This is a genomic window from Kribbella sp. NPDC104740 (genome assembly GCF_055583505.1).
Genome location: NZ_JBVJNV010000012.1, coordinates 57,672 through 105,450 on the forward strand (window position 1 = coordinate 57,672; position 47,779 = coordinate 105,450).

Genomic DNA, 47,779 nt, shown 5'->3' on the forward strand with positions numbered 1-47,779 from the left:
ATCGTCACCACCGTCGTGTTGTCGAGCTCCGGCCCGAGCTCGGCGGTGAACGCCGCCAGTCCCTCGGCGACCGTCTTCAGCGACCGCGTCAGATCACCGTTCTCGACCGTCCCGATGTCGGTGTGCATGTCCCACCCACCAAGATCCACGGCCGCCACCCGGACGCCCGCCTTGTTCCGGATCAGCTGCGCGAGTGTCGCCAGCGACGCCCCGAACTCACCGTCGGGATACCCGCGATCCTTGGGTGCGGTCTGGATCGCCTGCTGGTAGCTCTGCGCCTTCGCCGACGCCTGCAACGCAGCCAGCCCCTGTACGCCGAGCGGATGGTCGATCCCCGTGTACAACGTCTCCAGCGCCTTCAACGTCTGCGGCGCGACCCCGTCGATTCCCTTGACCGAGAAGTCCTTCAGCGACGTCAGCATCACCGGGTTGGTCGGCCCGAGCAGCGACCGCGTCATCCGCGCGCCGATCCCGAGCCCGCGGAACGTCGTACCGGGTCCCAACTGAGCGATCACCCGGTCGAGCCATCCGGACTGCACCGACGACCGCGCCGCACCACCACGCTCGAGACAGTCCTGCGCCTGGAAGTGGCTGCGCGTCAGATCCGGCGTCGACACCGCCGGTACGGCGGCCAACCGGCCGGCCGCGATCAGCGGCGTCAACGGCGCCATCGCCGGATGCAGCCCGAAGTCGCGCCCGAACTCGATCAGCGAAGCACCCCGTACGGCGATGCCCGGCCGCGCCTTCAGCAGCTGCGGGTCGTCGGCCGGGACGAGAACGGACAGCCCGTCCATCCCGCCGCGCAGGAAGATCACCACCAGCGTGCCCGTCGACTCGGCGCCGGGCGCGGCCCAGGAGATCCGGGTCGTCACCAGCTGGTCGGCGACCGCCGCGACGCCGACGCCGAGCCCACCCGCGAGCAGCCGGCGCCGGGTGAACCCGTGGCTCCACTTCTCCCGGCGCTCGTCGGACTCACTGGCGACAGCGGTGGCCTGCGCGCGGACGGCGGCGTCGGCAGGTGTCGGGCCGAGCCGTTGCCAGTCCGGGCAGTCGGGGTGGAGCGAGGAGAGGTTCATGGGCGAGGACTCCTACAGGGGTGGAGGTGGCCCGGCCGCAGGGGCGGTCGCGGCCGGGCCGGATCAGAGGACCGATCAGCGAGCGAGGAACTGCGGGGAGTCGAGCACCAGCGCGACCACGTGACCGGCTTGCCAGTCCATCCGTCCCTGGTCCACCCGCGAGCTCGTCTTCGCACCGACGAAGGTGGCCAGCGCACTGCGCTGCCGCGCGTTCGGCCGCTGCCCGATCAGCCGCAACCCCAGCCGGTCGAACCACTCGCGGTACGTGTCACCGGACTTCGGCCGCAGGTCGGCCGGCAGCTTCTCGCGCTTCAGCCCGTCCCACCAGCCGTACGACAGTGCGCGGTGCGACGACCAGCGCTCCAGCATCTGCCCGGCCGACGACCAGGCCGGCGCGACATCGGGATAGCCGTTCGGCGACGGCCAGGCGAGCGGAGCATGACCGAGGTTGTTCAGCTGCCAGTACATGGCTTCCAGGCCCTTGCCGGTGGTCGGACCGAACGGCAGGTCGAGCGCCCGCGCGGTCCCGACGACGTCCTCGAGCGGCCGTTTCGTCTTGCGCCCAAGGGAGTTCCAGAACTCACCGCTGCGGAACAACGCGGTCAGCACCGGCAGGATCGCCGTGTTGTTCTTCAGGTACACCTGCGCCAGCCGAGCGACCAGTTCGGGCGGCGGCACGTCGTCGACGAACCGTACGACGAGCTTGCGCGCGATCGTCTTCGCGGTCGCCGGGTGCTTGGCCAGGTAGTCCAGGTACTTGTCGCCGAGCGCCAGTCCGCCTTTGGCAGAGGTGTTGGCAGCGGACCAGTCGAGCACCTTCACCCGCCCGGTCCGGTGCCGTTCGGGCTTGTAGTCGAACTCACCGTCGTCGTTCGACCCACGTCCGCTCAACACGTACGCGCTGCTGCGCATGTCCTTCTCCGTGTAGCCGGACGAGACACCGACGGTGTGCAGCTCGAGCAGCTCGCGGCCGAGGTTCTCGTTGACGCTCTCCCGGGTGGAGGTGTCGTTGTCGAGGAAGTGCAGCATCGCCGGGTGCCGCATCGCGGCCTTCAGCATGTCGGCGTACCGGCCGAAGGCGTGCTTGCGGATCACCGCGGCGGCGTAGTGCGGGGCGACGTCCCAGCCGCGGTCGGACGGCGTCGCGACGTGCAGGTGGTTGGCGAAGACGTCGACGACGACCTCGAACAACTGCCGCCGGCCGAACACCTGCCGGCCGAGCGTCGCGAACCCGGTCTGGAACATCGCGTCCCAGGAGTACTGCCCGATCGACCGCCGGACCGTCCCGACGTCGGCGCCGGCCAGCTTGAACGCTCGCCAGGCCTGGTCGCCGGACGGGTCCGCCGCGGTCGGCGACAGCTGCGCAGCGAGCCAGCGGTCGATGCCGAGCTTGGCCAGGCTCTCCACATCGGACGGGCGCGGGCCGAACGTGACCCGGTTGAGCAGGTGCCGCTGGGCCTGGGCAGTGGTGAGCGGACCGGCTTTGTCGACCAGCAGGCCCGGTACGACGCGTCCGGCCTTCGCTGCCTCCGCGTAGCCGGCGTAGTCGCGAGTGGAACCGGTCTGGGCCGGTGGCTTCGGCCGCTGGTCACCGGCGACGTAGCTGGAGTCCCGGTCGTCCTCCTGGGCGGCCAGGCCCGGCCGCTCGGCTACGGCCGACCGGCTGGCCGCCGTACCGGAGCGGTGGGGGACACCGGTCGCGGCGACGCGTTCGCTCAGGCTGCCGCGCCGCGACAACAGCTCGACGCCGAGCCCACCGGCTGCCAGTACGCCGGCGACGGCGCCGATGGCAGCTCGCCGGACGACAGGGCTCGGGGGAGTGGGGACAGGCTCCACGGAAGTCTCCAAGACGCGTGCGAAAAGGGCTCCCCGTTATCAGGTCGTTACTCCCGATGGCGGTGACTATGCCGCAGCACCCCGGCGCCCAAAACAGGCCGTCGCGGAGATTTACGCCGATCAGACATTCGTGATCGTGATGGCGGCCGGGGACACTGGCTTGGAGTGTGTCCGGAGTCCGGTAGACTGATAGGGCGGCCTAGTCCCCTTGCCGCACGGTGCTCTGTTTTGACCGTGCTTGGGGCAGCCGCTAGTCTTAACGATCGTGCCCGGGTCATCCTGGGCCGTCATGCGTGCCCCTCGTTTCGCGGGTTTGCGCGCGTGGCACGGGACATCTGCCGACAGTCTGAAAGATTACGGCTCCGGTACACCCGTGCGCACGCGACACACCCGACCGCGGGGGTCAGGCGCGCAGCAACCGACCGGACGACAGAAAGAGACCTACGCGGTGCCCACCATTCAGCAGCTGGTCCGCAAGGGCCGCCAGGACAAGGTGTCGAAGAACAAGACGCCGGCCCTGAAGGGTTCCCCTCAGCGTCGTGGTGTTTGCACGCGCGTCTACACGACCACTCCGAAGAAGCCGAACTCGGCGCTTCGCAAGGTGGCCCGAGTCCGCCTCACCAGCGGCATCGAGGTCACCGCGTACATCCCGGGTGTCGGCCACAACCTGCAGGAGCACTCGATCGTGCTCGTGCGTGGCGGTCGTGTGAAGGACCTTCCGGGTGTCCGGTACAAGATCATCCGCGGTTCGCTCGACACCCAGGGTGTGAAGAACCGGAAGCAGGCTCGCAGCCGGTACGGCGCGAAGAAGGAGAAGAGCTAATGCCGCGCAAGGGTCCCGCCCCGAAGCGGCCGGTCATCATCGACCCGGTCTACAGTTCGCCGCTGGTCACCCAGTTGATCTCCAAGATCCTGGTGGACGGCAAGAAGCAGATCGCGCAGAGCATCGTCTACACCGCCCTCGAGGGCACCCGGACGAAGACCGGCACCGACCCGGTCATCACGCTGAAGCGCGCCCTGGACAACGTGAAGCCCAGCATCGAGGTGAAGAGCCGCCGCGTCGGTGGTGCCACCTACCAGGTGCCGATCGAGGTCAAGCCCGGTCGCTCGACCACGCTCGCCCTGCGCTGGCTCACGTCGTACTCCCGTGCGCGTCGCGAGAAGACCATGGCCGAGCGCCTGATGAACGAGATCCTGGACGCGTCCAACGGTCTCGGCGCGTCGGTCAAGCGCCGCGAGGACACGCACAAGATGGCCGAAGCCAACAAGGCTTTCGCCCACTACCGCTGGTGACACGGGGCCCGAACCGGGCCCCCAGCTCACTTTCTTTGACGCAATACAGAAGCGAGAGGTAGACCACCGAGGTGGCCGTACAAATCACCACCGACCTGGCCAAGGTCCGCAACATCGGGATCATGGCCCACATCGACGCCGGCAAGACGACGACGACCGAGCGGATCCTCTTCTACACCGGTATCACCTACAAGATCGGTGAGGTCCACGAGGGCGCCGCCACGATGGACTGGATGGAGCAGGAGCAGGAGCGCGGCATCACGATCACGTCCGCCGCGACGACCTGCACCTGGAAAGACCACACCATCAACATCATCGACACCCCGGGCCACGTCGACTTCACCGTCGAGGTGGAGCGCTCGCTGCGCGTCCTCGACGGTGCCGTCGCGGTGTTCGACGGTGTCGCCGGCGTCGAGCCGCAGTCCGAGACGGTCTGGCGGCAGGCGGACCGGTACGGCGTACCGCGGATCTGCTTCGTCAACAAGCTGGACCGCACCGGCGCGGAGTTCATGCGCTGCGTGGACATGATCCGCGACCGGCTCGCCGCGACCGCTCTGGTCATGCAGCTGCCGATCGGTGCCGAGTCCGACTTCATCGGCGTCGTCGACCTGGTCGAGATGCGCGCGCTGACCTGGCGCGGCGAGACCGTGATGGGCGAGGACTACACGATCGAGGAGATCCCGGCCAGCCACACCGAGGCGGCCGCGGAGTGGCACGACAAGCTGATCGAGACGCTGGCCGAGGCCGACGACGAGATCATGGAGCTCTACCTCGAGGGTGAGCAGCCGACGGTGCCGCAGCTGAAGGCCGCCATCCGGCGGGCCACGCTGGCCAGCAAGCTGACCCCGGTCCTGACCGGTACGGCGTTCAAGAACAAGGGCGTCCAGCCCCTGCTCGACGCGGTCAACGACTACCTGCCGAGCCCGCTCGACGTCCCGGCCATCGAGGGCCACGACGTCAAGGACGGCGACCAGGTCGTGCTGCGCAAGCCCGACGACAGCGAGCCCTTCTCGGCGCTGGCCTTCAAGATCGCGGCCGACCCGCACCTGGGCAAGCTCACCTTCATCCGGGTGTACTCCGGCAAGCTCGAGACCGGTACGCAGGTCCTGAACCCCACCAAGGGGCGCAAGGAGCGGATCGGCAAGATCTACCGGATGCACGCGAACAAGCGTGAGGAGATCGCCTCGATCGGCGCCGGTCACATCGTCGCGGTGATGGGTCTGAAGGACACCACCACCGGTGAGACGCTGGCCGACCCGTCGAACCCGGTCGTCCTGGAGTCGATGCAGTTCCCGGCTCCGGTCATCTCGGTCGCGATCGAGCCCAAGTCGAAGGGCGACCAGGAGAAGCTGGGCGTCGCGATCCAGCGGCTGGCCGAGGAGGACCCGACCTTCCAGGTCCGGACCGACGAGGACACCGGCCAGACGATCATCGCCGGCATGGGCGAGCTGCACCTCGAGGTGCTGGTCGACCGGATGAAGCGCGAGTTCCGCGTCGAGGCGAACGTCGGCAAGCCGCAGGTGGCCTACCGCGAGACGATCAAGAAGAAGGTCGAGAAGGTCGACTACACGCACAAGAAGCAGACCGGTGGTTCGGGTCAGTTCGCGCGTGTGATCATCAACATCGAGCCGACTTCGGTCGAGGCCGGTGGCGAGGGCGGTTACGAGTTCGTCAACGCCGTCACCGGTGGCCGCATCCCGCGCGAGTACATCCCGTCGGTGGACGAGGGCGCGCAGGAGGCCATGGAGTTCGGTGTCCTGGCCGGCTACCCGATGGTCGACGTCAAGGTGACGCTGACCGACGGTGCGTACCACGACGTCGACTCCTCCGAGCTCGCGTTCAAGATCGCCGGTTCGATGGCCTTCAAGGACGCCGCCCGGCGGGCGACTCCGGTCATCCTGGAGCCGATGTTCGCGGTCGAGGTGATCACCCCCGAGGACTACATGGGTGAAGTGATCGGTGACCTCAACTCCCGTCGTGGCTCGATCCAGTCGATGGACGAGGGCCCCGGTGGCAGCCGAGCGATCAAGGCTTCGGTGCCGCTGTCCGAGATGTTCGGGTATGTCGGTGACCTGCGGTCGAAGACCCAGGGCCGCGCGTCGTACTCGATGCAGTTCGATTCCTACGCCGAGGTTCCGAAGAACGTGGCGGAAGAGATCATCAAGAAGGCCCGCGGCGAGTAATCTCGCCCCGGACCAACCAACCCACAGCGCGTCGGCGTACGGCGTAAGTCAACATTTTCCCAGGAGGGCCCCAGTGGCTAAGGCGAAGTTCGAGCGGACTAAGCCGCACGTCAACATCGGCACCATCGGTCACATCGACCACGGTAAGACCACTCTTACCGCGGCGATCACCAAGGTGCTGCACGACAAGTACCCGGACCTGAACGAGGCCTCGGCCTTCGATCAGATCGACAAGGCGCCGGAAGAGCGCCAGCGCGGTATCACCATCTCGATCGCGCACGTCGAGTACCAGACCGAGGCCCGGCACTACGCCCACGTCGACTGCCCGGGTCACGCGGACTACATCAAGAACATGATCACCGGTGCGGCCCAGATGGACGGTGCGATCCTGGTCGTCGCCGCCACCGACGGCCCGATGCCGCAGACGCGTGAGCACGTGCTGCTCGCCCGTCAGGTCGGCGTGCCGGCGATGGTCGTCGCGCTGAACAAGTGCGACATGGTCGACGACGAGGAGATCCTGGAGCTCGTCGAGCTCGAGGTCCGCGAGCTGCTCTCGGAGCAGGAGTTCGACGGCGACAACGCGCCGATCGTCCGCGTCGCCGCTCACCCGGCGCTGCAGGGCGACGCCAAGTGGGGCGAGTCGATCATCGAGCTGATGACCGCCGTCGACGAGTACATCCCGCAGCCGGAGCGCGAGATCGACAAGCCGTTCCTGATGCCGGTGGAGGACGTCTTCACCATCACGGGTCGCGGTACCGTCATCACCGGCCGGATCGAGCGCGGTGTCGTCAAGGTCAACGAGACCGTCGACATCGTCGGCATCCGTCCGGAGAAGCAGACCACCACGGTCACCGGTATCGAGATGTTCCGCAAGCTGCTCGACGAGGGCCAGGCCGGTGAGAACGTCGGTCTGCTGCTTCGTGGCACCAAGCGCGAGGACGTCGAGCGCGGCATGGTCGTGATCAAGCCGGGTACGACCACCCCGCACACCAACTTCGACGCCTCGGTCTACATCCTGTCGAAGGAGGAGGGCGGCCGGCACACGCCGTTCTTCCAGAACTACCGCCCGCAGTTCTACTTCCGCACCACGGACGTCACCGGCGTCGTCACGCTGCCCGAGGGCACCGAGATGGTCATGCCGGGCGACAACACCGACATGTCGGTCGAGCTGATCCAGCCGATCGCCATGGAAGAGGGCCTGAAGTTCGCGATCCGGGAAGGTGGCCGTACCGTCGGCGCCGGCCGGGTCACCAAGATCATCAAGTGATCTCATGAGGTCCGCGAGGGCTCGCAGGTCGAGCCCTCGCGGACCTCTGCTTTGTGCCTGATCCGGCACCCAGGTGGGGCCGGATCGGGCGTGAAGCCCCCCGATTGGCATTCCGGTGCCGATCGATGGCACAATATTCAGGTTGCTCAGGCGAGGCCGCCGGGGCGCTCCCCAGACCGTTCAGGGCTGGCTGGTGGCGCCGGACCGGAGACCATGCCGAGGTTCGGTCCGAGACCGAACCCCGATTCCCATCCCAGGGTCGAAGAGTTGTGGCTGGTGCACGTTCGTGCCCGGTGCGCGACACACCCGACCGCGGGGGTCGGAGCAGCGAAGGCGAAGACGATAGAGAAGGACGAAGCGAAGCGATGGCGGGACAGAAGATCCGCATCCGGCTGAAGGCCTACGACCACGAGGTCATCGACAGCTCGGCGCGCAAGATTGTCGACACGGTGACGCGTACTGGTGCGAAGGTTGCTGGCCCGGTGCCGTTGCCGACGGAAAAGAACGTGTTCTGCGTCATCCGCTCGCCGCACAAGTACAAGGACAGCCGCGAGCACTTCGAGATGCGCACCCACAAGCGGCTCATCGACATCATCGACCCCACGCCGAAGACCGTCGACTCGCTGATGCGGCTCGACCTCCCGGCCGGTGTCGACATCGAGATCAAGCTCTGAGGGAACGCTGACCTATGAGCAAGCAGAAGAACACGCGAGGGCTGCTGGGCACCAAGCTCGGCATGACCCAGACCTGGGACGAGAACAACCGAGTCGTCCCCGTCACCGTGATCCAGGCCGGCCCGTGCGTGGTGACCGAGGTGCGTACCTCGTCCACCCACGGCTACGACGGCGTGCAGATCGCGTTCGGCGACATCGACCCGCGCAAGGTGACCAAGCCCCTGCGCGGCCACTTCGACAAGGCCGGTGTGACCCCGCGCCGGCACCTGCTGGAGCTGCGCACCGCTGACGCGAGCGAGTACACGCTCGGCCAGGAGATCAAGGCCGAGGCCTTCGAGGCCGGCGAGGTCGTCGACGTCTCCGCCACCAGCAAGGGCAAGGGCTTCGCCGGTGTCATGAAGCGGCACGGCTTCCACGGTCTGCGCGCCACCCACGGTGTGCACAAGAAGCACCGTTCGCCGGGCTCCATCGGCGGCTGCGCCACCCCCGGCCGGGTCTTCAAGGGCCTGCGGATGGCGGGCCGGATGGGTCACGAGCAGGTGACCACGCAGAACGTGAAGGTGCACGCGGTCGACACCGAGCGCGGCCTGATCCTGATCAAGGGTGCCGTTCCCGGCCCCAAGGGCGGCCTCGTGCTGATCCGCAACGCCGCGAAGGGAGCTGCCAAGTGAGCACCGTCGACGTGACCGTCGTCAAGGGCGACAAGGTCAGCAAGAAGGGCTCCGCCGAGCTTCCCGCCGAGCTGTTCGACGTTCAGGTGAACGTCCCGCTGATCCACCAGGTCGTGGTGGCGCAGCTGGCCGCCGCTCGTCAGGGCACGCACAAGGTGAAGCGCCGCGGCGAGGTCTCCGGTGGTGGCGCCAAGCCGTACCGCCAGAAGGGCACCGGCCGCGCCCGCCAGGGTTCGACCCGGGCGCCGCAGTTCACCGGTGGTGGCGTCGTGCACGGCCCGACCCCGCGCGACTACAGCCAGCGGACCCCGAAGAAGATGATCGCCGCCGCCCTGCGCGGTGCGCTCTCGGACCGGGCCCGCGACGGCCGCGTCTTCGTGGTCGAGCAGTTCGTGGACGGCGACGCGCCGTCGACCAAGTCGGCGCTGAAGGTGCTGGCCGAGGTCACCGAGTTCGTCAAGGTGCTGGTCGTTGTCGACCGCAACGACGAGCTGACCTGGCTGAGCCTGCGCAACGTGCCGACCGTGCACCTGATCGCCGCCGACCAGCTGAACGCGTACGACGTGCTCTGCAGCGACGCGGTGGTCTACACCAAGGCCGCGCTCGACGCCTTCGTCGCCGGCGCGCCCAAGGGCAAGTCCGTCAAGGCTGTCGCGACGTCGACCGAAGCCGAGCAGGAGGTAGAAGCATGAGCCACGGAGTCAACAAGGACCCGCGGGACGTGCTGCTGCGGCCGGTCGTGAGCGAGAAGAGCTACGGCCTGCTGGACGAGCAGAAGTACACGTTCGAGGTCGCCCCGGACGCCAACAAGACCGAGATCAAGCTCGCGGTCGAGAAGGTGTTCAAGGTCCGCGTGACCAGCGTCAACACGATCAACCGTAAGGGCAAGCGCCGCCGCACCCGTGCCGGCTGGGGCAAGCGCCCGGACACCAAGCGAGCGATCGTCAGCCTGTCCGGCGACGACCGCATCGACATCTTCGGAGGCCAGTCGTAATGGGTATCCGCAAATACAAGCCGACGACGCCGGGCCGCCGTGGCTCGAGCGTGGCCGACTTCGTCGAGCTCACCCGTTCGACCCCCGAGAAGTCCCTGCTCCGCCCGCTGCCGAAGAAGGGTGGCCGGAACAACTCCGGCAAGATCACCACCCGGCACCACGGTGGCGGTCACAAGCGGGCGTACCGCCTGATCGACTTCAAGCGCTACGACAAGGACGGCGTCCCGGCGAAGGTGGCCGAGATCGAGTACGACCCGAACCGCACCGCGCGGATCGCGCTGCTGCACTACGTCGACGGCGAGAAGCGCTACATCCTCGCCCCGGCCAAGCTGGAGCAGGGCACGATCGTCGAGAACGGCCCGGCCGCCGACATCAAGGTGGGCAACAACCTGCCGCTGCGCAACATCCCGGTCGGCTCCACGGTGCACGCCGTCGAGCTGCGCCCGGGTGGCGGCGCCAAGATGGCCCGTTCCGCCGGTGCCAGCGTTCAGCTGGTCGCCAAGGAGGGCCGGATGGCCACCCTGCGGATGCCGTCCGGCGAGGTCCGGATGGTCGACGTGCGCTGCCGCGCCACCCTCGGTGAGGTCGGCAACGGCGAGCAGTCGAACATCAACTGGGGCAAGGCGGGCCGGATGCGCTGGAAGGGCAAGCGCCCGACCGTCCGCGGTGTCGCGATGAACCCGGTCGACCACCCGCACGGTGGTGGCGAGGGCAAGACCTCGGGTGGTCGTCACCCGGTGTCCCCGTGGGGTCAGCCTGAGGGCCGCACCCGCACCCGCAAGGAAAGCGACCGCATGATCGTCCGGCGCCGCAAGGCCGGCAAGAAGCGCTGATAGGGAGCCGGACAGAGATGCCACGCAGCCTCAAGAAGGGCCCGTTCGTCGACCACCACCTGATGAAGAAGGTGGAGGTGCAGAACGAGAAGGGCACCAAGAACGTGATCAAGACCTGGTCCCGCCGGTCGATGATCATTCCCGACATGATCGGCCACACGCTCGCGGTGCACGACGGCCGCAAGCACGTGCCCGTGTTCGTGACGGACGCGATGGTCGGGCACAAGCTCGGCGAGTTCGCCCCGACCCGCACGTTCAAGGGTCACGAGAAGGACGACCGGAAGTCACGGCGTCGCTGACCTCGGTCAGTCGATGACGCGAAAGCAACCTACGGAGAGATTCGAACATCATGAGCGTTCAAGAGCGTAGGGCCGTCAGTGCCCGTCGCGAGAGCCTGCTGGGCGACGAGCCCGGGGCCTTCGCGGTCGCGCGCTTCGTCCGCGTGACGCCGATGAAGGCGCGTCGCGTGGTGGACCTGGTGCGCGGGATGGGTATCGACGATGCCCTCGCCACTCTGAAGTTCGCCCCGCAGGCCGCTGCCGCGACCGTGTACAAGGTCGTCGACAGCGCCGCGGCGAACGCCGAGGGCACCGAGCACCTGAGCCGCGCCGACCTGGTCGTGGTGAAGGCCTTCGTGGACGAGGGTCCGACGCTGAAGCGTCACCGCCCCCGTGCACAGGGCCGGGCCACCCGGATCGACAAGCGGACCAGCCACATCACCGTGGTCGTGGGCCCGCGCGCCGACGAGGAGCAGCCCGCCAAGAAGGCCGAAGGCAAGAAGGCCGCTGAGAAGAAGGGCAGGACCCGCTAGTGGGCCAGAAGGTAAACCCGCACGGGTTCCGCCTCGGTATCAGCACGGACCACAAGAGCCGCTGGTACGCCGACAAGCTGTACAAGGACTACGTCGGCGAGGACGTCAAGATCCGCCGTCTGCTGAGCAAGGGCATGGAGCGCGCCGGCATCTCCCGCGTGGAGATCGAGCGCACCCGTGACCGCGTTCGGGTCGACATCCACACCGCCCGTCCGGGCATCGTGATCGGTCGCCGCGGCGCCGAGGCGGACCGGATCCGGGGCAGCCTCGAGGAGCTCACCGGCAAGCAGGTGCAGCTGAACATCCTCGAGGTCAAGAACTCCGAGGTCGACGCCCAGCTGGTCGCGCAGGGCGTGGCCGAGCAGCTGTCCGGCCGCGTGGCGTTCCGCCGCGCGATGCGCAAGGCGATGCAGACCACCATGCGTGGCGGCGCCCTGGGCATCCGGATCCAGTGCTCCGGCCGGCTCGGTGGCGCCGAGATGTCGCGGTCGGAGTTCTACCGCGAGGGTCGGGTGCCGCTGCACACGCTGCGCGCCGACGTCGACTACGGCTTCTACGAGGCCCGCACGACCTTCGGCCGGATCGGCGTGAAGGTCTGGATCTACAAGGGCGACGTGTCCGGCTCCCGCGCCGAGCGCGAGGCCCAGGCCGCGGCCCGTGCCGCCAACCAGCAGCGTCGTCCGGCTCGCCGTGACGACCGCGGTGGTCGCGGTGGCGAGCGGGGCGGCCGTCGTGACGACCGTCGCGACAACCGCAACGAGGCCCCGAAGGCCGACGCCACGACGGCCCCGGCCGCCGAGAAGCCGGCCGAGACGACCGGAACGGAGAGCTGAACCGTGCTCATCCCCCGTAAGGTCAAGCACCGCAAGCAGCACCACCCGAAGCGCTCCGGCGCTGCCAAGGGCGGCACCACGCTGGCCTTCGGTGACTTCGGCATCCAGGCCCTGGAGAGCCACTACGTCACCAACCGGCAGATCGAGTCGGCGCGTATCGCGATGACCCGGCACATCAAGCGTGGCGGAAAGGTCTGGATCAACATCTACCCGGACCGCCCGCTGACCAAGAAGCCTGCCGAGACCCGGATGGGTTCCGGTAAGGGTTCGCCGGAGTGGTGGATCGCCAACGTCAAGTCGGGCCGCGTGATGTTCGAGCTGTCCGGTGTCGACGAGAACACGGCTCGCGAGGCGATGCGCCGCGCGATCCACAAGTTGCCGATGAAGTGCCGCTTCATCTCCCGAGAGGCAGGTGAGAACTGATGGCTACCCTGACCGCCGCCGAGCTGCGGAACCTGGGCAAGGACGAGCTGCTGAGCAAGCTCGGTGAAGCCAAGGAGGAGCTGTTCAACCTCCGGTTCCAGGCTGCCACGGGTCAGCTGGAGTCCCACGGCCGGCTGCGCGCCGTCCGTAAGGACATCGCCCGCATCTACACGGTGCTGACCGAGCGTGCGCTCGGCATCACCGAAGAGGTGGACGCTCCGGTCGCCGCCACCGACGCCGAAACTGAGGCCGACGAGACGGCAGACGACAGCGAGAAGGCTGGGAGCAAGGCATGACCGAGAACACTGCGAAGGACGAGACCGTGGGCACGACCGAGGCGCGAGGCCGCCGCAAGACCCGTGAGGGTCTGGTGCTGAGCGACAAGATGGACAAGACCGTCACCGTCGAGGTCGAGGACCGGGTCAAGCACAAGCTGTACGGCAAGGTCATCCGCCGCACCAGCAAGCTCAAGGCGCACGACGAGCAGAACGCCGCCGGCATCGGCGACCGCGTCCTCCTGATGGAGACCCGGCCGCTGTCGGCCACCAAGCGGTGGCGCATCGTCGAGATCCTCGAGAAGGCCAAGTAATCCAGGCCTCGAGGTCACGGCAACGCCCAGCTGTACCCAATCGAAATCATTCGTTCCGCAAGGCTCACCGCGGTGAGAACCAGCGAGACAACCAGGAGATCAACAGATGATCCAGCAGGAGTCGCGACTGAAGGTCGCCGACAACACGGGTGCGAAGGAAATTCTTTGCATCCGCGTGCTCGGTGGCTCCGGTCGGCGCTACGCCGGTGTCGGGGACACGATCGTCGCCACCGTCAAGGACGCGATCCCGGGTGGTGGCGTGAAGAAGGGTGACGTCGTCAAGGCTGTCATCGTGCGGACCGTGAAGGAGCGCCGGCGTCCGGACGGCTCCTACATCCGCTTCGACGAGAACGCCGCCGTCATCCTCAAGGCCGACGGTGAGCCGCGTGGCACCCGTATCTTCGGGCCGGTCGGCCGGGAGCTGCGCGAGAAGCGCTTCATGAAGATCATCTCGCTCGCTCCGGAGGTGCTCTGACATGGCAGACAAGGCGCAGCGCAAGCTGCACGTGAAGAAGGGTGACCTCGTCCGCGTGGTCACCGGCAAGTCCAAGGGACTCGAGGGCAAGATCATCTCGGTCCAGCCCGACGCCGAGCTCGTCATCGTCGAGGGCGTGAACCGGGTCAAGAAGCACACGAAGGTGCAGCAGGCCCAGCGCGGCGGCACCACGGGTGGCATCGTCACCCAGGAGGCCCCGATCCACGTCTCCAACGTGATGCTCCTGGTCGAGGTCGACAAGGACGGCAAGAAGCAGAAGGTGACCACCCGCGTCGGGTACAACCGCGTCGAGGTGCAGAAGCGGCGCCCGGACGGTTCGACGTACACCGGTTTCCGGAGCGTCCGGATCGCTCGGCGTACCGGCGAGGAGATCTGATGACCACCGCAGTGACCGAGGCGAAGGTCCAGCCCCGGATGAAGACCAAGTACCGCGAAGAGATCGTCGGCAAGCTGCAGGAGCAGTTCCAGTTCGAGAACGTCATGCAGGTGCCCGGCCTGGTCAAGATCGTGGTCAACATGGGTGTCGGCGAGGCGGCTCGGGACTCCAAGCTGATCGACGGCGCGATCAAGGACCTGGCCGCGATCACCGGCCAGAAGCCGCAGGTCACCAAGGCCCGCAAGTCGATCGCGCAGTTCAAGCTGCGCGAGGGGATGCCGATCGGCGCCCACGTGACGCTGCGCGGCGACCGGATGTGGGAGTTCCTGGACCGGCTGCTGGCGCTCGCGCTGCCCCGGATCCGCGACTTCCGCGGCCTGTCCGCGAAGCAGTTCGACGGCAACGGGAACTACACCTTCGGTCTGACCGAGCAGGTCATGTTCCACGAGATCAACCAGGACCGGATCGACCGGGTCCGGGGCATGGACATCACCGTGGTGACCAGCGCCAAGAACGACGACGAGGGGCGCGCGCTGCTGCGGCAGCTCGGCTTCCCGTTCAAGGAGAACTGACGTGGCGAAGACAGCACTCAAGGTCAAGCAGGCCCGGAAGCCGAAGTTCGCGGTGCGTGGCTACACGCGCTGCCAGCGCTGCGGCCGGCCGAAGGCGGTCTTCCGCAAGTTCGGCCTGTGCCGGATCTGCCTGCGGGAGATGGCGCACCGGGGCGAGCTGCCCGGCGTGACCAAGTCCAGCTGGTGACCGAGCTCTTCAGCACCGAACTCTTCTCCACCCACCATCTAGTCACCGTAGGTCGCCGAGCGGCGAAACCACGGCGGGAAAGAGGCCCCAGGCCATGACGATGACCGACCCGATCGCAGACATGCTGACGCGTCTGCGCAACGCCAACCAGGCGTACCACGAGTCGACCTCGATGCCGTACAGCAAGATCAAGCAGGGCATCGCCGACATCCTGCAGCAGGAGGGTTACATCTCCTCCTACCAGGTCGAGGAGCCCAAGGAGGGCACCGTCGGCAAGACCCTGATCGTCGACCTGAAGTTCGGGCCGAGCCGGGAGCGCTCCATCGCGGGCGTGCGCCGGATCAGCAAGCCGGGACTGCGGGTCTACGCGAAGTCGACCAACCTGCCGAAGGTGCTGGGAGGCCTGGGCGTCGCGATCATCTCGACGTCGCAGGGTCTTCTGACCGACCGGCAGGCCAAGAACAAGGGCGTTGGCGGGGAAGTCCTCGCCTACGTCTGGTGACGAAGAACCGGAAGGAGGACCACATTCATGTCTCGCATCGGTAAGCTCCCGATCTCGGTCCCGTCCGGCGTCGACGTCACGATCGACGGCCAGACGGTCACCGTCAAGGGTCCCAAGGGTCAGCTCTCGCACGTCGTGGCTGAGCCCATCGTGGTCAACCGGGACGAGGACGGCACCATAGCCGTCGCGCGTCCGGACGACCAGCGCAAGAGCAAGGAACTGCACGGCCTGTCCCGCACCCTGATCGCCAACCTGGTGACCGGCGTGACGGACGGCTACGAGAAGAAGCTCGAGATCGTCGGCGTCGGGTACCGCGTCCTGGCCAAGGGACCGACCCAGCTGGAGTTCTCGCTCGGCTACAGCCACACGATCACGGTGGACGCGCCCGACGGCATCACCTTCGCCGTCGAGACGCCGACCAAGTTCTCGGTGCAGGGAATCGACAAGCAGTCCGTCGGTGAGGTCGCCGCGAACATCCGCAAGCTGCGCAAGCCCGAGCCGTACAAGGGCAAGGGCGTGCGGTACGCCGGCGAGCAGGTCCGCCGCAAGGTCGGAAAGGCTGGTAAGTAATGGCGATCGGTTTGCGGCACAACAAGCACGCCGCCAAGAAGACCGCGTCGCGGCTGCGTCGTCAGATCCGCGTGCGCAAGAAGATCAACGGCACGGCCGAGCGCCCGCGCCTGGTGGTCAGCAAGTCCTCGAAGCACCTGTTCGCTCAGGTCATCGACGACGTCGCCGGTGTGACGCTGGTGTCGGCCTCCACGATGGAGTCCGACCTGCGCGGCGCCGAGGCGAACAAGACCGACAAGGCCAAGACGGTCGGCGGCCTGCTGGCCGACCGCGCCAAGGCGGCCGGGATCGACTCGGTCGTGTTCGACCGGGCCGGGAACAAGTACCACGGCCGCATCGCGGCACTGGCCGACGGTGCCCGCGAGGGCGGGCTCGGCTTCTGATGACGGCGACAAGGGAAGAAGGTAGTTCGAAATGAGCGGAGGCCAGCAGCGTCGCGGAGGCGGCGCCGGTGGTGAGCGCCGTGGCCGCGACGGTGGTCGCGGTCAGGCAGCTGACAAGACCGCCTACATCGAGCGCGTGGTAGCCATCAACCGGGTCGCCAAGGTCGTGAAGGGTGGTCGTCGCTTCAGCTTCACCGCCCTCGTGGTCGTCGGCGACGGTGAAGGCACCGTCGGTGTGGGATACGGCAAGGCCAAGGAGGTGCCCGCGGCGATCGCCAAGGGTGTCGAGGAGGCCAAGAAGGCGTTCTTCAAGGTCCCGAGGATCCAGGGCACCATCCCGCACCCGGTGCAGGGTGAGAAGGCTGCCGGCGTGGTCATGCTGCGCCCGGCCGCTCCTGGTACCGGTGTGATCGCGGGTGGCTCGGCGCGCGCCGTGCTGGAGTGCGCGGGCATCCACGACATCCTCAGCAAGTCGCTGGGTTCGTCCAACGCCATCAACGTGGTTCACGCCACCGTCGAGGCGCTGCGCAGCCTGGAGACCCCGGAAGCCGTGGCCGCGCGCCGTGGCCTGCCGGTCGAGCACGTCGCTCCGGCGGCTCTGCTGAAGGCGCGGGCGGAGGTCGCATCCTGATGGCACGCCTGAAGGTGACCCAGACCAAGTCCGGCATCGGTGGCAAGCAGAACCAGCGCGACACGCTGCGCACCCTGGGCGTCAAGCGGATCGGCGACACCGCCGTCCACGAGGACAAGCCCGAGGTCCGCGGTATGGTGCGCGCGGTTCGCCACCTCATCACCGTCGAAGAGGTTGACTGACATGGCGCTCAAGGTTCATCACCTGCGTCCGGCGCCCGGAGCCAAGACCGCCAAGACCCGCGTGGGTCGCGGTGAGGGCAGCAAGGGCAAGACGGCCGGCCGCGGTACCAAGGGCAGCAAGGCCCGTAACAACATCCCCGAGTGGTTCGAGGGTGGCCAGATGCCGCTGCACATGCGGCTGCCGAAGCTCAAGGGCTTCAAGAGCAGGAACCGAGTCGAGTTCCAGGTCGTTAACCTGGACAAGCTCGGAACGCTGTTCCCCGAGGGCGGTGAGGTCGGTGTGGCCGAGCTCGTCGCGAAGGGCGCGGTCCGGGGTGGTCAGCCGGTGAAGGTGCTGGGTGACGGCGAACTGACCGTGGCACTGCAGGTTTCGGTGCACAAGTTCTCCAAGACCGCCAAGGAGAAGATCGCGGCGGCCGGGGGAACCACCACCGAGGTGTGAGTGCCAGGGCTCGTCCGGCTGTAGCGCTGATATTGTGCGCTGGTCGTCGGACGAGCCCTGGTTCGTCTCTTGCCCAGCTGCTTTGCTAGGCCCCTGCCCTGACCGGGCACGGGAAACTTGTGGGAGGACAGGGTGTTAGGCGCCTTTGCCAACGCGTTCAAGACTCCGGACCTGCGCCGGAAGATCTTGTTCGTGCTCTTCATCGTCGTGATCTTCCGAATCGGTTCGGTCGTGCCGGCGCCCGGTGTCAACGTCAAGGCACTGGACATCTGCCTGCAGGCGTCGAAGACGGGCGAGAACGCGAATCTGTACAACCTGATCAACCTGTTCTCCGGCGGTGCCCTGCTGCAGCTCGCGATCTTCGCGCTGGGCATCATGCCGTACATCACCGCCAGCATCATCCTGCAGCTGCTCACCGTGGTGATCCCGCGGCTGGAGTCGCTGAAGAAGGAGGGCCAGGCGGGGCAGGGCAAGATCACCCAGTACACCCGGTTCCTGACCGTCGGCCTGGCGATCCTGCAGGCGACCGCGTTCGTCGCGCTCGCCCGGACCCCCGGCCGGCTGTTCAACGGCTGCAACGAGCAGCTGCTGCACAGCGACAAGTGGTTCCCGGTCGTCGTCATGGTGCTGACCATGACCGCCGGTACCGGTGTGGTGATGTGGCTCGGTGAGCTGATCACCGACCGCGGCGTCGGCAACGGCATGTCGATCCTGATCTTCACCCAGATCGTCGCCACCTTCCCGACCCAGCTCTGGGCGATCCGCAAGAGCCACGGCGTCGCGACCTTCCTGGCCGTGCTGGCCGTCGGTCTGGTCATCATGGCCGCGGTCATCTTCATCGAGCAGGCGCAGCGCCGGATCCCGGTGCAGTACGCCAAGCGGATGGTCGGCCGGAAGATGTTCGGCGGCACCTCGACGTACATCCCGCTGAAGGTGAACCAGGCCGGGGTCATCCCGGTGATCTTCGCCTCCAGCCTGCTCTACCTGCCCGTGCTGGTCAGCCAGTTCCGGCAGGACGAGAAGTGGGCGCAGTGGATCCAGGGCAACCTGGTCAAGGGCGACCATCCCATCTACATGGTGACGTACGTCGCGCTTATTATCTTTTTCACGTACTTCTACGTCTCGATTACCTTCAACCCGAAGGAAGTTGCTGACAACATGAAGAAGTACGGCGGCTTCATCCCCGGGATCCGGGCGGGGCGGCCGACCGAGGAGTACCTCTCCTACGTTCTGTCCCGCATCACGCTGCCCGGCGCGATCTACCTGGCGATCATCTCGATGATCCCGCTGATCGCACTGGTGCTCTTGAACGCCAGCCAGAGCTTCCCGTTCGGTGGTACGTCGATCCTGATCATGGTCGGCGTCGGACTGGACACGGTGAAGCAGATCGAGAGTCAGCTGCAGCAGCGTAACTACGAAGGGTTCCTGCGCTGATGAGAATGTTGCTGATGGGTCCGCCCGGGGCGGGCAAGGGCACGCAGGCAAAGGTGCTTGCGGAGCGTCTGAACATCCCGGCCGTGTCCACCGGCGACATCTTCCGGCAGAACGTGAAGGACGAGACGGAGCTGGGTCTCGAGGCGAAGCGGTACATGGACGCGGGCAACTACGTCCCCGACGAGGTCACGAACGCAATGGTGCGGGACCGGCTGTCCGAGGCGGACGCCGGCGCGGGCTTCCTCCTGGACGGGTACCCCCGGACGCTGCCGCAGGTCGGCACGCTCGACGACATCCTGGCCGAGCACGGCCACAAGCTGGACGCGGTGGTGGCGCTGGTCGCCGACACCGACGTACTGGTGGACCGGATGCTCAAGCGGGCCAAGACCGACGGCCGCTCGGACGACTCCGAGGAGGTCGTCCGGCACCGCCAGGACGTCTACACCGCCGAGACCAAGCCGCTGCTGCAGGTGTACGCGCAGCGCGGTCTGCTGGTCGAGGTGGACGGCGTCGGCGAGATCGACGAGGTCAGCGAGCGCGTGCTGGCCGCCCTGAAGTCGATCAGCGAATGATTTCCGGGTCCGCCCGGCGACAGCTCTGTCGCCGGGCGGACCTTTTTGCTGCACACGAGGCGGAGTACGGAGCGAATGATCTTCAAGGACCGCGGCATCGAGATCAAGACCCGCGAACAGATCCTGGCCATGCGCAAGGCCGGCCTGGTGGTCGGCCGGACGCTGGAGCTGCTCCGGGCCGCGGTGAAGCCCGGGATCACCACCGGTGAGCTGGACGCGATCGCCGAGGACCACATCCGTTCCTCCGGCGCGACGCCGTCGTTCCTGGGTTACCACGGCTTCACCGGCTCGATCTGCGCCTCGGTGAACGACGAGATCGTGCACGGCATCCCCGGTGACCGGGTGCTCGCCGACGGCGACCTGATCTCGATCGACTGCGGCGCGATCGTCGACGGCTGGCACGGCGACGCGGCGATCTCGGTCGGCGTCGGTACGGCGTCCGAGGAGCTGCTCGAGCTGGCCCGGATCTGCGAGGAGTCGATGTGGCGCGGTTTCGCCGCCGCCAAGCTCGGCGGCCGGCTGACCGACATCTCGGCCGCGGTCGAGGCGCACGTGCGCACCAACTCGTCGTACGGGATCGTCGAGGACTTCGTCGGGCACGGGATCGGGTCGGCGATGCACCAGCCGCCGAACGTGCCGAACTACGGCAAGGCCGGCAAGGGCCCGAAGCTGGTCGAGGGTCTGGCGCTGGCGGTCGAGCCGATGCTCACGCTGGGCAAGCAGGACAACCACACCCTCGAGGACGACTGGACCGTGGTCACCGACGACGGCACCGCGGCCGCGCACACCGAGCACACCTTCACGCTGACCCCGCAGGGCCCGTGGGTGCTGACCGCGCTCGACGGCGGCGAGACCGAGCTGGCCAAGCTCGGCGTGAAGTTCGGCCCGCTGGCCGACTGAGCTGCGCACCCGGGCAGACTTCGGGGCAGCCGTCCGGTGGACGCGCGGGTCAACCCATCGGGGGACGCCGCGCGGTCCCGCGCTGAGGCACACTGGGGGCATGCCCAGCTCGTACCAGCCCCACCAGCGCTTCACCGAGGCCGACCGCGACAAGATCGCCGGACGGCTGCGGGACGCCTTCGCGGACGGGCGGCTGGACCAGCCGGAGTTCACCCGGCGGCTCGACGACCTGTACGGCGCGCAGACCTACGGCGAGCTCGAGCCGCTGGTCCGTGACCTGCCGCCGGTGCGCACGTACCAGACGCCCGCGGTGGTCCAGAACGTCCAGCCGGCTCCGGAGCCCGGGACCTTCCCGGAGCGCAAGCCGGACAACCAGCCCCAGCAGCGCAACCTGCAGGGCCTGCTCGGCGGTTTCACCGGCGTAGTGCTGATCAACGTGCTGGTGTGGTTCGTGATCGGTGTCGCCAGCGGCGGTGAATGGCCGCACTTCTGGCCGGTCTGGCTGCTGATCCCGTGGGCCCTGATGGGCATGGGTCACTTCGGAAAGCGTCGGTGAGCGAGACCGGCGCCGAGGGCCCGCGGCTGCGCCCGGACTGGGCGTGGCAGTTGCGACAGGGCTCCGCACTGGTCTACGTGCTGTGGTTCCTGATCGCGATCCCGCTGGTCGTCGTCGGCCTGCTGGTCGAGCCGCGCTGGGTCGGCTGGCTGGTGCTCGCGTGGTTCCTCGTACTCGTCGGGCTGACCGCGGCGTTGCGGATCTCGGAGAACCGCCAGCGCCGGAGCTGGTCGGAGATGGCCCGGCAGCTGGGCTGGCAGGTCAGCGCGGGCGATCCCGACCTGGTCGACCGCTGGCCGTTCCCGCCGTTCGACGTGGACCCGGCCGCCGAGGTGTACGACGTGACGACGGGCCGGCACCGTGGCCGGGAGCTGATCGCCGGCCGCTTCCGGCACAAGGTGCGGCGCCGCCAGCTCGGGTTCGACTTCCTGGATCTGGAGGTCGAACGCCCGCTGCCGCCGATGCAGCTGCTGCCCGAGTCGCTGGCGCCCGTCGCCGCGGCCAGCCTGGTGCCGCTGAAGCTGACGGTCGACGGGCTGCCGGAGAAGTACTGCCTGTTCAACGGCCGCGAGGACCTGGCGCTGGAGGTGCTGCACCGGCGGGCGGTCGACGTACTGGGGCAGGTGCCGCCGTTCGGCTTCAGCTGCGAGGGGCGCCGGTTCGTGGCGATCTTCCCGGCGTACCGGGAGGCGTCGGTGGTGCTGGCGCACCTGGACGCCGCCTGCGACCTGCTCGCGCTGATCCCCGAGCACGTCTGGCAGACCGGCGAGCAGTGGGCGGCTACGCAGCAGTCCTGAGCAGCCGTACGACGACCGCGAGGTCCTCGTCGCCGTGGCCCTCACGGACCGCGCGGGCGAACAGCTCGCCCATCGGCGCGAGAAGTACCGGATCGACGCCCTGGGCGCGGGCCGCGTCGAGCAGGTTGACGAAGCCGGCCGACTGCATCTCCAGGTTGGAGCCGGCAGCGCCCGGCTCGGCGCCGTGCTCGAGGTCCTTGGCCATCTCCGGAACGCTGCTGAGCATCGCGGTCATCCAGGGGACCAGCAGCTCGTCGGTGAAGGCGGTCGGGGAGATCCGCTCGCTGGAGATCAGCGCGAGCGCCTGGGCGGCGCCGGCGAACATGCCGTACATGCCGCTCAGCAGGGCGAGGTCCTGCAGCGCGGCGAGGCCGGGATCGCTGCCGACGTACCGGGGACGGGCCAGGACGGAGAGCGCCTGCTCGTGCTGCTCGAAGGCCGCCTGGGAGCCGCTGTACAGGACGAACGCGTGCGGGCCGCCGATCATCGCGGGGACGGCCATGATGCCGCCGTCGAGGTAGTCACCGCTGTACTGCGTGGCGGCCCGGCGGGCCTGGGCCGGAGTGCCGTTGGTGAGGTTGACCAGCGTGCGGCCGGTGAAGTCGGTGCCGGCGAGAGCCTCCTGGACGGAGGCGTCGTCGAGCAGGCAGGCGACGATCAGCGGGCTCGCGCTGACGGCGTCGGCGACGGTGTTCGCGCGGGTGACGCCGGTGAGGCCGGGCGCGCGGCCCGGGGTGCGGTTCCAGACGGTGGTCGGGTGGCCGGCGGCGGTGAAGGCCTGGGCGAGGGCGGTGCCCATCGCACCGAGGCCGAGAACGGTCACGGGTGTCTTCATGCCCACCAGCCTCACCGGCAAGGTTTATGATCGGCAAGTACCGACTAATTAGTCAGGTACTCACCGAAAGGTAAGTATGAAGCCGTACACCTGTGGTCTGGACGCCGCCGCCGACGTGATCGGTGGCAAGTGGAAGCCGCTCATCCTGTGGGCGCTCAGTCACGGACCGCACCGGTTCGGGGAGCTGCGCAAGGCGATCTCGGGCGTCACCGAGAAGATGCTCATCCAGCAGTTGCGCGAGCTGGAGAGCCGGGGGATCGTGCACCGGGAGGTCTACCGGCAGGTGCCGCCGAAGGTGGAGTACTCGCTGACGCCGCTCGGTGAGACCCTGAACACGGCGCTGGCGCCGCTCGATCAGTGGGGCGCGGAGCACATCGGAGAGCTGGAGTCCACCCGGTGCTGAGGCCCGATTGGGTTTCTCGCCGGTAGGTGGCGTACACTCTTTCCTTGGCTCTTTGTAGCCTCTGGTTGTTATGCCCAACGCTCGTTCCGGGCAGCGCGACCGTGCGGTACCAATCATTCAGTACGTCGTCTACAGAAGTGCGAGGACATGCCCAAAAAAGAGGGAGTCATCGAACTCGAGGGCACCATCGTCGAGGCTTTGCCGAACGCGATGTTCCGTGTTGAGCTGTCCAACGGGCACAAGGTGCTCGCGCACATCAGCGGCAAGATGAGGCAGCACTACATCCGGATCCTCCCCGAGGACCGGGTCGTCGTGGAGCTGTCGCCGTACGACCTCACCCGGGGTCGGATCGTCTACCGGTACAAGTAACCACAGCCACCTGTCGAAGAAAGAAGCTCGATGAAGGTCAATCCGAGCGTCAAGAAGATCTGCGACAAGTGCAAGGTGATCCGCCGCCACGGCCGGGTCATGGTGATCTGCGAGAACCCGCGGCACAAGCAGCGGCAGGGCTGATCCAAGCCCTACCTCGCGACACAGCACTGTCGCACCACAGCGCGCACGCTCGTCCAGCACGGCAACAGGCTGGACGTCGCCCCCGGAACAGAGGCCGGGGCCTTGCCGGTGAAGGAAACATCACCGAGGCGGGCAAGGACGCGGCGCGCCACCACACCTCTGCCGACGAAAGGAACACCGCCACATGGCACGCCTCGTAGGCGTCGACCTCCCGCGCGACAAGCGCATCGAGGTCGCCCTGACCTACATCTTCGGTGTAGGTCGTACTCGCGCCCTGAAGACGCTCGAAGCCACCGGGATCTCCGGTGACAAGCGCGTCCACGAACTGGGCGACGAGGAACTGGTCAAGCTCCGGGACTGGATCGAAGGCAACTACAAGATCGAAGGTGACCTCCGTCGCGAGGTGACCGCGGACATCCGCCGCAAGATCGAGATCGGGTCGTACCAGGGTCGCCGGCACCGCAGCGGCCTGCCGGTGCGTGGTCAGCGCACGCGGACCAACGCCCGTAGCCGGAAGGGTCGCAAGAAGGCGATCGCCGGCAAGAAGAAGAAGTGACCCGGATGACCGTCGACCCCAGGAGCAACTGACTTATGCCTCCCAAGAGCCGCACCGCGGCCGGCGCGAAGAAGGTGCGCCGCAAGGAGAAGAAGAACGTGGCCGCCGGCCACGCGCACATCAAGAGCACGTTCAACAACACGATCGTGACGATCACCGACCCGACCGGCGCGGTCATCTCGTGGGCCTCCGCGGGCACCGTCGGCTTCAAGGGTTCGCGCAAGTCGACCCCGTTCGCCGCGCAGATGGCCGCCGAGGCCGCCGGGCGCCGGGCGATGGAGCACGGCATGCGCAAGATCGACGTGTTCGTGAAGGGTCCCGGCTCCGGCCGTGAGACCGCGATCCGTTCGCTGGGTGCGGTCGGCCTCGAGGTCGGCACCATCCAGGACGTCACCCCGACCGCCCACAACGGCTGCCGCCCTCCCAAGCGGCGCCGGGTCTGATCCCAGGAAAGGTAGGCAGCGAAAATGGCCCGTTACACCGGACCCATGACCAAGAAGTCGCGCCGTCTCGGGGTCGACCTCGTCGGTGGCGACAAGGCGTTCGAGCGTCGTCCGTACCCGCCGGGTATGCACGGCCGCGGCCGTCCCAAGGAGAGCGAGTACCTGCTCCAGCTTCGTGAGAAGCAGAAGGCTCGTTACGCCTACGGCGTGCTCGAGAAGCAGTTCAGCCTGTACTACAAGGAGGCCTCGCGGCGTCCGGGTAAGACCGGTGACAACCTGCTGATCATCCTCGAGTCCCGCCTCGACAACGTCGTGTACCGCGCCGGTCTGGCCCGGACGCGCCGTCAGGCCCGTCAGCTCGTCGTGCACGGTCACTTCACCGTGAACGGCATCAAGGTGAACATCCCGTCGTACCGGGTCGCGGCGCACGACGTCATCGACGTCCGCGCCAAGTCGGCCGAGATGACGCCGTTCATCATCGCCCGCGAGACGCACTCCGAGCGGGTCGTCCCGGCGTGGCTCGAGGCGCTGCCGGAGCGGCTGCGGATCCTCGTGCACCAGCTGCCCACCCGGGCGCAGATCGACACCCAGGTCGCAGAGCACCTGATCGTCGAGCTCTACTCGAAGAACTGATCCGCTTCCCGCCGGCGGCCTCCGGGCCGCCGGCGGGATCGGTCGTTCTTCACCTCGCGGCCTCAAATAGTGGTCGTCGCGAACGAAGAAGGAAGTAGCAACAGTGCTCATCGCACAGCGCCCCACCCTGACCGAAGAGGTCGTCGGCGAGCACCGCTCGCGGTTCGTCATCGAGCCGCTGGAGCCGGGCTTCGGCTACACCCTCGGCAACTCCATCCGCCGCACCCTGCTGTCGTCCATCCCGGGCGCCGCCGTGACCAGCATCAAGGTCGACGGCGTGCTGCACGAGTTCTCGACGGTCGCCGGTGTCAAGGAAGACGCCACCCAGCTGATCCTGAACCTCAAGGACCTGGTCGTCTCCTCCGAGCACGACGAGCCGGTCACCATGTACCTGCGCAAGCAGGGCCCCGGTGACGTCACCGCCGCCGACATCGCGCCGCCGGCCGGTGTCGAGGTGCACAACCCGGACCTGAAGATCGCCACCCTGAACGAGAAGGGCCGGCTCGAGATGGAGCTGGTCGTCGAGCGGGGCCGCGGTTACGTGTCGGCGATCCAGAACAAGTCCGCCGACGCCGAGATCGGCCGGATGCCGGTCGACTCGATCTACTCGCCGGTCCTCAAGGTGACCTACAAGGTCGAGGCGACCCGTGTCGAGCAGCGCACCGACTTCGACCGGCTGGTCGTCGACGTCGAGACCAAGCCGTCGATGCTGCCCCGCGACGCCGTCGCGTCGGCCGGTAAGACCCTGGTCGAGCTGTTCGGCCTGGCCCGTGAGCTGAACGTCGAGGCCGAGGGCATCGACATCGGCCCGTCGCCGGTCGACGAGCAGATGGCCGCCGACCTGGCGCTGCCGGTCGAGGACCTGCAGCTGACCGTCCGGTCCTACAACTGCCTCAAGCGCGAGGGCATCCACACCGTGGGTGAGCTGATCTCGCGCAGCGAGCAGGACCTGCTGGACATCCGCAACTTCGGCTCCAAGTCGATCGACGAGGTCAAGCTGAAGCTGGCCGAGATGGGCCTGTCGCTGAAGGACTCGCCCCCCGGCTTCGACCTGCGCGCCGCTGCCGAGGCCTACGGCGACGACGCCGAGGACGAGGACGAGAGCTTCGCCGAGACCGAGCAGTACTGACCTTTCGAAGGCCACCCGGCCTGTTCCCAAGGTCCGCACCCGGGCCTGAGATTTCTGGAGTTGGACAATGCCTACCCCCACCAAGGGAGCCCGCCTCGGCGGCAGCCCGGCGCACGAGAAGCTGATCCTCAGCAACCTCGCGACCTCGCTGTTCGAGCACGGCGCGATCACCACCACGGCCGCCAAGGCCAAGCGCCTGCAGCCGCTGGCCGAGTCGATGATCACCAAGGCCAAGCGCGGTGACCTGAACTCGCGCCGTCAGGTGATGAAGCGGATCAAGGACAAGAGCGTCGTGCACGTGCTCTTCACCGAGCTCGGTGAGCGCTACGCCGACCGTCCGGGCGGTTACACCCGCATCATCAAGCTCGGCCCCCGCAAGGGCGACAACGCCCCCATGGTGAAGATCGAGCTGGTCGAGGCGCTCGCCGACTCCCCGAAGGCCAAGAAGGCGGCCGCCCCGGCGAAGAAGGCCGCGGCCAAGAAGGCCCCGGCGAAGAAGGCGGCCGCCAAGGCCGACGACGCCGAGGTTCAGGACGAGGTCAAGGACGAGAAGGTCCAGGACGTCGTGGCCGGCAAGTACGACGGTTCGGCCGCTCCGCTGGCCGACGGCTCGGCGCCCGAGGGCTTCGACATCAAGGGCAACGAGAACTCGATGAAGTTCCACACCACCGACTCGCCGTGGTACGACCAGACCGAGGCCGAGGTCTGGTTCGCCACCGAGGAGGCGGCCGCGGCCGCCGGCTTCACCAAGGCCGGCGAGACCGAGGACAAGTAGCACCCGGTACGTCACAGCGCCCCCACGCCCGTCAGGGTGTGGGGGCGCTGTTGCGTTAGATTGCCCTGTGCGTTGGCGGATCGATCTCAGGTACGACGGAACCGGATTCCACGGCTGGGCCCGTCAGGACGGGCTCAGGACCGTCCAGGGAGCCCTGGAGGAGGCGCTGGGTACCGTCCTGCGGCTCCCGGAGCGTCCGTCGGTCACCTGTGCCGGCCGGACCGACACCGGCGTGCACGCGCGCGGCCAGGTCGCGCACGTCGACCTGGAGGTCGAGACCACCGGCCGTGACCTGCTGCGCCGGCTGAACGGCGTACTGCCCGAGGACGTGTCGGTGACGGCTGTCGCCGAGGCCGCCGAGGGGTTCGACGCCCGGTTCGCCGCGCTGGAGCGCCGGTACGTCTACCGGATCTGCGACGACCCGGTCGGCTGGGACCCGCTGCGGCGCCAGGAGGTGCTGCGGGTGATCCGGCCGCTGGACGTCGACCGGATGAACGCGGCCGCGGCCCAGTTGCTCGGCGAGCACGACTTCGCGGCGTTCTGCAAGAAGCGCGAAGGCGCGAGCACGGTCCGGGCGCTGCTGCGCTACGACTGGACCCGTACGGCGCCAGGCCTGCTGGAGGGCACGGTGATCGCCGACGCGTTCTGCCACTCGATGGTCCGCGCACTGGTCGGCTCGCTGATCCCTGTAGGCGACGGGCGGCGTGAGATCGACTGGCCGGCCACAGTGCTCGCCGGCAAGGTCCGCGACTCGGCGGTCGCCGTGCTGCCGGCGCACGGGCTGACGCTGGAGGAAGTGCGCTACCCCGCGGACGAAGACCTGGCCGCGCGGGTCCAGCTGGCCCGCCAGGTCCGTGGGGAGGTGCACCGGCGTGGCTGACCACTTCTTCTCCGAGGACCCGGCCTCGGCCGACGTACGGCGTACTGTCCAGGCCCGGATCTGGGACCGGGACTACGCGTTCACCACCGCGAGCGGCGTCTTCTCCCGCGACCGGCTCGATCCCGGTACGTCGATCCTGCTGCGCGAGGTCCGGCCCGTCGCGGGCCCGCGGACCGTGCTCGACCTGGGTAGCGGCTACGGGCCGATCGCCTGCGCGCTGGCGGTGGAGCTGCCGGAGGCGGTGGTCTGGGCGGTCGACGTGAACAACCGCGCGCTGGAGCTCACCACGCTGAACGCCGCGGCCGCCGGTGTCGCCGAGCGGGTGCGCGCGGTGCAGCCGGACGACGTACCGGACGACGTGGTGTTCGACGAGCTCTGGTCCAACCCGGCCATCCACATCGGCAAACCCGAGCTGCACAAGATGCTGCTGCGCTGGTACGCCCGGCTGAAGCCCGGGGGAGTGGCCTGGATGGTGGTCGGCAAGAACCTCGGCGGCGACTCGCTGCAGCGCTGGCTGACCGAGCAGGGCTACCCCTGCGAGCGGGTCGCCAGCGCGAAGGGTTTTCGCATTCTGAAGGCAACTGCAACGAACGCCGGCGGAGCGCCGTCCTGAGGGCATGGAGGCAGCCTTGGCCGAACCGGTGACCAGTGCGCCCGCGCTCGACTTCGAGACCTTCGTCGGCGAGCGCGCCGACGCGCTGCTCCGGTTCGCCTACGTGCTGACCGGCGACCGGGCGCTGGCCGAGGACGCCGTCCAGGACGCGCTGACGACGGCCTGCGCGCGCTGGAGCCGGGTCAGCCGGGCCGACGACCCCGAGGCCTACGTGAAGCGGATGGTGGTCAACGCGCACATCTCCTGGTGGCGCCGGTTCCGCCGCCGGGAGGCACCGGTCGCCGAGCCCGACCGGTCCTCGGCCGCCCCGGACGGTGCGGCGGACCGGGCGCAGGCCGAGGCGGTCTGGGAGCTGTGCCGGACGCTGCCCGACAAGCAGCGGGTCGCGGTGGTGCTGCGCTTCTACGAGGAGCTGTCGTACGCCGAGATCGGCGCGCTGCTGCACTGCGCCGAGGCGACCGCCCGGTCGCACGTGCACCGGGCGCTCGCCGTACTGAAGAAGACGCTGACCAGGGAAGGAGCCGACGATGCCTGAGTACGACGACCAGGAGCAGGAGCTCGGCCCGGCCGTGGCGGACGCGTTGCAGAACAAGGCGGACGGCTCCTTCAGCGGTCACGGCCGCCGGATGGCGGCGGAGGCGCGGCAGCGGGTGCGGCAGCGCCGGAAGAACCTGCTGGCGTCGGCGGCCGCGGTGGTCGCCGTGGCGGTGGTCGGCGGCGGACTGTGGAGTGTCGGCGGGATGCCGACGGAGACGGCGAGCAACAGCGCGGGCGGTGCCGAGGACCGGGGCAACGCGGAGTACCAGCCGGAGGGCAAGACGACCGGGCAGCCCCCGGCGGACACAGCCACCGGCTGCACGGTGCCGGAGGCGATGGTCCGCGGGGACATGAGCCCGGCAGCGGCCGTCGGGCTCGACCTGGCGACGCCGGTGACGGGTGTCGAGGCCTGCCGGTACCGGCTGTCGCCCGGCCCGCGGGTGGTGCTGGGGTCGCAGCGGTTCGACGGCCTGGTCGCGCAGCAGATCGTCGACGCGATCAAGGTGCTGCCCGAGCGGAACCCGGACCTGCCGGTGTTCAAGTGCACGCCCGAGGCGGCCCGGCCGAAGGAGTCGATCGTGCTGCGGTTCGGCACGGCGCAGGGGATCCGCCAGATCTGGGTCCAGTACGACGGGTGCGCGACCGCCGGATTCCTCAACGGCACCAGGACGTACGGGCTGTTCGCCGCGCCGCTGAAGCTGTTCATGACCGGGTCGGTCCGGCCGTCCGGCGGCATCTACCTGGACCACCTGACCGGCTGGTAGGCGATAACCGTTCGCTGTCCGGGCGGCGGGCGCGTCAGACTGGGGGACATGGGTCATGTGGACGTGTCCGGGATCGGGTTCGAGCTGCCGGACGGGCGGGTGCTGCTGGACGACATCACGTTCCGGGTCGGCGACGGCGCGAAGGTCGCGCTGGTCGGCGCGAACGGGTCCGGCAAGACGACGCTGACCAAGATCATCGCCGGCGACCTGAAACCGCACAGCGGCAGCATCGCGCGCTCCGGCGGGCTCGGCGTGATGCGCCAGTTCGTCGGCTCGGTGCGCGACGAGACGACCGTGCGCGACCTGCTGCTGAGCGTCGCGCCACAGGCCGTCCAGGACGCCGCGGCCACCCTCGACCAGGCCGAGCTGAAGATGATGGAGTCCGACGACGAGAAGACCCAGCTGCGCTACGCCCAGGCCGTCTCGGACTGGGGCGAGGTCGGCGGGTACGACGCGGAGGTGCTCTGGGACGTCTGTACGACGTCCGCCCTCGGCATCCCGTACGACAACTGCCGCTGGCGTGAGGTGAAGACGCTGTCCGGCGGCGAGCAGAAGCGGCTCGTGCTGGAGGCGCTGCTGCGCGGTCCGGACGAAGTACTGATGCTGGACGAGCCGGACAACTACCTCGACGTACCGGGCAAGCGCTGGCTGGAGGAGCAGCTCAACGCGACCACCAAGACCGTGCTGTACATCAGCCACGACCGGGAGCTGCTGGCCAACACCGCCACCCGGATCGTCACCGTCGAGCTCGGTGCCGCCGGCAACACGATCTGGACGCACGGCAGCGGCTTCAAGACCTACCACGAGGCCCGCAAGCACCGGTTCGAGCGGCTGGAGGAGTTGCGCCGCCGGTGGGACGAGGAGCACGCGAAGCTCAAGGCGCTGGTGCTGATGTACAAGACGAAGGCGGCGTACAACGACGGCCTTGCGTCGCGGTACAAGGCGGCGCAGACCCGGCTGGCGAAGTTCGAGGAGGCCGGGCCGCCGCAGGCGATCCCGCGTGAGCAGAAGGTCAGCATGCGGCTCACCGGCGGGCGGACCGGTAAGCGCGCTGTCGTCGCCACCGGGCTGGAGCTGACCGGGCTGATGAAGCCCTTCGAACTCGAGGTCTGGTACGGCGAACGCGTGGCCGTGCTCGGCTCCAACGGCTCCGGCAAGTCGCACTTCCTGCGGCTGCTCGCCAACGGCGGCTCCGACCCGGACATCGAGCACCAGCCGGTCGGCGAGGTGGAGATCCCGCCGGTCGCGCACACCGGCAACGCCAAGCTCGGCGCCCGCGTGCGCCCGGGCTGGTTCGCGCAGACCCACGAGCACCCCGAGCTGGCCGGCCGTACGCTGCTCGAGATCCTGCACCGTGGCGACGAGCACCGCGACGGTATGGGCCGCGAGCTGGCTTCCCGCAAGCTCGACCGCTACGAGCTGGCCCACGCCGCCGAACAGTCCTTCGACAGCCTCTCCGGCGGCCAGCAGGCCCGCTTCCAGATCCTGCTCCTGGAGCTGTCCGGCGCGACCCTGCTCCTGCTCGACGAGCCCACCGACAACCTCGACGTCGAGTCCGCCGAAGCGCTGGAGGAAGGCCTCGACTCCTTCGACGGCACGGTCCTCGCGGTCACCCACGACCGCTGGTTCGCCCGCGACTTCGACCGCTACCTGGTCTTCGGCTCCGACGGCTCGGTCTACGAGTCGACCACACCGGTCTGGGACGAAGGCCGCGTGGAACGCGCCCGCTAGGGCTTCACCCAGCCGGCTCTGTACGCCGTCCAGTGCGCCTCGGTGGCGGTGAAGTCGACGTAGAGGGCCAGACCGAAGTTCTGTTTCGGGTCGGTGCCGAGGCCGAGGCGGGCGCCGCGGACGGCGGCTTCCACGGTCTCGGCGCTGCCGCGGTGGCTGAAGTTGTCCTCCCAGTACGCCGGGAGGCCCATCAGCAGGTCGACCTGGGCGGGGGTGACCTCCAGCGCCAGGCGGGTCTGTTGGGCGACGTAGCCGCCGTACAGGGACTCCAGCGGCATCGCGGTGTCGTACGACATCACCGCGATCTGCTCGACCCGGCGCGCGACCTCGGCGAAGTAGTCCTGGGACCACCACTTGCCCTCGTCGGCGACGGCCAGGGCGATCGAGTTCAGCGACCACAGCGGGTCGATCTGGGCCGCGGCGACCGACAGCGGGACACCGCGTTCGGCGGTCAGGCGGTGCACCTGGTCCAGTACGGCGAGGAACCCGGCCGACCCGGAGTGGACCGGCTCGAAGTCGAAGTGGATGCCGTCGAAGCCCTGGTCGAGCACCGCCGCGGACGACGCGGTCACCCGGTCGCGAACCGCCGGGTCGTCGAGGTCCAGGCCCGGATTCTTGGCCGGCTGGACGATGTCGCCGAGCCACGCCTGCACCCGTACGCCGGGAGCCGCCTGGCCCATCGCGTCGGTGAACCAGCGGGCCGTGGGGGAGACCTTTGTCACCGCGAGACTGCCGTCGTGCTCCAGCGGCCCGGCGTGCACGTACAGGTCACGGACCCCCGTCGTGGAGAGTCGCTCGGCCAGCGCGGTGACGTCGGCGGTGGTCTTGCGGCCGTCCACCCAGGCGTGGCCGAGCCAGACGGCGTCGCGGCCGCGAGTGAGCGCCTGCGGCGCCGGGTCGCCGGTGTAGTGGAGCCGCAGCGACACGGCGTACGCGCTGAGCGGTACAGGGATCGCGGGCAGGACGACCAGCAGCAGGACGGTGATGACCCGGCGCCTGCGTGACCAGCGGTGCCAGCGGCGCCTCACCGGCGTTGCCGCAGCCCGTCGTAGAGGATTGCGAGCATGCGGTCCCGGACCTCCAGGTCCAGCCCGGTCGCCGTCGCGCCACGGGAGGCGCCGACCAGCAGGGCGTACACCTCGGGGAACTGGGCGTCGGCCCGGACGGCACCGCTGTGCTGAGCCTTGACGAGCAGCTCTCCGAAGGCCTGACGCATCTCCTGCCCGGCCTGGCGGGCGTGCTCGCCCGGCGCGCTGCCGGCGGCGACCAGCGCCTCCGCGATCGCCAGCTTGGACCCCGACTCGGCGACCACCTGGTCGAAGAACTCGAAGAACGCCGTACCGGGGTCGCTGCCGCCCGCCAGCTCGGCGGCCGTGTCACGCAGCCGCTGCAGCCGCAGTGTCAGCACCGCCTCCAGCAGCTCCACCTTGGTCGGGAAGTGCCGGAACACGGTCGCGATCCCGACCCCCGCCAGCTTCGCCACGTCGTCCGTCGACGCCGCCGTCGACCGCCCGAACACCTGCTCGGCCGCGGTCAGGATCCGTTCCCGGTTGTCCCGCGCGTCAGCTCGCACCCGCCCACCCTCCTTCGTCCCGCACAGCGTAGAAGACGCCGGCCGAGCCATTTTGGTTGTAACCGAAGTTCGTACTCCATATATTCGGAGTCACCACTTCGCTTAGGAGGTTGTCTTGACCCCGTCCGAGGTCTTCCTGCGCCTGGTCCACGGCGTCGCCGCCGGCGACTTCGCCACCCTGCCCGGCCTGTACGCCGAACAGACCGACGTCCGGCACCCGATGGCGCCCGGCGGCGACCACCCGCTGCTCACTCGCGCCGCGCTCCGCGAGCACTTCGGCGGCACCGGCCCGCGGGTCGCCTCGGCCATCAGGTTCGTCCCCGACAACGTCCGCGTCCACGAGACCGCGGACCCCGAGGTGATCGTCGCCGAGTTCGAGTACGCCGGGACGCGCGCCGCCGACGGCGCGACGTTCCGCGTCCCCTGCATCTTCGTGCTCCGGGTCCGCGACGGGCTGATCGTCGAGTCCCGCGACTACGTCGACCACGTCGCGATGGCCCGCGCCAGCGGGCAGTTCGACGAACTCTTCGCCGCCGCCCGGGAACCGCGCACCCCGGCCGCCGCGTCGTAGCCGGCAGAAGCACAGCACGACCCCGGTCCGTGGCTCCCCTGCCGGACCGGGGTCGTCCCAACTCCGGCCCGGGAACGGCGAAACCCCCACCGGCGCCGCGCCGCTGGGGGTTTCGTTGCTTCAGGCAATGACTAGCGGTCGCCCATCGGGACGTAGTCGATGCCGCGGGCACCGGTGTAGATCTGCTTCGGGCGGGCGATCTTCTGGTCGCTGTCGCCGAGGCTCTCCAGCCACTGGGCCAGCCAGCCCGAGGTACGCGGGATGGCGAACAGCACGGTGAACATCTCCGGCGGGAACTGCAGGGCCTCGTAGATCAGGCCGGAGTAGAAGTCCACGTTCGGGTAGAGCTTGCGGGAGACGAAGTACTCGTCCTCCAGCGCGATCTTCTCCAGCTCGACGGCGATCTTCAGCAGCGGGTTGATCCCGGTGACCTCGAAGACGTCGTCGGCGGCCTTCTTGATGATCTTGGCCCGCGGGTCGTAGTTCTTGTAGACCCGGTGGCCGAAGCCCATCAGCCGCTCTTCGCCGTTCTTGACGCCCTCGATGAACGACGGGACGTTGTCGACGGTGCCGATCCGGCGCAGCATCTTCAGCACCGCCTCGTTGGCGCCGCCGTGCAGCGGGCCGTAGAGGGCGGCGATGCCACCGGTGACGGCGCTGTACGGGTCGACCTGGGTCGAGCCGATCGCGCGCACCGCGTTGGTGGAGGCGTTCTGCTCGTGGTCGGCGTGCAGGATGAACAGGATCTCCAGCGCCCGCACCAGCCGGTCGTCGGCGGCGTACTTGGGCTCGCTCATCTTGAACAGCATCGACAGGAAGTTCGCCGCGTAGCTGAGCTCGTTGTCGGGGTAGACGTACGGCTTGCCCTGCGCGTGCCGGTAGGCGAACGCGCCGAGCGTCGGCATCTTCGCGATCAGCCGGCGGATCTGCAGCGCCCGCGACTCCTCGTCGAAGATCTCCCGGGACTCGGGGTAGAAGGTGGACAGCGCGCCCACCGAGGCCAGCAGCATCCCCATCGGGTGCGCGTCGTACCGGAAGCCCTGCATGAAGGTCTTCAGGTTCTCGTGCACGAACGTGTGATACGTCACGTCGTGCGCCCAGCCCTCGTACTCGGCCTTGTTCGGCAGCTTGCCGTTGACCAGCAGGTAGGCCACCTCGAGGTAGTTCGACTGCTCGGCGAGCTGCTCGATCGGGTAGCCGCGGTACTCCAGGATGCCCTTGTCACCGTCGATGAAGGTGACCGAGGAGCGGGTCGAGGCGGTGTTGACGAAGCCGGGGTCGTAGGTGGCCAGGCCACCGTCTCCGTCGGTAGCGCTGATCTGCTTGAGATCTGCGGCACGGATGGTGCCGTCGGTGATGGCAAGGTCGTAGTCCTTGCCGGTCCGGTTGTCCCGGACGGTGAGCGACTGTTCGGTCACGGTGCCCTCTTCGGAAGCTGGCGTCATCGCCGGAGCCAGTGAGGGTGATCGTCAGCCGGCGGGACGCGGTTCGGACTTCTGTTCTTCACGGCTAAACTAGTGCGGTCGGAGTTCGGTTCCAACCCGGGGTCCCCGGGCCGTTCGCGCTCACTTTGACCCCGACGTGTCCCCGCCGGTATTCTGGGCTGCTGTTGTGCGTTTCAGGTCTGCACCGGTCCTCGGTGATACCGCTCGCCGACGCCCCACTTTTGTCAATCTCTGAGAAACGAAGGTCAACGACCGTGCGCACGTACAGCCCGAAGCCTGCTGACGTCACTCGCGAGTGGCACGTGATCGACGCCACCGACGTCACGCTCGGTCGGCTCGCCGTCCAGATCGCAACTCTTCTGCGAGGCAAGCACAAGCCGACCTTCGCCCCGCACGTTGACGGAGGCGACTTCGTCGTCGTCGTCAACGCCTCCAAGGTCGCCCTGTCCGGCAGCAAGCGGACCGACAAGCTGGCCTACCGCCACTCGGGTCACCCGGGTGGTCTGACGGCGACGCCGATCGGTGAGATCCTCGACAAGGACCCCCGTAAGGCCGTCGAGAAGGCTGTCTGGGGGATGCTGCCGAAGAACCGTCTCAGCCGGAAGCTGCTCACCAAGCTGAAGGTGTACGCCGGTCCGGAGCACCCGCACACGGCCCAGCAGCCGAAGCCTTTCGAGATCACCCAGATCGCCCAGTAGAGCGATCGACGAGCCAGGTAAACGAGGATTTCCAGCGTGAGCGACGTCACCACCACCGAGACCGCCGAGTTCGACCCCGAGGTCCCCATCGACAACGAGGGCCCGGTCGCGTACACCTCCGAGACGAACCCGAGCCCGGAGCAGCGCGCCGAGTCCGGCCGCGTCGCGGTGATCAACCCGGCCGGTGCGACCGGTCGCCGTAAGGAGGCCGTGGCGCGCGTTCGCCTGGTCCCCGGCACCGGCAACTGGACGGTCAACGGCAAGCCGCTGGACGTCTACTTCCCGAACAAGGTGCACCAGCAGCACGTGAACGAGCCGTTCGTCGTCGCGGGCCTGGAGGGCTCCTACGACGTGATCGCCCGGATCAACGGCGGTGGCATCACCGGCCAGGCCGGCGCCCTGCAGCTGGGTGTCGCGCGCTGCCTGAACGCCGCCGACGAGGAGGCGAACCGCCCGGGTCTGAAGAAGGCCGGTCTGCTCACCCGCGACGCGCGGATCAAGGAGCGCAAGAAGGCCGGTCTCAAGAAGGCCCGTAAGGCTCCGCAGTACAGCAAGCGCTGATCACCTGATGGCGCGTTTGTTCGGCACGGACGGCGTCCGTGGCCTGGCGAACGTGGACCTGACCGCGGAGCTGGCGCTCGACCTCTCGGTCGCCGCCGCTCACGTACTCGGCGAGGCCGGTGCCTTCGAAGGGCACCGGCCACGCGCCGTTGTGGGCCGGGATCCGCGTGCCAGTGGTGAGTTCCTGGAAGCCGCCGTCGTGGCCGGTCTGGCCAGCGCCGGCGTCGACGTCTTCAAGCTCGGCGTGCTGCCGACCCCCGCGGTCGCGTACCTGACCGGTTCGACCGGTGCCGATCTGGGTGTGATGTTGTCGGCCAGCCACAACCCGATGCCGGACAACGGCATCAAGTTCCTGGCCCGCGGCGGGATCAAGCTCGACGACCCGATCGAGGACGCCATCGAGGCCCGGATGGGCGAGGAGTGGCAGCGCCCGACCGGTAAGGCCGTCGGGCGGGTGCACGACGACGGGCAGGGGTTCGAGACCTACGTCGCGCACCTGGTCCGGTCCGCGCCGAACCGCTTCGACGGTGTCAAGGTCGTGATCGACTGCGCCAACGGTGCCGCGTCCCTGACGGCACCGGAGGCGCTGCGCCGGCTCGGCGCCGAGGTGATCACGTACGCCGCCAGCCCGGACGGCCTGAACATCAACCTCGAGTGCGGCTCCACCCACATGGAGGGGCTGCGCCGCGAGGTGATCGGGCACGGCGCCGATCTCGGCATCGCGCTCGACGGCGACGCCGACCGCTGCCTGGCCATCGACGGCACCGGTGAGCTGGTCGACGGCGACCAGATCCTCGCCGTGCTGGCGCTCGCGATGCGCGACAGCGGCCGGCTGTCCAACGACACCGTCGTGGCGACTGTGATGAGCAACCTCGGTTTCGTCCAGGCGATGGTCCGGGAGCAGATCGCGGTCGAGCAGACCAAGGTCGGCGACCGGTACGTGCTGGAGGCGATGAAGGCCGGCGGCCACAAACTCGGCGGTGAGCAGTCCGGGCACGTGATCCTGTCCGACCACGCCACCACCGGCGACGGCACGCTGACCGCGATCAACCTGCTGGCCCGGGTCGCCGCGACCGGCAAGTCGCTGCGCGAGCTGGCCGCCGTGATGACGCGGCTGCCGCAGGTCCTGGTCAACGTCCCGAACGTGGACAAGACCCGCGCGGGTACCGACACGACCGTCCAGACCGCGGTCACCGCGGCCACCGAGCGCCTCGGCGACACCGGCCGGGTCCTGCTCCGCCCGTCGGGCACCGAGCCGCTGGTCCGGGTGATGGTCGAGGCCGAGTCCTCCGACACCGCCCACGACGTCGCCCACTCGCTGGCCGACGTCGTCGCGGGAGCCCTGAAGCTCTGAGTACGGTGAAACGCCCCGGCCTGCTCCGCACCTGGAGTCTGGCCGGGGCGTTTCTCTTCGTGGGCCTTGCAACGTCGGCAAGCCAGTTCCTGGCCGGCCGCTGGGTGCTGGCCTGCTTCGAGCTGATCGCCTTCGCGGCGGTCGGTTTCGTGCTGTCTCCGCTGGCGTTCCCGCGCTCGACGCCGGCCGCCGAGGCCGAGCGCCTGGCCGCCGCCGACGGCCGCCCGATCATCTACTGGCGCCCGGGCTGCTCCTTCTGCCTGCGCCTGCGCCGCAAGCTCGGCCGCCGCGGCGGCGATGCCCACTGGGTGAACATCTGGGCCGACCCGGCGGCCGCCGCGAACGTCCGCGCTCTCACCGGTGGCGACGAAACCGTCCCCACCGTTGTCGTAGGCAACGACCACCGGGTGAACCCGGACCCGCGCTGGGTCCGCGACCTGCTCGGCTGAGGTTTCGGCGAGGAGCGAATACCCGGGCCGGTGGCCCGGGCGGCTGATGTGATCTGTCCATGCGTAGATTCCGCCGTCTGCTCGTCGCCGTCGCCGCCCTGCTCGTGGTGACGCCGGCCGTCGCCGTCGCCCAGCCCCGCGCGGTCGTCACCGTGCCGGTGCTCACGTACAACATCCATCACGGGCAGGGCGTCGACGGCGCCCTGAACCTCGAGCGCATCGCCACGGTGATCAGCCGGTCCGGTGCCGCGGTGGTCGGCCTGCAGGAGGTCGACGTGCACTGGAGCGAGCGCAGCGACTGGGTCGACCAGGCTGCCTGGCTCGCGAACCGGCTCGGCATGGAGTACCGCTTCGCCGCCAACCTCGACCTCGACCCGCTCACCCCCGGCGACCCGCGCCGCCAGTACGGCACCGCGATCCTGTCGCGCTACCCGATCAAGGACTTCAGCAACACCCTGCTGCCCGTGTACGCCGGCAGTGAGCAGCGCGGCTTGGCCGTCGCCACCCTCGACGTCAACGGCCAGGACGTGCGCTTCGCGAACACGCACCTGTCCAAGCTCACCTCCGCCGAGCGGGTCGAGCAGGCCCAGAAGATCACCCAGCTCCTGGCCGGCCCGACCACTCCCACGCTGCTCACCGGCGACCTCAACGCCGTACCGACGTCCCCGGAGATCAAGGCGCTGACCGCCACCTGGAAGGACACCTGGCCCGAGGTCGGCTTCGGCCTGGGCCTCACCAACCCGGCGATCTTCCCGATCTCCCGGATCGACTACGTCCTGCACTCGGCGGCCTTCAAGGCCAAGTCCGCGCGAACCCCGATCACCCACGCCGCCGACCACCTCCCGGTCGCCGCGACGTTCGAGCTCTAGACGTTCGAGCTTTCGGGAAGCTGAGAGACCTGGTAGTGCGCGATCTGCCAGGTGTCCTCGACCTTCCGGACGAGCAGGCTGAGGTTGAGCGTCCTCGTCGGCCGGTCGGTGAACGCGAAGTCCACCGTCAGGTAGCCGAGGACCAGGTCGTCGGCGAGCTGCCGGGTCTCCAGTACGGCGTACTCCGCGGTCATGCCGAGTGGCTGGGCGGCGTAGTACGTCGCGACGCCTTCCGGGCCGACCGAGTACGGGTGCAGGCCCTGGAAGATCGCGTCGCCGGTGAAGTACGACGCGACCAGCTCCGGGTCGTGGGCGTTGACCGCGGCGCGCCAGCGGTCGGCGACCGCGGTCAGGGTGTCGGTGGCGGACATCAGTGGCCGGCGCTCTGGCCGCCGTCGACGTGCAGGACCTCGCCGGTGACGAAGGCCGCGTTCTCCAGGTAGGTGACCGCGTCCACCACGTCGGCGATCGCGCCGATCCGGCCGACCGGGTGCAGGGTGGCCAGCGTCGCGTGCGTCTCGGCCGGGTGCATCGGCGTCTCGATGATGCCGAGGGCAACGGTGTTGACGCGGATGTCGCGGGCGGCGTACTCGACGGCCAGCGACTTGGTGACGGCGTTCAGGCCGCCCTTGGTGAGCGAGGCGAGCGCCGACGGGACGGCGGTGTTGGCGTGGTCGACCAGGCTGGTCGAGACGTTCACGACGTGCCCGCCGCCGGTGGCCAGCATCGCCTTGACGGCCTGCTGCGAGATCTCGAAGAAGCCGCGCAGGTTGACCCCGGTGACCAGGTCGAAGTCCTCGTCGGAGTAGTCGGTGAACGGCTTGGCGACGAAGACGCCGGCGTTGTTGATCAGCGTGTCGACCCGGCCGAACTCGGCCAGCGCGGCCTCGATCACCCGGGTCCCGGTGCCGGGCTCGGCGATGTCCCCGGGCACGGTGAGCACCATCGGGTCGCCGGAGCGCTCGATCGAGCGGGAGTTCGCGACCACGGCGTACCCGAGCTTGCGGTACGCCGTGACCAGGCCTTCGCCGATGCCCTGGGACGCTCCGGTGACGACGGCGACTTTCTGCGTGTTGTTGTCCATGTCCCGAGGGTTGCGCGCCGGCGGTGGTTTCCGAACGACCGAGATCCTCCCTGCTGGGAGGCCGCGGCTCCGAGGCCCGGCGCCGTACGATCGTCGGGTGGAGCTGCGTCAGTTGCGGTACTTCGTCGCGGTCGCCGAGGAGCTGAACTTCGGGCGGGCGGCCGCCCGGTTGCTGATCGCCGGGCCGTCGCTGTCCCAGCAGATCAAGGCGCTGGAGCGCGATCTCGGGGTGCAGCTGTTCGAGCGCGACCGGCGGTCGGTGACGCTGACCGCGTCCGGGCAGGCGTTGCTGCCGAAGACGCGGGAGCTGTTGGAGCAGGCGGACGCGTTACGGCGTACGGCGGCGGGGCTGGAAGGGGCCGACTGTGTCCGGCTCGGGTACGTGAGCTGGCACCCGAAGGATCTGGTCGCGCGGACGACCGGGGTCGCGCATCTCGTCGTGGACCCGTGGGTGATGCCGTCGCACACGCAGGCGAGCCGGGTCGCGGACGGGAGCATCGACCTGGCGATCTGCTGGGTGCGGACGCCGGACCTGGAGGAGCAGGGCCTCGTGGCGCGGTTGGCCGGGGTGGACCGGCTGCACGCGGTGAGCGTCGGGGCCGCGGGACCAGTGCGGGCCGAGGACGTGGTGGTGCTGGTCGACGCGGACAGCGCCGCCTGGTCGTCGTGGAACGTGTACGCCGAGGAGTTCGCGGCGGCGACCGGCGCGCGGGTGGAGCGGATCGAGGACGAGGGGATCACCGGGCCGGCGTTCTTCGAGCACGTCCGGCGGCTGCGGCGGCCGGTGATCAGCTCGCCGAAGCGGACCGGGATCCCGTTGCCGCCCGATCTCGTTCGCCGGCAGGTCGAGCGGCCGGCGCCGTACTGGACGTGGGCGCTGGTGTCGCGCGCGGACGAGACGAGAGCGGCGGTGCTGGGGACGATCGAGGCGCTGACCGAAGGGGTGGAACTGCCGGAGGACAAGGAGGCTTGGCTCCCGGAGACTGATCCGTTCCGCTGATGCGATCGGGCGGAAGACTTGGGCTAGGGGACGGGACCGACTGACTCACCTGGGACGAGCTTGGCGGGAACGAGCTGGGGAGGCAGGGGATCGGCGCCTTCCAGGTGGCGAATCAAGGACTGCGTGCCAAGTCGCCCGAGCTCCGGGCCAGGCGTTCGCATGATCGTCAGCTCCGGGTTACTCATCGCCGCGGTGTCCGGCACCATCAGCAGCGGCAGCACCGACAGGTCGCCGGGAACGTCACGCCCGAGACGCTGCAGCCCGGCGGTCACCCCGAGCGCGGCGAACTCGTTCATCACCAGCACGGCCGTCGTCTCCGGGTGCTCGCGCAGGATCTGACCCGCTGCCTCGTGCCCGGCGCGCGTCGAGTCGCTGCACTCGATCACCACGATCTCCAGCCCGTGCTCGGCCGCGATCCGCCGGTAGGCGTCGCCGATCCGCACCCACGGGCCGTACTCGTGGAAGCGCGGGTCGTCCAGGTCGCCGGACAGCAGCACGAGCCGCCGGTGCCCGAGGCCGTGGAGATACGACACCGCGTCCGCGACCGTCGTGTCGAAGTCGATGTCGACGTGGGTCAGCCCTTCGAGCTCGGTCGTCCGGCCGATCATCGCGAACGGCGTACCGGTCTCGCGCAGTACGCCGACCCGCGCGTCGTCGAGCTGGACCTCCATCAGCACCACGCCGTCGACCAGCCCCTGCCCGAGCAGCTCGCGCAGCTCGACGCCGTCGTTGCCGACCGGCCAGAGCACCAAGTGGTAGTCGTCCTCGCGGGCGGCCTCGGCGGCGCTGGTGAAGAACTCCGCGGTCGAAGTCCCGAACCGGTGCTCGAGCGCGGGATACGCCATCGCGATGATGTGCGTCCGCCGGCTCGCCAGCGCCCGCGCGACGACGTTGCGCCGGTAGCCGAGATCGGCCATCGCCTGCTCGATCCGGGCCCGGGTCGCGGCGCCGACCGGTTTGGTGTCGTTGAGCAGGAACGACACCGTCGCGATCGAGACCCCCGCGCGGTCCGCGACCTCCTGCATCGTCGCCATACGTCCCCCTCGAACCCTTGACAGCAGTGTGACCCAAGGAACATAGTCCTAGCCAATTCAGTTAAGCGCTTTACCGCAGCGTCGGCAAGTGCGGCGCCGGTCACTGGTCAAGCGCTTCGATCGTCGATTCCCCGAAGGAGTCCGATGCCATGATCAGCAAGCGGATCACCGCCCTGGTGGCGGGTGCGACCGCGCTGCCACTCCTGCTGGCCGCGTGCGGCGACAACGGCGAGAGCCCGTCCGCCTCGGGTGCGTCCGTCAGCAGCCTCACCGTGCTCGACTACTACAACAACGACCCGGACAAGGCCCTGGTGCAGAAGGGCCTGGACGGCTGCGCGACGAAGCTCGGGATCAGCATCCAGCGGGAGACGGTGCCTGGTGACACCTTGATCCAGAAGGTGCTGCAGCAGGCGTCGTCCAAGACGCTGCCCGACGTCCTGATGCTCGACAACCCCGACGTCCAGCAGATCGCCGCCACGGGGGCGCTCGCTCCGCTGAACGACCTGGGTGTCACTTCCGAGGGCTTCGCGCAGGGCATCGTCGACGCCGGCTCGTACGACGGCAAGCTCTACGGCCTCGCGCCGGTGGTGAACACGATCGCGCTGTTCTACAACACGCAGATGCTCACCGAGGCCGGCGTGCAGCCGCCGAAGACGTGGGACGAGCTGCGGGCCGCGGCGAAGAAGCTGACCAAGCCGGGCCGGTACGGGATCGCGTTCAACGCGAACGCGACGTACGAGGGTGCTTGGCAGTTCCTGCCGGCGATGTGGACCAACGGCGGTGACGAGACCGATCTGACCAGCCCGCAGGTCGCCGAAGCCCTGCAGCTGTGGACGGATCTCGTCCAGTCCGGCTCGGCGTCGAAGAGCGTCGTGAACTGGACGCAGGGCGACGCCAAGGACCAGTTCGCCGCGGGCAAGGCCGCGATGATGGTGAACGGGCCGTGGCAGATCCCGTCGTTGCAGACCACGCCGAACGTGAAGTGGGACGTCGTGCAGTTCCCGGTGAACAAGGCCGGGCAGACGCCGGTCGCGCCGCTCGGCGGTGAGGCCTGGACCGTGCCGCTGAACAAGGACCAGGCCAAGCAGCAGAAGGCCGCGGACTTCGTGAAGTGCCTGACCTCGGACGAGAACGAGCTGACCTGGGCCAAGGCCCGGTTCACGGTGCCGACCCGGACCGCGCTGCTCGACACCTACGTCAAGGACGTGCCGTCGATGGCCGCGTTCACCGAGCAGGTCAAGAACGCCCGGTCCCGGACCGGCAAGCTCGGGGAGAAGTGGCCGGACGCCGCCAAGGTGATCTACCAGGCCGTCCAGCTCGCCCTGACCGGCAAGGCCTCTCCCCAGGACGCCTTCAAGCAGGCCTCCGGCGGCTGATCGCGATGGCGGACGGAACGCTCACCGGCACGTCCGTACGACGGCTGCCGCGCGCCAGGGGGCGCGGCCGCCGGGGCGAGGAGCTGACCAAGATCCTGTTCGTGCTGCCGGCCGCGGTCGCGATGATCGCGCTGTTCGGCTACCCGGTGGTGAAGAACCTGCTGATGAGCCTGCAGGACTACACCCTGCGGACCTTCTTCACCGGCGAGGCACCGTTCGTCGGGCTGGCCAACTACTCGGCGATGGTGAAGCACCAGCTGTTCTCGCAGGCGATGGTGAACACGGCCCTGTTCACGGTCGGGTCGATCGCGTTCCAGTTCGTGATCGGGCTGGGACTGGCGCTGTTCTTCCGGCGCCGGTTCCCGCTCGGCGGGGTGCTGCGGTCGATGCTGCTGCTGCCCTGGCTGCTGCCGCTGATCGTGTCCAGCGCGACCTGGCGCTCGATCCTCGAGCAGGACAACGGGATCCTCAACCGGACGCTGCTCGGTACCGGACTGATCGACGACCCGGTGCCGTGGCTGAACTCGCCGTCGGTGGCGCTGATCGCGGTGATCGGCGTGAACATCTGGATCGGCATCCCGTTCAACGTGACGCTGCTGTACTCCGGGCTGACCGAGATCCCCGACGAGCTCTACGAGGCCGGGCAGCTGGACGGCGCGACCGGGTGGCGGGCGTTCGTCCACATCACCTGGCCGAACCTGCGGGCGGTGGCCAGCGTGGTGCTGATGCTCGGCGTCGTCTACACGATCAAGGTGCTGGACATCATCCTCGGCCTGACCGGCGGTGGTCCGGCCAACGCGACGCAGACGCTGGCCACGCAGTCGTACGAGCGGTCGTTCGTCGACTTCAAGTTCGGTGAGGGCGCGGCGCTGAGCAACCTGCTGATCGCCCTGTCGTTCCTGTTCGCGGTCTTCTACCTGCGCGGCACCCGCCGCGCTGTGGACGAGTGAGGCTCCATGACCGACTCAACCGTCCGGCGCGCGGTCTTCAGCGTGCTCGGCGTCCTGATCCTCGTGGTGATGCTGTTCCCGGTGTACTGGATGGTGAACGCGTCGCTGCAGCCGTCCGGCAACACCCTGACCGCGGGCCTCCTGCCGCTCGACCCGAGCTTCGCCGGCTACCGGCGGGCGCTCAGTGAGCAGGGCGGGCACCTGGTCACCAGCCTGATCATCGCCGGCGGCACCGTCGTCCTGAGTCTGGCGATCGCGACGCCGTGCGCGTACGCGCTGTCGCAGTTCCGCTCCCGCTGGGTGTCGATCGGGCTGCTGGCGATCCTGATCTCGCAGATGATCCCGGGCATCGTGATCGCCAACGCGCTCTACCAGGCGTACGAGAAGCTCGGGCTGCTGAACTCGATCCCGGGGCTGATCGTGGCCAACTGCAGCAGCGGGATCCCGTTCGCGATCCTGATCCTGCGCTCGTTCATGCTCTCGCTGCCGCCGTCGCTGGTGGAGGCCGCGCGGGTGGACGGCGCCGGGCTGGTCCGTGCCTTCGTCGCGATCGTGCTGCCGATCTCGAAGAACTCCCTGATCACCGCGGGTCTGTTCAGCTTCCTGTTCTCCTGGAGCGACTTCCTGTTCGCGCTGACGCTGACCACCAAGAACGGCGTCCGTCCGGTGACGCTCGGGATCTACCAGTACCTCGGTACCCAGGTGCAGAACTGGAACGCGGTGATGGCCACCGCGGTGCTGTCGGCGATCCCGGCCGTCGTGCTGCTGGTCGCCGCGCAGAAGTACATCGCCGCCGGCGCCGTCGGCGGAGCGGTCAAATAACCCTTAAGGACAAGACGTATGAGCTTGAAAGTACTGGTCTGGGGCGAGAACCGGCACGAGCAGGTCGAGCCGCACGTCGCCGAGCTCTACCCCGACGGCATGCACGGCGCGATCGCCGCCGGGATCGCCGAGAACCTCGGCGACCAGGCGGTCGTCACCACCACGACCCTCGACGAGCCCGAGCACGGTCTCACCGAGGAGGTGCTGGCCAACACCGACGTCCTGGTCTGGTGGGGTCACGCCGCGCACGGCGAGGTCGAGGACAAGGTCGTCGACCGCGTTCATCAGCAGGTGCTGTCCGGAATGGGTCTGGTCGTGCTGCACTCCGGCCACTGGTCGAAGATCTTCGGCAAGCTGATGGGGACGTCGTGCACGTTGCGCTGGCGCAGCGAGCGGGACCGCGAGCTGGTCTGGACGGTCGCGCCGACGCACCCGATCGCGCAGGGCGTCCCGCACCCGATCGAGATCGAGCAGCAGGAGATGTACGGCGAGTACTTCGACATCCCGGTGCCCGACGAGCTGATCTTTGTGTCCTCGTTCTCCGGCGGCGAGGTGTTCCGCTCGGGCTGCACCTGGCGGCGTGGGCACGGCAAGATCTTCTACTTCTCGCCGGGCGACCAGGACTTCCCGGTCTACCACCACAAGGACGTCCGGAAAGTGATCGCCAACGGAGTCGCTTGGGCGCGGACCGACCGGACCGAGCGCGCCGTACCGACGTTGCTGCGCTACGAGACCGGCGAGTTCTTCACCGGGCATGGCTACCAGGGCGCGATCGAGGAGCCTGCCGATGCCTGACCCGTTGCGGCTCGTGCAGGTCGGGGCCGGTGGGATGGGCCGGGCCTGGTTGCGCACGATCGCCGCGAACGACGACGTCGTACTCGTCGGCCTGGTCGATCTGGACCTGGACACAGCCCGTACGGCGGCCGCCGAGCACGGCTACGCCGACGTACCGGTGGCCAGGTCCCTCGAAGACCTGGCCGTCGAGGCCGATGCGGTGATCGACGTGACAGTCCCGGCCGCGCACCCGACAGTGAGCATCGACGCGCTGCTGCGCGGGCTCCCGGTGCTCTGCGAGAAGCCGCTGGCCGAGACGGTCCGCGAGTGCCTGCCGATGGTCGCCGCGGCCGAGGTGAGCGGCAAGCTGCTGATGGTCTCGCAGTCCCGCCGCTACTTCCGGGCCGGTACGGCGTTCCGCCGGCAGCTCGCCGAGCTCGGTCCGGTCGGGTCGCTGGCCTGCGAGTTCGCCAAGGCGCCGCACTTCAGCGGGTTCCGCGAGCGGATGGCCGAGCCGCTGCTGGTCGACATGGCGATCCACCAGTTCGACCTGGCCCGGACACTGATCGGTTCCGAGCCGGTGTCGGTCTACTGCGACTCGTACAACCCGGACTGGAGCTGGTTCGACGGGAACGCAGCGGCGAACGCGATCTTCACCTTCGCGAACGGCGCTCGCTTCTCGTTCACCGGCAGCTGGTGTGCACCGGGGTTGGAGACCTCGTGGAACGGCCGGTGGCGCGCGAGCGCCGAAGGCGGAACCGCGACCTGGGACGGCGACAACGCGCCGGTCGCGGAGCGGGCCGGCGGCGAGTCGATCCCGGCTGACCTCCGGGAGGATCCGGAGGAGATCGCCGGCTCGCTGGCCGAGTTCGTCGCGGCGGTCCGGTCGGGGACGACCCCGCAGTCGGAGGTGCACTCGAACCTGATCAGCGTCGCGATGGTCGAGGCCGCGGTGCGTTCGGCCGCGCTGAAGGCGCCGGTCCGGATCGCCGACGTGGTGGGCGACGCGTTCACCGAAGCGCTCGACACGGTTCAGCGGCCGGAGCTGCTGGCTGCCCTCAAGAGCTGGGAGGATGACTTGCCGTTTCCCCTTGACCCATCTGCGTGACGTGGGTAACTTTCGCGTGCGGGGGAGACGCATGTAATTCACTTACCTGAGGGGTCGGTCATGTCCTCGTTGCGCCGCTCTGTCACTGCCAGTCTCGCTGCCGGGGGGGGGGGGGGGGGGGGGGCGGGGGGGAGGGGGGGGGGGAAGAACAACCACACAAAAAAGCCGAGGAACACGACCACACATGGAGAAACAATTAGTGAGGGGGGGAGGGCG

Annotated in this window: 64 protein-coding genes (1 of these 64 running past the window's edge); 55 read left to right on the forward strand and 9 right to left on the reverse strand. The window is 68.6% G+C overall.

The features are described 5' to 3' along the window. Positions 1-1,076 carry the 5' portion of a DUF1501 domain-containing protein gene (locus tag ACZ6Z4_RS38160; RefSeq protein ID WP_465577194.1) on the reverse strand. The gene continues 280 nt to the left of window position 1, outside the view, so the window shows 1,076 of its 1,356 coding nt (coding positions 1-1,076); it begins with the start codon at positions 1,074-1,076; its stop codon lies beyond the left edge, outside the window. A gap of 75 nt (positions 1,077-1,151) precedes the next feature. Then, a complete protein-coding gene (locus ACZ6Z4_RS38165) occupies positions 1,152-2,912 on the reverse strand; it encodes a DUF1800 domain-containing protein (protein ID WP_465577196.1) in 1,761 nt (586 codons plus the stop codon). A 448-nt stretch (positions 2,913-3,360) separates the two neighbouring features. On the opposite strand from ACZ6Z4_RS38165, the gene rpsL reads away from it, so the two are divergent. From rpsL to ACZ6Z4_RS38315, 30 genes are all read left to right on the forward strand, one after another. Continuing rightward, positions 3,361-3,735, forward strand: a complete 375-nt coding sequence (rpsL, locus tag ACZ6Z4_RS38170) for a 30S ribosomal protein S12 (RefSeq protein WP_012923692.1) — start codon at positions 3,361-3,363, stop codon at positions 3,733-3,735. Then, positions 3,735-4,205: a 30S ribosomal protein S7 gene (rpsG, locus tag ACZ6Z4_RS38175; protein WP_012923691.1), complete on the forward strand. Its 471-nt coding sequence runs from the start codon at positions 3,735-3,737 to the stop codon at positions 4,203-4,205. Before rpsL ends, rpsG begins: the two co-directional genes overlap by 1 nt. A gap of 122 nt (positions 4,206-4,327) precedes the next feature. Then, complete coding sequence (gene fusA, locus ACZ6Z4_RS38180) at positions 4,328-6,388, forward strand: elongation factor G (protein WP_465577557.1); 2,061 nt, start codon at positions 4,328-4,330, stop codon at positions 6,386-6,388. Between the two features lie 73 nt (positions 6,389-6,461). Continuing rightward, positions 6,462-7,655 carry an elongation factor Tu gene (tuf, locus tag ACZ6Z4_RS38185; RefSeq protein WP_363677083.1) on the forward strand — a complete coding sequence of 398 codons (1,194 nt, stop codon included), beginning with the start codon at positions 6,462-6,464 and terminating at the stop codon, positions 7,653-7,655. Positions 7,656-8,020: 365 nt separating this feature from the next. Beyond that, positions 8,021-8,329 carry a 30S ribosomal protein S10 gene (rpsJ, locus tag ACZ6Z4_RS38190; RefSeq protein ID WP_012923688.1) on the forward strand — a complete coding sequence of 103 codons (309 nt, stop codon included), beginning with the start codon at positions 8,021-8,023 and terminating at the stop codon, positions 8,327-8,329. Positions 8,330-8,343: 14 nt separating this feature from the next. Further along, positions 8,344-9,000: a 50S ribosomal protein L3 gene (gene rplC / locus ACZ6Z4_RS38195; protein WP_363677082.1), complete on the forward strand. Its 657-nt coding sequence runs from the start codon at positions 8,344-8,346 to the stop codon at positions 8,998-9,000. Then, positions 8,997-9,692, forward strand: a complete 696-nt coding sequence (rplD, locus tag ACZ6Z4_RS38200) for a 50S ribosomal protein L4 (protein ID WP_465577207.1) — start codon at positions 8,997-8,999, stop codon at positions 9,690-9,692. Before rplC ends, rplD begins: the two co-directional genes overlap by 4 nt. Then, on the forward strand, positions 9,689-9,994 hold the full coding sequence (rplW, locus tag ACZ6Z4_RS38205; protein ID WP_077019231.1) for a 50S ribosomal protein L23: 306 nt from the start codon (positions 9,689-9,691) through the stop codon (positions 9,992-9,994). The genes rplD and rplW overlap by 4 nt, the downstream gene beginning before the upstream one ends. After that, complete coding sequence (gene rplB / locus ACZ6Z4_RS38210; protein WP_465577210.1) at positions 9,994-10,827, forward strand: 50S ribosomal protein L2; 834 nt, start codon at positions 9,994-9,996, stop codon at positions 10,825-10,827. Before rplW ends, rplB begins: the two co-directional genes overlap by 1 nt. Before the next feature lie 17 nt (positions 10,828-10,844). Continuing rightward, entirely contained in the window at positions 10,845-11,126 is a 282-nt protein-coding gene (gene rpsS / locus ACZ6Z4_RS38215; RefSeq protein WP_363677079.1) for a 30S ribosomal protein S19, read from the forward strand. A gap of 50 nt (positions 11,127-11,176) precedes the next feature. Beyond that, a complete protein-coding gene (gene rplV, locus ACZ6Z4_RS38220; protein ID WP_363677078.1) occupies positions 11,177-11,638 on the forward strand; it encodes a 50S ribosomal protein L22 in 462 nt (153 codons plus the stop codon). After that, entirely contained in the window at positions 11,638-12,471 is an 834-nt protein-coding gene (gene rpsC / locus ACZ6Z4_RS38225; protein WP_465577215.1) for a 30S ribosomal protein S3, read from the forward strand. Before rplV ends, rpsC begins: the two co-directional genes overlap by 1 nt. Before the next feature lie 3 nt (positions 12,472-12,474). Continuing rightward, on the forward strand, positions 12,475-12,894 hold the full coding sequence (rplP, locus tag ACZ6Z4_RS38230; RefSeq protein WP_363677076.1) for a 50S ribosomal protein L16: 420 nt from the start codon (positions 12,475-12,477) through the stop codon (positions 12,892-12,894). Beyond that, positions 12,894-13,190, forward strand: coding sequence for a 50S ribosomal protein L29 (gene rpmC, locus ACZ6Z4_RS38235; RefSeq protein ID WP_363677075.1), 297 nt, complete (start codon positions 12,894-12,896; stop codon positions 13,188-13,190). Before rplP ends, rpmC begins: the two co-directional genes overlap by 1 nt. Next, positions 13,187-13,483 carry a 30S ribosomal protein S17 gene (gene rpsQ, locus ACZ6Z4_RS38240; RefSeq protein WP_363677073.1) on the forward strand — a complete coding sequence of 99 codons (297 nt, stop codon included), beginning with the start codon at positions 13,187-13,189 and terminating at the stop codon, positions 13,481-13,483. The genes rpmC and rpsQ overlap by 4 nt, the downstream gene beginning before the upstream one ends. 106 nt (positions 13,484-13,589) lie before the next feature. Further along, positions 13,590-13,958, forward strand: a complete 369-nt coding sequence (rplN, locus tag ACZ6Z4_RS38245; protein ID WP_077019238.1) for a 50S ribosomal protein L14 — start codon at positions 13,590-13,592, stop codon at positions 13,956-13,958. Between the two features lies 1 nt (position 13,959). After that, positions 13,960-14,355, forward strand: coding sequence for a 50S ribosomal protein L24 (rplX, locus tag ACZ6Z4_RS38250; protein WP_363677072.1), 396 nt, complete (start codon positions 13,960-13,962; stop codon positions 14,353-14,355). Beyond that, positions 14,355-14,927: a 50S ribosomal protein L5 gene (rplE, locus tag ACZ6Z4_RS38255; RefSeq protein ID WP_363677070.1), complete on the forward strand. Its 573-nt coding sequence runs from the start codon at positions 14,355-14,357 to the stop codon at positions 14,925-14,927. The genes rplX and rplE overlap by 1 nt, the downstream gene beginning before the upstream one ends. Before the next feature lies 1 nt (position 14,928). Further along, positions 14,929-15,114: a type Z 30S ribosomal protein S14 gene (locus tag ACZ6Z4_RS38260; protein WP_012923674.1), complete on the forward strand. Its 186-nt coding sequence runs from the start codon at positions 14,929-14,931 to the stop codon at positions 15,112-15,114. Between the two features lie 94 nt (positions 15,115-15,208). Continuing rightward, positions 15,209-15,616: a 30S ribosomal protein S8 gene (gene rpsH, locus ACZ6Z4_RS38265; RefSeq protein WP_077019240.1), complete on the forward strand. Its 408-nt coding sequence runs from the start codon at positions 15,209-15,211 to the stop codon at positions 15,614-15,616. Positions 15,617-15,643: 27 nt separating this feature from the next. Then, on the forward strand, positions 15,644-16,186 hold the full coding sequence (gene rplF, locus ACZ6Z4_RS38270) for a 50S ribosomal protein L6 (protein ID WP_465577223.1): 543 nt from the start codon (positions 15,644-15,646) through the stop codon (positions 16,184-16,186). After that, positions 16,186-16,569 carry a 50S ribosomal protein L18 gene (gene rplR, locus ACZ6Z4_RS38275; RefSeq protein WP_465577225.1) on the forward strand — a complete coding sequence of 128 codons (384 nt, stop codon included), beginning with the start codon at positions 16,186-16,188 and terminating at the stop codon, positions 16,567-16,569. The genes rplF and rplR overlap by 1 nt, the downstream gene beginning before the upstream one ends. 31 nt (positions 16,570-16,600) lie before the next feature. Further along, entirely contained in the window at positions 16,601-17,200 is a 600-nt protein-coding gene (gene rpsE / locus ACZ6Z4_RS38280) for a 30S ribosomal protein S5 (RefSeq protein WP_077019243.1), read from the forward strand. Continuing rightward, positions 17,200-17,382, forward strand: a complete 183-nt coding sequence (gene rpmD / locus ACZ6Z4_RS38285) for a 50S ribosomal protein L30 (protein WP_363677066.1) — start codon at positions 17,200-17,202, stop codon at positions 17,380-17,382. Before rpsE ends, rpmD begins: the two co-directional genes overlap by 1 nt. Before the next feature lies 1 nt (position 17,383). After that, the gene (gene rplO / locus ACZ6Z4_RS38290; protein WP_363677064.1) at positions 17,384-17,824 is read left to right on the forward strand and encodes a 50S ribosomal protein L15; all 441 of its coding nucleotides are present in this window, start codon (positions 17,384-17,386) and stop codon (positions 17,822-17,824) included. A gap of 132 nt (positions 17,825-17,956) precedes the next feature. Then, positions 17,957-19,258, forward strand: coding sequence for a preprotein translocase subunit SecY (gene secY / locus ACZ6Z4_RS38295; protein ID WP_363677062.1), 1,302 nt, complete (start codon positions 17,957-17,959; stop codon positions 19,256-19,258). After that, a complete protein-coding gene (locus tag ACZ6Z4_RS38300) occupies positions 19,258-19,830 on the forward strand; it encodes an adenylate kinase (RefSeq protein ID WP_363677061.1) in 573 nt (190 codons plus the stop codon). Before secY ends, ACZ6Z4_RS38300 begins: the two co-directional genes overlap by 1 nt. A 75-nt stretch (positions 19,831-19,905) precedes the next feature. Beyond that, positions 19,906-20,730, forward strand: a complete 825-nt coding sequence (gene map, locus ACZ6Z4_RS38305; protein ID WP_363677059.1) for a type I methionyl aminopeptidase — start codon at positions 19,906-19,908, stop codon at positions 20,728-20,730. Between the two features lie 100 nt (positions 20,731-20,830). After that, positions 20,831-21,286, forward strand: coding sequence for a DUF1707 SHOCT-like domain-containing protein (locus ACZ6Z4_RS38310; protein ID WP_465577253.1), 456 nt, complete (start codon positions 20,831-20,833; stop codon positions 21,284-21,286). Beyond that, a complete protein-coding gene (locus tag ACZ6Z4_RS38315; protein ID WP_465577259.1) occupies positions 21,283-22,083 on the forward strand; it encodes a hypothetical protein in 801 nt (266 codons plus the stop codon). Before ACZ6Z4_RS38310 ends, ACZ6Z4_RS38315 begins: the two co-directional genes overlap by 4 nt. Here ACZ6Z4_RS38315 and ACZ6Z4_RS38320 read toward each other — a convergent pair. Next, a complete protein-coding gene (locus tag ACZ6Z4_RS38320; RefSeq protein WP_465577262.1) occupies positions 22,067-22,918 on the reverse strand; it encodes an NAD(P)-dependent oxidoreductase in 852 nt (283 codons plus the stop codon). The two genes, ACZ6Z4_RS38315 and ACZ6Z4_RS38320, sit on opposite strands and share 17 nt — an antisense overlap. A gap of 76 nt (positions 22,919-22,994) precedes the next feature. On the opposite strand from ACZ6Z4_RS38320, the gene ACZ6Z4_RS38325 reads away from it, so the two are divergent. The 13 genes from ACZ6Z4_RS38325 (at position 22,995) to ACZ6Z4_RS38385 (ending at position 31,895) form a co-directional block, all read left to right on the forward strand. Next, positions 22,995-23,321: a winged helix-turn-helix transcriptional regulator gene (locus ACZ6Z4_RS38325; RefSeq protein ID WP_465577266.1), complete on the forward strand. Its 327-nt coding sequence runs from the start codon at positions 22,995-22,997 to the stop codon at positions 23,319-23,321. Positions 23,322-23,468: 147 nt separating this feature from the next. Beyond that, positions 23,469-23,690, forward strand: coding sequence for a translation initiation factor IF-1 (gene infA, locus ACZ6Z4_RS38330; protein WP_012923661.1), 222 nt, complete (start codon positions 23,469-23,471; stop codon positions 23,688-23,690). A 30-nt stretch (positions 23,691-23,720) separates the two neighbouring features. Beyond that, positions 23,721-23,834: a 50S ribosomal protein L36 gene (rpmJ, locus tag ACZ6Z4_RS38335; protein ID WP_008361054.1), complete on the forward strand. Its 114-nt coding sequence runs from the start codon at positions 23,721-23,723 to the stop codon at positions 23,832-23,834. A gap of 184 nt (positions 23,835-24,018) precedes the next feature. Further along, complete coding sequence (gene rpsM, locus ACZ6Z4_RS38340; RefSeq protein WP_184798729.1) at positions 24,019-24,390, forward strand: 30S ribosomal protein S13; 372 nt, start codon at positions 24,019-24,021, stop codon at positions 24,388-24,390. 35 nt (positions 24,391-24,425) lie between these two features. After that, positions 24,426-24,833 (forward strand): 30S ribosomal protein S11, encoded by a 408-nt coding sequence (gene rpsK, locus ACZ6Z4_RS38345; protein ID WP_012923659.1) that lies wholly within the window; start codon positions 24,426-24,428, stop codon positions 24,831-24,833. Between the two features lie 24 nt (positions 24,834-24,857). After that, positions 24,858-25,466, forward strand: coding sequence for a 30S ribosomal protein S4 (rpsD, locus tag ACZ6Z4_RS38350; RefSeq protein WP_344181506.1), 609 nt, complete (start codon positions 24,858-24,860; stop codon positions 25,464-25,466). Positions 25,467-25,569: 103 nt separating this feature from the next. Continuing rightward, on the forward strand, positions 25,570-26,595 hold the full coding sequence (locus tag ACZ6Z4_RS38355; protein WP_012923657.1) for a DNA-directed RNA polymerase subunit alpha: 1,026 nt from the start codon (positions 25,570-25,572) through the stop codon (positions 26,593-26,595). A gap of 67 nt (positions 26,596-26,662) precedes the next feature. Continuing rightward, positions 26,663-27,370: a 50S ribosomal protein L17, sunset domain variant gene (gene rplQ, locus ACZ6Z4_RS38360; RefSeq protein WP_465577290.1), complete on the forward strand. Its 708-nt coding sequence runs from the start codon at positions 26,663-26,665 to the stop codon at positions 27,368-27,370. A 67-nt stretch (positions 27,371-27,437) separates the two neighbouring features. Further along, positions 27,438-28,250, forward strand: a complete 813-nt coding sequence (gene truA / locus ACZ6Z4_RS38365; RefSeq protein ID WP_363677053.1) for a tRNA pseudouridine(38-40) synthase TruA — start codon at positions 27,438-27,440, stop codon at positions 28,248-28,250. Then, the gene (locus ACZ6Z4_RS38370) at positions 28,243-28,863 is read left to right on the forward strand and encodes a class I SAM-dependent methyltransferase (protein WP_465577298.1); all 621 of its coding nucleotides are present in this window, start codon (positions 28,243-28,245) and stop codon (positions 28,861-28,863) included. Before truA ends, ACZ6Z4_RS38370 begins: the two co-directional genes overlap by 8 nt. A gap of 4 nt (positions 28,864-28,867) precedes the next feature. Next, positions 28,868-29,398 (forward strand): SigE family RNA polymerase sigma factor, encoded by a 531-nt coding sequence (locus tag ACZ6Z4_RS38375; RefSeq protein WP_465577301.1) that lies wholly within the window; start codon positions 28,868-28,870, stop codon positions 29,396-29,398. Next, on the forward strand, positions 29,391-30,164 hold the full coding sequence (locus ACZ6Z4_RS38380) for a hypothetical protein (RefSeq protein WP_465577305.1): 774 nt from the start codon (positions 29,391-29,393) through the stop codon (positions 30,162-30,164). Before ACZ6Z4_RS38375 ends, ACZ6Z4_RS38380 begins: the two co-directional genes overlap by 8 nt. 48 nt (positions 30,165-30,212) lie before the next feature. Beyond that, positions 30,213-31,895 (forward strand): ABC-F family ATP-binding cassette domain-containing protein, encoded by a 1,683-nt coding sequence (locus ACZ6Z4_RS38385; protein WP_465577309.1) that lies wholly within the window; start codon positions 30,213-30,215, stop codon positions 31,893-31,895. Here the strand turns inward: ACZ6Z4_RS38385 and ACZ6Z4_RS38390 are convergent. Both ACZ6Z4_RS38390 and ACZ6Z4_RS38395 read right to left on the reverse strand, forming a co-directional pair. Further along, positions 31,892-32,923 carry a glycoside hydrolase family 18 protein gene (locus tag ACZ6Z4_RS38390; protein WP_465577312.1) on the reverse strand — a complete coding sequence of 344 codons (1,032 nt, stop codon included), beginning with the start codon at positions 32,921-32,923 and terminating at the stop codon, positions 31,892-31,894. The two genes, ACZ6Z4_RS38385 and ACZ6Z4_RS38390, sit on opposite strands and share 4 nt — an antisense overlap. Then, on the reverse strand, positions 32,920-33,468 hold the full coding sequence (locus ACZ6Z4_RS38395; RefSeq protein ID WP_465577315.1) for a TetR/AcrR family transcriptional regulator: 549 nt from the start codon (positions 33,466-33,468) through the stop codon (positions 32,920-32,922). The genes ACZ6Z4_RS38390 and ACZ6Z4_RS38395 overlap by 4 nt, the downstream gene beginning before the upstream one ends. 115 nt (positions 33,469-33,583) lie before the next feature. Here ACZ6Z4_RS38395 and ACZ6Z4_RS38400 point away from each other — a divergent pair, with 115 nt between their 5' ends. Continuing rightward, positions 33,584-34,039: a nuclear transport factor 2 family protein gene (locus ACZ6Z4_RS38400; protein ID WP_465577318.1), complete on the forward strand. Its 456-nt coding sequence runs from the start codon at positions 33,584-33,586 to the stop codon at positions 34,037-34,039. Between the two features lie 131 nt (positions 34,040-34,170). On the opposite strand, the gene ACZ6Z4_RS38405 is transcribed toward ACZ6Z4_RS38400, so the two are convergent. Next, on the reverse strand, positions 34,171-35,457 hold the full coding sequence (locus tag ACZ6Z4_RS38405; protein WP_363677044.1) for a citrate synthase: 1,287 nt from the start codon (positions 35,455-35,457) through the stop codon (positions 34,171-34,173). A 281-nt stretch (positions 35,458-35,738) separates the two neighbouring features. Here ACZ6Z4_RS38405 and rplM point away from each other — a divergent pair, with 281 nt between their 5' ends. From rplM to ACZ6Z4_RS38430, 5 genes are read left to right on the forward strand one after another with little or no spacing between them, the layout of a single operon-like run. Continuing rightward, positions 35,739-36,182 (forward strand): 50S ribosomal protein L13, encoded by a 444-nt coding sequence (gene rplM / locus ACZ6Z4_RS38410; protein ID WP_363677043.1) that lies wholly within the window; start codon positions 35,739-35,741, stop codon positions 36,180-36,182. A 36-nt stretch (positions 36,183-36,218) separates the two neighbouring features. Continuing rightward, positions 36,219-36,743 carry a 30S ribosomal protein S9 gene (gene rpsI, locus ACZ6Z4_RS38415; protein WP_465577323.1) on the forward strand — a complete coding sequence of 175 codons (525 nt, stop codon included), beginning with the start codon at positions 36,219-36,221 and terminating at the stop codon, positions 36,741-36,743. A 7-nt stretch (positions 36,744-36,750) separates the two neighbouring features. Beyond that, positions 36,751-38,097, forward strand: a complete 1,347-nt coding sequence (gene glmM / locus ACZ6Z4_RS38420; protein WP_363677042.1) for a phosphoglucosamine mutase — start codon at positions 36,751-36,753, stop codon at positions 38,095-38,097. Between the two features lie 5 nt (positions 38,098-38,102). Continuing rightward, the gene (locus tag ACZ6Z4_RS38425) at positions 38,103-38,546 is read left to right on the forward strand and encodes a glutaredoxin domain-containing protein (protein WP_465577326.1); all 444 of its coding nucleotides are present in this window, start codon (positions 38,103-38,105) and stop codon (positions 38,544-38,546) included. A gap of 59 nt (positions 38,547-38,605) precedes the next feature. Then, positions 38,606-39,415: an endonuclease/exonuclease/phosphatase family protein gene (locus ACZ6Z4_RS38430; protein WP_465577329.1), complete on the forward strand. Its 810-nt coding sequence runs from the start codon at positions 38,606-38,608 to the stop codon at positions 39,413-39,415. Here the strand turns inward: ACZ6Z4_RS38430 and ACZ6Z4_RS38435 are convergent. Together ACZ6Z4_RS38435 and ACZ6Z4_RS38440 are read right to left on the reverse strand one after the other, a co-directional pair. Continuing rightward, the gene (locus ACZ6Z4_RS38435) at positions 39,412-39,786 is read right to left on the reverse strand and encodes an SgcJ/EcaC family oxidoreductase (RefSeq protein ID WP_465577332.1); all 375 of its coding nucleotides are present in this window, start codon (positions 39,784-39,786) and stop codon (positions 39,412-39,414) included. The genes ACZ6Z4_RS38430 and ACZ6Z4_RS38435 overlap by 4 nt on opposite strands. Next, positions 39,786-40,499 carry an SDR family NAD(P)-dependent oxidoreductase gene (locus ACZ6Z4_RS38440; protein WP_465577337.1) on the reverse strand — a complete coding sequence of 238 codons (714 nt, stop codon included), beginning with the start codon at positions 40,497-40,499 and terminating at the stop codon, positions 39,786-39,788. Before ACZ6Z4_RS38440 ends, ACZ6Z4_RS38435 begins: the two co-directional genes overlap by 1 nt. Positions 40,500-40,596: 97 nt before the next feature. Here ACZ6Z4_RS38440 and ACZ6Z4_RS38445 point away from each other — a divergent pair, with 97 nt between their 5' ends. Beyond that, positions 40,597-41,499 (forward strand): LysR family transcriptional regulator, encoded by a 903-nt coding sequence (locus tag ACZ6Z4_RS38445; RefSeq protein WP_465577342.1) that lies wholly within the window; start codon positions 40,597-40,599, stop codon positions 41,497-41,499. Positions 41,500-41,522: 23 nt separating this feature from the next. Here the strand turns inward: ACZ6Z4_RS38445 and ACZ6Z4_RS38450 are convergent, their stop codons facing one another. After that, on the reverse strand, positions 41,523-42,533 hold the full coding sequence (locus tag ACZ6Z4_RS38450) for a LacI family DNA-binding transcriptional regulator (RefSeq protein WP_465577349.1): 1,011 nt from the start codon (positions 42,531-42,533) through the stop codon (positions 41,523-41,525). A 149-nt stretch (positions 42,534-42,682) separates the two neighbouring features. Here ACZ6Z4_RS38450 and ACZ6Z4_RS38455 point away from each other — a divergent pair, with 149 nt between their 5' ends. The 5 genes from ACZ6Z4_RS38455 to ACZ6Z4_RS38475 are packed head-to-tail and all read left to right on the forward strand — an operon-like array spanning position 42,683 to position 47,563. Beyond that, positions 42,683-43,909, forward strand: a complete 1,227-nt coding sequence (locus tag ACZ6Z4_RS38455) for an ABC transporter substrate-binding protein (RefSeq protein WP_465577354.1) — start codon at positions 42,683-42,685, stop codon at positions 43,907-43,909. Positions 43,910-43,914: 5 nt separating this feature from the next. Continuing rightward, positions 43,915-44,859: a carbohydrate ABC transporter permease gene (locus ACZ6Z4_RS38460; protein WP_465577357.1), complete on the forward strand. Its 945-nt coding sequence runs from the start codon at positions 43,915-43,917 to the stop codon at positions 44,857-44,859. A 6-nt stretch (positions 44,860-44,865) separates the two neighbouring features. Next, positions 44,866-45,681, forward strand: coding sequence for a carbohydrate ABC transporter permease (locus ACZ6Z4_RS38465; RefSeq protein WP_465577361.1), 816 nt, complete (start codon positions 44,866-44,868; stop codon positions 45,679-45,681). A gap of 18 nt (positions 45,682-45,699) precedes the next feature. Continuing rightward, the gene (locus tag ACZ6Z4_RS38470) at positions 45,700-46,476 is read left to right on the forward strand and encodes a ThuA domain-containing protein (RefSeq protein WP_465577364.1); all 777 of its coding nucleotides are present in this window, start codon (positions 45,700-45,702) and stop codon (positions 46,474-46,476) included. Then, positions 46,469-47,563, forward strand: a complete 1,095-nt coding sequence (locus ACZ6Z4_RS38475) for a Gfo/Idh/MocA family protein (protein ID WP_465577367.1) — start codon at positions 46,469-46,471, stop codon at positions 47,561-47,563. The genes ACZ6Z4_RS38470 and ACZ6Z4_RS38475 overlap by 8 nt, the downstream gene beginning before the upstream one ends. Positions 47,564-47,779: the final 216 nt, after the last annotated feature.

Coding starts and splice junctions, on each gene's coding strand:
- rpsG (WP_012923691.1), top strand. CDS start 3,735: ATGCCGCGCAAGGGTCCCGCCCCGAAGCGGCCGGTCATCATCGACCCG.
- fusA (WP_465577557.1), top strand. CDS start 4,328: ATGGCCCACATCGACGCCGGCAAGACGACGACGACCGAGCGGATCCTC.
- rpsJ (WP_012923688.1), top strand. CDS start 8,021: ATGGCGGGACAGAAGATCCGCATCCGGCTGAAGGCCTACGACCACGAG.
- rplC (WP_363677082.1), top strand. CDS start 8,344: ATGAGCAAGCAGAAGAACACGCGAGGGCTGCTGGGCACCAAGCTCGGC.
- rplW (WP_077019231.1), top strand. CDS start 9,689: ATGAGCCACGGAGTCAACAAGGACCCGCGGGACGTGCTGCTGCGGCCG.
- rplB (WP_465577210.1), top strand. CDS start 9,994: ATGGGTATCCGCAAATACAAGCCGACGACGCCGGGCCGCCGTGGCTCG.
- rpsS (WP_363677079.1), top strand. CDS start 10,845: ATGCCACGCAGCCTCAAGAAGGGCCCGTTCGTCGACCACCACCTGATG.
- rplV (WP_363677078.1), top strand. CDS start 11,177: ATGAGCGTTCAAGAGCGTAGGGCCGTCAGTGCCCGTCGCGAGAGCCTG.
- rpmC (WP_363677075.1), top strand. CDS start 12,894: ATGGCTACCCTGACCGCCGCCGAGCTGCGGAACCTGGGCAAGGACGAG.
- rpsQ (WP_363677073.1), top strand. CDS start 13,187: ATGACCGAGAACACTGCGAAGGACGAGACCGTGGGCACGACCGAGGCG.
- rplN (WP_077019238.1), top strand. CDS start 13,590: ATGATCCAGCAGGAGTCGCGACTGAAGGTCGCCGACAACACGGGTGCG.
- rplX (WP_363677072.1), top strand. CDS start 13,960: ATGGCAGACAAGGCGCAGCGCAAGCTGCACGTGAAGAAGGGTGACCTC.
- rplE (WP_363677070.1), top strand. CDS start 14,355: ATGACCACCGCAGTGACCGAGGCGAAGGTCCAGCCCCGGATGAAGACC.
- rpsH (WP_077019240.1), top strand. CDS start 15,209: ATGACGATGACCGACCCGATCGCAGACATGCTGACGCGTCTGCGCAAC.
- rplF (WP_465577223.1), top strand. CDS start 15,644: ATGTCTCGCATCGGTAAGCTCCCGATCTCGGTCCCGTCCGGCGTCGAC.
- rplR (WP_465577225.1), top strand. CDS start 16,186: ATGGCGATCGGTTTGCGGCACAACAAGCACGCCGCCAAGAAGACCGCG.
- rpsE (WP_077019243.1), top strand. CDS start 16,601: ATGAGCGGAGGCCAGCAGCGTCGCGGAGGCGGCGCCGGTGGTGAGCGC.
- rpmD (WP_363677066.1), top strand. CDS start 17,200: ATGGCACGCCTGAAGGTGACCCAGACCAAGTCCGGCATCGGTGGCAAG.
- rplO (WP_363677064.1), top strand. CDS start 17,384: ATGGCGCTCAAGGTTCATCACCTGCGTCCGGCGCCCGGAGCCAAGACC.
- ACZ6Z4_RS38300 (WP_363677061.1), top strand. CDS start 19,258: ATGAGAATGTTGCTGATGGGTCCGCCCGGGGCGGGCAAGGGCACGCAG.
- map (WP_363677059.1), top strand. CDS start 19,906: ATGATCTTCAAGGACCGCGGCATCGAGATCAAGACCCGCGAACAGATC.
- ACZ6Z4_RS38310 (WP_465577253.1), top strand. CDS start 20,831: ATGCCCAGCTCGTACCAGCCCCACCAGCGCTTCACCGAGGCCGACCGC.
- ACZ6Z4_RS38320 (WP_465577262.1), bottom strand. CDS start 22,918: ATGAAGACACCCGTGACCGTTCTCGGCCTCGGTGCGATGGGCACCGCC.
- ACZ6Z4_RS38325 (WP_465577266.1), top strand. CDS start 22,995: ATGAAGCCGTACACCTGTGGTCTGGACGCCGCCGCCGACGTGATCGGT.
- infA (WP_012923661.1), top strand. CDS start 23,469: ATGCCCAAAAAAGAGGGAGTCATCGAACTCGAGGGCACCATCGTCGAG.
- rpmJ (WP_008361054.1), top strand. CDS start 23,721: ATGAAGGTCAATCCGAGCGTCAAGAAGATCTGCGACAAGTGCAAGGTG.
- rpsM (WP_184798729.1), top strand. CDS start 24,019: ATGGCACGCCTCGTAGGCGTCGACCTCCCGCGCGACAAGCGCATCGAG.
- rpsK (WP_012923659.1), top strand. CDS start 24,426: ATGCCTCCCAAGAGCCGCACCGCGGCCGGCGCGAAGAAGGTGCGCCGC.
- rpsD (WP_344181506.1), top strand. CDS start 24,858: ATGGCCCGTTACACCGGACCCATGACCAAGAAGTCGCGCCGTCTCGGG.
- rplQ (WP_465577290.1), top strand. CDS start 26,663: ATGCCTACCCCCACCAAGGGAGCCCGCCTCGGCGGCAGCCCGGCGCAC.
- ACZ6Z4_RS38375 (WP_465577301.1), top strand. CDS start 28,868: ATGGAGGCAGCCTTGGCCGAACCGGTGACCAGTGCGCCCGCGCTCGAC.
- ACZ6Z4_RS38380 (WP_465577305.1), top strand. CDS start 29,391: ATGCCTGAGTACGACGACCAGGAGCAGGAGCTCGGCCCGGCCGTGGCG.
- ACZ6Z4_RS38385 (WP_465577309.1), top strand. CDS start 30,213: ATGGGTCATGTGGACGTGTCCGGGATCGGGTTCGAGCTGCCGGACGGG.
- glmM (WP_363677042.1), top strand. CDS start 36,751: ATGGCGCGTTTGTTCGGCACGGACGGCGTCCGTGGCCTGGCGAACGTG.
- ACZ6Z4_RS38430 (WP_465577329.1), top strand. CDS start 38,606: ATGCGTAGATTCCGCCGTCTGCTCGTCGCCGTCGCCGCCCTGCTCGTG.
- ACZ6Z4_RS38435 (WP_465577332.1), bottom strand. CDS start 39,786: ATGTCCGCCACCGACACCCTGACCGCGGTCGCCGACCGCTGGCGCGCC.
- ACZ6Z4_RS38440 (WP_465577337.1), bottom strand. CDS start 40,499: ATGGACAACAACACGCAGAAAGTCGCCGTCGTCACCGGAGCGTCCCAG.
- ACZ6Z4_RS38450 (WP_465577349.1), bottom strand. CDS start 42,533: ATGGCGACGATGCAGGAGGTCGCGGACCGCGCGGGGGTCTCGATCGCG.
- ACZ6Z4_RS38455 (WP_465577354.1), top strand. CDS start 42,683: ATGATCAGCAAGCGGATCACCGCCCTGGTGGCGGGTGCGACCGCGCTG.
- ACZ6Z4_RS38460 (WP_465577357.1), top strand. CDS start 43,915: ATGGCGGACGGAACGCTCACCGGCACGTCCGTACGACGGCTGCCGCGC.
- ACZ6Z4_RS38465 (WP_465577361.1), top strand. CDS start 44,866: ATGACCGACTCAACCGTCCGGCGCGCGGTCTTCAGCGTGCTCGGCGTC.
- ACZ6Z4_RS38470 (WP_465577364.1), top strand. CDS start 45,700: ATGAGCTTGAAAGTACTGGTCTGGGGCGAGAACCGGCACGAGCAGGTC.
- ACZ6Z4_RS38475 (WP_465577367.1), top strand. CDS start 46,469: ATGCCTGACCCGTTGCGGCTCGTGCAGGTCGGGGCCGGTGGGATGGGC.